The organism is Paracidovorax avenae ATCC 19860, from assembly GCF_000176855.2.
Taxonomy (GTDB): domain Bacteria; phylum Pseudomonadota; class Gammaproteobacteria; order Burkholderiales; family Burkholderiaceae_C; genus Paracidovorax; species Paracidovorax avenae.
In genome coordinates this window covers 5,269,197-5,324,690 of record NC_015138.1, presented here as the reverse complement: position 1 = coordinate 5,324,690, position 55,494 = coordinate 5,269,197, and the positions used below count along the sequence as shown (strand labels likewise).

Below are 55,494 nucleotides of genomic sequence, written 5' to 3'. Positions count from 1 at the left end.
GGTGTAGTAGGGCGTGCCCGAGGTCGCCATATCGATCGTGCCGCCGCGCACCGCGCCGATCACGGTGTTGTCGTTGCCCAGCGCGCTGGAGCCGTAGACCTGCACCTCGATCTGGCCGTTGGTGCGGGCCTTGACCTGCCGGGCGAACTCCAGCGCCGCCAGGTGCTGGGTCTCGGTCTCGGCGCCCGAATGCGCCATGCGCAGCTTCGTGGTCTGCGCCTGCGCAGGGGCCGCGGCGGTCAGCAGGGCCGCGGCGGCGCAGCCCGCCAGCGTGCGGAGGAAATGGTGTCGTTGCATGCGTGTCTCCTGGTCTTGTGGTGTGTCGGGCGTATGCGGCGGGTCAGGCGATCCAGAGGTAGGACGAATCGGGCTCGCGCAGCGTGGCGATCTCCTGCTCGAAGGCGAAGGTGTCCAGGTTCAGGCGGCGCACCTTCTCGTCCTGGAACGAGATGTAGGCGGCGCGCTCCTTCGGGTGGAACGACAGCGCCAGCGGGTTGGCCGGCAGTTCGACGCAGCGCTGCTCCTTCAGGTCGGTGCCGAACACCGACAGGCTCCGCTCGCCCGAATTGGTGGTGAGCAGCCGGTCCTGACCGTCGCTGCCCACGTAACGGTAGACGCGGTTCGGATCGCGCCGGGTCTTGCCCGAGGCCACCACCGCCATGCGCGCCGTGTCGATGGCCACCAGCGTGTCGTCGCCCCGGTTGGCCACGTAGAGCAGCGATTCGTCGGCGGACAGCACGTTGCCCTCCGGCACCGGGCCGGGCACCACGGCCACGGGCGCGAAGGTCGGGTCGTTGGGCCGGATCTTGGTGACGGTGTTCGACAGCAGGTTCAGCGCATAGGCCGTCTCGGCGTCGCGCGTCAGCGCGAACAGGTGCGTCTTGTAGCCGCCCGAAGGCACGGCCAGGTCCGGCACCTGCCGCGCCAGCGGGTCGGAGAAGCGCAGCAGCACGTTGTGCGCCTCGGACATGGCGAAGAGCCGGCCCTGGCCGTCCACCGCCAGCCCGTGGGGGCGGTGGTAGGGCCAGAGGTTCAGCGTCTTCACGTGCTCGCGGCGCTGCAGGTCGATCACGAACACCGAGTGCCCGCCCTCGTCGCCGAGGTGGCTGGCGGTCTCGATGCCGTAGTGCCCGACGTAGGCGAGCTGCCGCACCGGATCGACGACGAACTCGTGCGGAAAGTTGGGCACCACGATGTGCTTCTCCGCCCGGCCGCTGGCCGCGTCGTAGAAGCTGAACGTGTGGGCGCATTTCTGCACCAGCAGGAGGGTTTCGCGGGTCATGGGGAATTGCCTTTCAGGTCAGCGGAACCAGCTCGCCGGCACCGTGATGAGCTGCGGGAACAGCACGAAGAGGAACATCAGGATGGTCTGCGCCAGCAGGAAGGGCCAGACGCCCTTGATGACGTCGTCCAGCTTGGTCTTGGCCACGCCGGCCACCACGTTCAGCACCGTGCCGACGGGCGGCGTGAGCAGGCCGATGGCGTTGTTCATGATGAACATCACGCCGAAGTAGATCGGGTCGATGCCCGCCTGCTTGATCACCGGCATCAGGATGGGCGTGAGGATCAGCACCGTGGGCATCAGGTCCAGCGCCGTGCCCACCACGATCACCAGGATCATGATGACGAACATCAGCAGGATCTTGTTGTCCATGAAGGGCTGCAGCAGCGCCGTGGCCTGCGAGGGGATGTCCGCGATGGTGATGAGCCAGGCCGACACCAGGGCGGCGGCCACGAGGAACATCACCGTGCTGGAGGTCTTGGCCGCCACCAGCATCAGGTGCGGGATCTGCCGGGGCTTGAGCTCCCGGTAGACGAAGAGGCCCGCCAGCAGCGCGTAGACCACGGCCACCACGGCGGCTTCCGTCGGCGTGAAGATGCCGAACTTCATGCCGCCGATGATCACGCCCGGCAGGATCAGCGCCCAGATGCCGTCGTAGAGCGCCCGCGCCAGCACACGCGCGTCGAAGGGCCGGCCCGGCGCCACGTTCTCCTTCTTCGCGCACAGCCACCAGGTGAAGGCCAGCGCCAGCGCCATCATGATCCCGGGAAAGATGCCCGCGAGGAACAGCTTGGTGATGGACAGCTGCGCCGCCACGCCGAACACCACGATGGGGATCGAAGGCGGCACCACGGGCGCGATGATGCCCCCAGCGGCGATGAGGCCCGAGGCGCGCGGCACGTTGTAGCCGGCGTTGCGCATCATCGGGATCAGCAGCGCCGCCACGGCGGCCGTGTCGGCCACGGCCGAGCCCGAGATGCTGGCCACGATCAGGCAGGCCAGGATGGCCACGTAGCCCAGGCCGCCGCGCACGTGGCCCACCAGGGCCTCGGCCACCGAGACGATGCGGCGCGACAGGCCGCCGGCGTTCATCAGTTCGCCGGCCAGCATGAAGAACGGCACGGCCATCAGCGGATAGTTGTTCACGCCCTCGAGCAGGTTCTGCGCGAGGATCTGCGTGTCGAAGTTGCCCAGGTGGACCATCAGCGCCACGCCGCAGGCCAGCAGCGAGAACGCGATGGGCATGCCCAGGGCCATGCTGCCCAGCAGCGCGATGAGGAAGACGGCGATCGTCATGGGGTTCTCCTTGTGCGTGCGTCCGTCATTCGCCGGCGCTCACGGAGCGGGGCACCAGTTCCTCGCGCGGCATGCGGCCCGTGACCTGGCGCCACAGCGAATGCGCCAGCAGCAGGGCCATGCCCACGCTGCTGATGAGCAGCGAGAGGAACACCAGCCCCAGCGGTACCCCGGTGACGGGCGAGGCGTTGTCCATGCCGATCACCACCTGCGCCCAGGTGCCGTGCGCCAGCAGCACGCAGCAGGCCAGCGTCAGCGTGTCCGACAGGAAGCGGCAGATGCGCTGGCCCTGCTCGCCCAGCCGGTCGATCAGGCTGGACATGCCCAGGTGGGCGTTGTCCTTCATCACCACCAGCGCACCGATCAGCGTGAGCCACATGAAGACGAAGCGCGACACCTCCTCGGAGAAGACGATGCCGGAGTTGAAGAAGTAGCGCAGCACGACGTTGCCGAACACCAGCACCACCATGACGGCGAGCAGCACGATCAGCAGCCCTTCGGCCGCGCGCGTGACGAGTTTTTTCATGTCGCAATCCCTCGCGCGGTCACTTGACCGCGTCCACGGCATTGAGTAGCTCGGGACCGTTCTTGGCCACGAAGGACTGGCGTACCGCATCGCCCACGATGGCGCGGAAGGGCGCCGGGTCGAAGGTCTCGATCACGTTCATGCCGTGCTTGCGCAGCTCGGCCAGGATGCCGGGCTCGTTCTTCTGATTGAGCTGGCGCTGGAACAGCTTGGCGTCGTTGGCCGACGTCAGCAGCGCCTGCTGCAGCGCCGGTGCCAGGGCGTCGAACTTCTTCTTGTTCATGACCACCGGCATCGCCGTGAAGGCGTGGCGGCTCAGCGTGAGCTGCTTTTGCACCTCGTAGAACTTGGCCGCGTAGGTGATGTCCACCGGGTGCTCCTGCGAATCCACCGCGCCCGATTCCAGCGCCTGGTACAGCTCGCCCAGCGGCATGGGAATGGGGTTGGCGCCCAGCAGCTTCCAGGCCTGGATGTGGGTGGGGTTGGGCGTGACGCGGATCTTCAGGCCCTTGACGTCCTCGGGCTTGGTCACCGGGCGGTTCTTGGTCGTGATGGAGCGGAAGCCCACCTCCCAGAACGCCAGCTGCTGCAGGTTGTGCGGTTCCAGCTCCTTTGCCAGGCGCTGGCCGATCTCGCCGTCCACCGTGGCGTAGGCGTGCGCCGGGTTGCGGAACAGGAAGGGGATGTCCAGCACGTCGAACTTGGACGACATGCCCGAGAAGTTGCCGCTGCCGGCCATCATCACGTCGATGGTGCCGCCGCGCACCGCGCCGATCACCGTGGAGTCGTTGCCGAGCTGGCTGCCGGGGAACACCTGCACCTCCAGCTTGCCGCTGCTGCGTTCCTTGACGAGGCGCGCGAATTCCAGCGCCGCCAGATGCTGCGAAGCGGTTTCCGGCCCGGCATGGGCGAAGCGGATCTTGGTGGGTGGCGTCTGCGCCAGAGTGGGAGCCGCCATCGTGGCGCCCAGCGCCAGGGTGGTGAGCACCGTCTTGAGAAAAGCGAGTCGTTTCATGGATGTCTCCTTTGTTGTCGTGGTTGTCATCGCCAGAAAAACGCGGTTTGCCCGGGAAGGAGTGGATGCGTGGGTGGAACTCCTCCGGGCGTGGCGTGGGTGGGGCCGAGGGTGGGCTCAGCGCGCCCAGCGCAGCACCAGCGGATCGAGCCGGCGCGCGATGTCGATCAGCTCGCGACGGGTCTCCGGATGCATGGGTGGCCACGGGGCACGGGGCGCGTCGCAGGCGATCACGCCGCCTTCCTTCATCAGCGCCTTGGCCGCGAGGAAGCCCGCCTGCCGGTTCTCGTGGTTGATGAGCGGCAGCCAGCGCTGGTACTGGGCGAAGGCCGCGTCCCGGTCGCCCGCGCGGTGCGCTTCGATGATGGGGCGGATGCCGTCGGCGAAGCCGCCGCCCGTCATCGCGCCGGTGGCGCCGGCCTCCAGGTCGGCCAGCAGGGTGATGGCCTCCTCGCCGTCCCAGGGGCCTTCGATGGCCTCGCCGCCCAGGGCGATGAGTTCGCGCAGCTTGTTCGCGGCGCCGGCCGTTTCCATCTTGAAGTAGCTGACCTGCTCGATCTCGCGGGCCATCTTCGCCAGCAGGGCCGGCGGCAGCGGCGTGCCGGCGGCCGGCGCGTCCTGGACCATGATGGGGATGTCGATCGCATCGGACACCCCCCGGTAGAACGACTGCACGGCCGTCTCGCCGAAGCGGAACGTGGCGCCGTGGTAGGGCGGCATCACCATCACCATGGCCGCGCCCATGTCCTGCGCGCGGCGGCTGCGCTCGGCGCACACCTTCGTGCTGGTGTGGGTCGTGGTCACGATCACCGGCACGCGGCCGGCGACGTGCTCCAGCGCCGTGCGCGTGAGCAGTTCGCGCTCGTCGTCGGCGATCAGGAACTGCTCGGAGAAGTTGGCCAGGATGCACAGGCCATCGACGCCGGAGTCGATCATGAAGTCCAGGCAGCGCTTCTGGCTGGCCAGGTCCAGCGTGCCGTCTTCGTGGAAGGTGGTGGGCACGACCGGGAAGATGCCCCGGAAGCGCGGTTGGGAAAGACCGGGCATGGCGTGCCTCACTCGGTGATCTGGAACTGGTCCAGGTACTCGGTCTTGAGCGCGAGGCCCAGGCCGGGCACGTCGTCCTGCAGCTGCAGGAAGCCGTTCTCCGCGATCGGCTCGCCGTCGAAGATGTACCAGAACAGCTCGTTGCCCACTTCCACGTCGAAGATGGGGAAGTATTCGGCCATGGGCGAGGCCAGGGTGCTCATGGTCAGGTGGTAGTTGTGCATCTGGCCGGCGTGCGGGATGACCGGCACGCTGTAGGCCTCGCACAGCGCGTTGATCTTGTGCGCCGCGGTGATGCCGCCCACGCGGTTGGTGTCGTACTGCACGACCGAGACGGCCTTCTTGTCCAGCAGCTGCTTGAAGCCGTACAGGCTGAATTCATGCTCGCCGCCCGAGATCGGGATGCTGGTGAGCTGGTTCAGCTCGGCATAGCCGTCGATGTCGTCGGCGATCACCGGCTCCTCCAGCCAGCGCGGCTCGAACTTCTCCAGCTTCGGCAGGATGCGCTTGGCGTATTCCAGGTTCCAGCCCATGTAGCACTCGAGCATCAGGTCGGTGTCGTAGCCGATCACTTCGCGCACCGCCTCGACCGACTTGAGGTTCTCCTTCACGCCTTCCTGCAGGTGCGCCGGGCCGTAGCCGAAGCGCATCTTGAAGGCCTTGAAGCCCTGGTCCAGGAACTTCTGCGCCTCGTCCTGCATTTCCTTCAGGTCGGTGCGGTAGAGCTTGCTGTAGTAGCAGGGGATCTTTTCCTTGGTGCGGCCGCCCAGCAGCTTGAACACGGGCTTGCCCACGCTCTTGCCCAGGATGTCCCAGATCGCCAGATCGACGGCCGAGATCGCCGCCATGGTCACGCCCTTGCGGCCCCAGGCGTGGGTGGCGCGGTACATGCGTTGCCACAGGTATTCGTAGTCCCACGGGTCCTGGCCGACCACCAGGGGCGCGAGGTATTCGTCGATGATGGCCTTGGCGATGCGCGGCGCCAGCGCCACGTTGCCCAGGCCGACGATGCCGTCGTCGGTCTCGATCTCCACCACCGTCCACGAGTGGAAGCGGAAGGTGGCCATGGTCTCCTTCTTCGAATAGAGCAGGTCCATGGCGTTGGAGCAGAAATTGCCCTGCGGCGGAACGGTCTTGCCCTTCCATTCATAGACGCGGGCGCGCACGGATTTGATCTTCATGGTGTGGTCTCCTGGGTGATGCAGATGGGGATGCGGTGTGGGCGTGGGTAAGGCAGGGACGGCCTCTCCCCGCGCCGCGCATGCGCGGACGCCGTCGTCGGTCGGGGAGGGGCTGCCTGCTGGCAGCCGTTGTCAGGCGGGGGCGGTGGCGCGGCCCTGTCGCTGCGCGGTGCCCATGCGGCAAGCGATCAGGAAGGCCTGCCAGGTCGCTTCCACGCTGGCCTTGCCCTGGCCAGCGATGTCGTAGGCCGTGCCGTGCGCCGGCGTGGTGATCGGGATGGGCAGGCCGCCCTGCACGGTCACGCCGCGCGAGAAGCCCAGCAGCTTGATGGCGATCTGGCCCTGGTCGTGGTACATGGTCACGATCGCCTGGTACTCGCCCGCCTGGGCCTTCAGGAAGATGGTGTCGGCCGGGAAAGGGCCGTGGAAAGGCGCGGGCGTCGGCCATTCGCGGGCCTGCAGCGCCTGCACCGCCGGGGCGATGATGTCCACCTCTTCGCGGCCGCAGGTGCCGCCGTCGCCGCCGTGCGGGTTGAGCGCGGCGATGGCCACCTTGGGCTCGGCCACGCCGCTGGCGCGCAGCGAGCGGTAGATCAGCTCGGCCGCCTGTTCGATGCGCTCCACGCTCAGGTACTGCGTCACGTCCTTGAGCGGCACGTGCGAGGAAATGCGCGAGGTCCACAGCCCGCCCAGCGTGTTGAACTCGCAGAAGTAGTTCTGCACGCCCAGGTACTGGGCGAAGTGGTGCAGCTCGTCCTCGTGGCGCATGCCGCCCAGCTTCATGGCCTGCTTGTTGAGCGGCGCGAAGCAGATCGCATCGATCTCGCCGGCCTGGGCCGCGTCCATGCAGAGGTCGAGCACCTTGAGCACCGAGCGGCCCCCCGCCGCCTCGGCGCGGCTGCGGTGCACGTCGGCCTGCGCCACCGTGTCCATGCGCAGGAAGGCGGGCCGCGAAGTGCCGGAGCGCCCGCGCATTTCGGCCAGCGATGCGACGGCCTCGGTGCCGACCTGCACGCCGGCGATGCGCTGGCCTTCCTCCCACAGCCAGGGGTCGCCCGCCAGCACGATGTTGGCGTGCGCGGTGGCCTCGGGCCGGGCCAGCAGGCGGGCGATGAGTTCGGGGCCGATGCCGGCGGGGTCGCCGAGCGTCAGGGCCACCACGGGCAGAGTGGAGTTCGTCGTTGTCATGTCAGTCGATGCGGATGTTGTTCTTGCGGATGAGCTGGCCGTAGCGCTGGTATTCGGCGTTGTGGAAGGCGGTGAAGTCGGCCTGGCTCATCGGCTTCAGTTCCGCGCCCACGGCGCCCAGGCGCGTCTGGGTCTCGGGCATGGCCAGAACCTGGTTGACCGCCTCGTTGACGCGCTGCTGCACGGCCTTGGGCGTCGCGGCAGGCATGTAGATGCCGTACCAAGCCGTGATGTCCACCTGCGGCAGGCCGGCCTCGGCCATGGTGGGCACCTGCGGCAGCTGCGGGTTGCGCTGCGCCGTGGTCACGGCCAGCGCGCGCATCTTGCCGTTCCTGATCTGGCCGATCACCGAGGGCATGGTGTCGAAGCTCATCTGCACCTGACCGCCCACCAGATCCACCAGGGCGGCGCTGCTGCCCTTGTAGGGCACGTGGGTGATGTCGATGCCTGCCGCATCCTTGAAGGTCTCGGCGGCGATGTGCTGCGTGCTGCCGGTGCCGCTGCTGGCGTAGTTGATGCGCCCGGGCTCCTTCTTCGCCAGCGCGACCAGTTCCTTGACCGACTGGGCGGGCAGGCCGTTGGTGACGACCAGCACGTTGGGCACGGCGCCCACGTAGGCCACCGGCACCAGGTCCTTGTTGCTGTCGTAGCCCAGCTTGAGCAGGTGCGGCGCGATGGCGTGGGCGGTGACGACGCCCATCACCAGCGTGTGGCCGTCGGTGGATTTGGCGGCACTGTCGGCCGCCAGGGTGTTCGAGGCGCCGGGGCGGTTCTCCACCACCACGGGCTGCTTGAGCAGCGGGCCCAGCCGGTCGGCCACGGCGCGGGCCATGGCATCGGTGCCGCCACCGGCGGACGAGCCCACCAGAATGCGGATGGGGCGCGAAGGCCATTCTTGGGCGTGGGCGGCCCATGGCGAGAGCAGGGCGGCCAGGGCCAGCCCGATCAGGGGGGTGCGTCGCAGCATGTCTTTTGTCTCCTTGGTGACCTTCTCGATGCCTTTTCTTGCAAGCGGCATTCATGGATGAGCATCCTAGGGACGGCGTTTGTTTCCGTAAAATGAAATGAAATGATGAATTGATTGCCTGGGGTTATCAAAAATGCCGCACCGCCGCGAGGAATCCCTGCCCATGCCCCTGCTCAATCGCGTGCGCATGCGGCAGGTGGCGCTGATGCTGGCCATAGAAGCGCGGGGCACGCTGCGCTCAGCGGCCGCCGATCTGGGAATGACCCAGCCGGCGGCCACCAAGATGCTGCATGAGCTGGAAGACGCCCTGGGCCATCCGCTGTTCGATCGGGTGGGCCGGGGGCTGCGGGTAAATGCGGCGGGCAGATGCGTGACGCAGTATTTCCGGGGCTTGCGCGGCGGCATCGAGGCCATGCGCCGCGAGCTGGACGCGCTGCACCTTGGCAGTGCCGGCAAGCTGTTCGTGGGGTGCATCATGGCGGCGGCGCCCGATGTCCTGAGCGATGCCCTGGTGCGGCTGAAGACGGCCTATCCGCTGCTCACGGTGGAAATCGCGGTCGACACCAGCAACCGCCTCATGGAGTTGCTGCGGGAGGGGCGGCTCGACGTAGTGATCGGGCGCATGCCGGGACGCAGCGGCGGCGACTGCCGCTTCCGTCCGTTGGCCGAGGAGGTGCTCTCGGTGGTGGTGGCCACCGGCCATCCGCTGGCACGCCAGAGGTCGCTGCGCTTTTCCGAGCTGCTGGCCTACCCCTGGATCCTGCAGCCCGCGGGCAGTCCCATGCGCGACGTGCTGGAGCAGGAGTTCGCGCTGCACCACCAGCCGCTGCCGGGAGGGCTGATCGAAACGGCCTCCATCCTCACCACCACCAACCTGATCGCGCACAGCGACATGGTGGCCGTCATCCCCGCTTCCATCGCGCTGCGCTACCAGCGCCACGGGCTGTTGCGGATACTGCCCTATACCGTGCGCAACCGGCTGGCGTCGTATGGCAGCGTGGTGCGCGTGGACAGGCCCGCCCCCGCCGCGCTGCAGCATTTCCTGGCGCTGCTGCACGCGGCGGCGGAGCCGGACGCATGCGGCGAAGGGGACGCTCCCGCGACGGGCGGCGCCGTCATCCCATGAACCCCAGATTCACCGGATACGCCGACCCCCCGAAATTCCCGATGCGCGGCAGCACGCCCGCCAGTTCCGTGTTCGCCACGCCGAACCAGCGCGCCAGGGTGGCGGCGTACTGGTCGACAGCGGTGCTGGGCAAGAGGCGCCCCTGGCCCACGTGCCACTGGTCTTCGCTGCCGCTGCCATTGCCCACGCTCACCGGGGGCGGCGCGCCGTAGAAGGCCGCGCCGCGCACCGCGCCACCGACCACGAAGTGGTGGCTGCCCCAGCCGTGGTCGGAGCCGTCGCCGTTGGAGGTGAGCGTGCGGCCGAAATCCGAGGCCGTGAAGGCGGTGACCTTGTCGGCCACGCCCAGTTCCGCCGTGGCGTTGTAGAAGGCGGTCATGGCGCTGCTCACCTTGTCCAGCAGCGCGGGCTGGGTGGCGATGAGGTTGTCGTGCAGATCGAAGCCACCCAGCGAGACGAAGAACACCTGGCGCCGGGTGCCGAGCGCGGCGCGCGCCGCGATCAGCCGCGCCACCACCTTGAGCTGGTCGGCCAGCGCATTGTTCGTGGGGAAGGCGGTGGAGAGGTTCGCGCTGGCCAGCGCGGCGGAGATCTGGCCTTCCGCGCCGATGGAGCGCTGCGTGACGCGTGCGTATTCGGCTTCCAGCACGTGGCTGCCGGCGGCCTGCACCAGTTCGCTGAAGACGCCGCGCACCGCGGCGGAGCCGTAGATGTTGCCCTTCACCCCGTTGATGGGCACGGCGCCGCTCGGGCTGATCTGGTATTGCAGCGCCTGGTCGCCCGCCAGGAACACGGCATTGCCGCTGGCCGAGATGCAGGTGAAGAGCGAGGTGGCGTTGGACGACAGCGCGAGGTCGCCCAGGTTGCCGCCCCAGCCCACGGTGGAGCCCTCGGCGCCCTGCGACTGCCAGACCGACTGCTGGTCGTTGTGCGAGAACAGCTTGGGCGGCAGCGGATAGTTGCGCCGGTCCCCGCTCGCGTACTGCGCGCGCGTGAGCGGCACCAGCAGCGGGCCGACGTTGAGCTGCACGGCCGCGCGGCCGGCGTTGAAGAGGCCGGCCATGCCGGTCATCGAGGGATGCAGCGCGTACTGCAGGCCGCCGGCCAGCGGCGCGGTGGGCTGCAGCAGCGTGGCACCCAGCGCCGCGCGCCCGAGCGCGATGCCGCCGGCCGTGCCGTCGCTGTTGCCGCCGCGGATGGCGGCGTACTGCGCGTAGCGCGCGCCGTCGTAGGGCACGACGGTGTTGGCGTAGTCGCAGCCGCCGAACAGGAAGACGCAGACCAGCGCCTTGTAGTCCTGCGCTTCGAAGGCGGCGGCCTCGCCCATCGCGGCGAGGTTCAGGGCCATGGGCAGTGCGGCGCCCGTGGCGGCGAGTTGGGCCGAGCGGCGCAGGAAGGCGCGGCGCGTGTGGCGTGCGGGATCGATGAACGGCATGGGATGGGCTCCGGAAGAAGGACGGCGCGGGCCGTTCATGTCATTTCTGCACGAGGTAGGCCGGGCAGGCCATGACCAGGAAGACGGCCGCGGCGACGCGGTTGAGCTTGGCCGCCGCGCTGCTCGAGGCCGTGACCGGGGTGGCTGCCAGCGCGTTGGCGATGCGCGCCTGCGTGACATCGGAAATCTGGCCTCCCGACAGCAGCAGCGCCACCTTGCGCACCAGGCCGGCTGGATCGGTCACCAGCGGGAGCAGGGTGGCATAGTCGCAGGTGATGTCGAAGCCATTGTTGCCGTTGCTCGCGTTGTTCTGCGGCAGGTCCGGCGCGTTCACGAACAGGCCGTTGCGGATCGCGTTCTGCATGTAGTTCAGGTAGCCGCCGACGCTGGATTCGGTGACGATCTGGAACTCCGGCGCGACCTGCCCGGCGGACGCGATGGCGGTGGAGGGCGGCACGTAGCCGGGCCGGAAGAAATTGAACACCGAGGGCGAGCGCAGCGGGCTTTGCCCCAGCCGCGTGGCGGGGTCGCTCAGGTCGCCGAGCTTCCAGCTGCCGCGGGCCGACCGCAGGCCGAAGGTGCGGCCCCATTGCACGAAGCGCACCATGGGCTCGCGCAGCCGGCCGAATGCGGGGCTGGAGAGGCCTGCGGCGCCGCGGGCTTCCATGTCCAGCAGGATGGCCGCGACCACGGCGCGCAGATCGCCGCGCACGCCGCTGCCGTTGTCCGCGAAGGCGGCGGCCACCCGCGCCACGTAGGCGGGGCTGGGGTTGCTCGTCACCAGCCGCTGGATGAGCTGGCGGCCGATGAACGGGGCCACGTTGGGGTGGTTGAAGAGCGTATCGAGCGCTGTCTTCAAGGCCGCGTCGCCCGCCGCGCCGGCCGCGACGGTGGTGCCCAGGAAGGTCGCGGCCAGCGTGGAGTGCCGGCTGGCGACGAGCACCATCGGCCGCACCGCCTGCTGCGGACCCGGCACGGTGCTGGTGCCTACGGTAGAGGACTGGTTCTGGCTGCGGTCGTAGTCGTAGCCGGTGAACACCCGCGCGAGGTTGCTCACGTCGGAGGGGCCGTAGGTCTCGATGCGGTTGCCGTTCGCGTCGCGCTGCTCGGTGCCGTCGGCGTTCAGCCGGTACAGGCCCAGGGTGAAGAGCTGCATCACCTCGCGGGCGTAGTTCTCGTCGGGCTGGCGGCCGGTGCGCGCGTCTTCCTTCTGGCTGCCCAGGGCGTTCAGGTACACGCCCATGGCGGGGTTGAGCGTCACGGCCTCCAGCAGCGCGCGGAAGTTGCCGAAGGCGTGCCGGTTGAGCACGTCCCAGTAGCCGGCCGCGAGGAATGCGGGCCAGGGCTGGTTCAGCCCGTTGGTGGACACCACCATGATCTCCGAGAGCGCCAGCGCCACGCGCTTGCGCACGGCATCGCGCTCGGTGAACAGCTGGCTCCACAGCATGTAGTCGGCGGGGTAGGAGGCGTTGTGGTAGCGCGTGTCCGCGTTTGCCACGCCATAGCCGCGCTGCGCCAGCCAGTCGGTGCCCGTCGTGCCGATGGGCTGCGCGAACTGGTCGGCCAGCCAGGCGGCGTAGCCCTTGGTACGCACGGCGGAGGTGTCCTCGTCGGTGGCGGAGAACTGGGCCTGGAGCAGGAAGCGTGCCGCTTCCGCATCGGTGGAGGGCGCTGCAGAGGCCATGCCGCCGGAGGCGGCGGCGGAGGCTTGCGCATAAGCCGCCGGTTCGCCGCTGCTGCCTCCGCCGCATGCGGCCAGCAGGCTGGCCGCGGTGACGGCGGCCAGGACAGGTGGGGCCGGGAATGCCTGTCCGGGGGAGGAACCGGGATGCGCCGGGTCAGCGGGCGGCACCTCGGCGGTGGCTGTGGGCGTGGGGTGCATGGGTCGGCTTCCGTTTCAGCGGAGGCGGCAAGGACCGCCGGATCCGGGAACCTGTGCCTAACGCGACGCACTGTTCCCGGTTGTCAGCATGCGCCCTGGTTTGCGGAAAAATCGTGACGAAATGTTATTCGTGCCGGGCGTTGTTGTGCGGCCGAGTCACCACGCCCGCCATGGCATGGCAGGTCAGGTGGCGGTCAGGCGGCCCGGCCCTGGCCGATGCGGAGCGCACCGGCTGCGCCCGGCTCGTCGGCCGCCGCGAGCCGGAAGACGGCCGCGGCGCGCACCAGTTCGTCGGCCTGCGTGCGCAGGCCATTGGCCGCAGCGGCCATTTCCTCGACCAGCGCCGCGTTCTGCTGGGTGGCCTGGTCCATCTGCGTGACAGCCTCGCCCACCTGCGCCACGCCCTGGCTCTGCTCCTGGCTGGCTTCGCTGATCTCGCCCATGATGCCCGTCACGCGCTGGATGGCCTGCACCACCTCGGCCATGGTGGCGCCCGCCTGGTCGGCGAGTTCGCCGCCCTGCTGCACGCGCTGCACGCTGTCGCCGATCAGCGCCTTGATTTCCTTGGCGGCCTCGGCGCTGCGCCCCGCCAGGGCCCGCACCTCGCCCGCGACCACGGCGAAACCCCGGCCCTGCTCGCCTGCGCGTGCGGCTTCCACGGCCGCGTTCAGCGCCAGGATGTTGGTCTGGAACGCAATGGAATCGATCACCCCGATGATGTCGGCGATCTTGCCGGACGCGGTGCGGATGCCCTGCATGGTCTGCACCACCTGCGTGACGACCTCCCCGCCCTGGGCGGCGACCAGGCTGGCATTCATGGCGAGCTGGTTGGCCTGGCGTGCGTTGTCCGCGTTCTGCCGCACGGTGGCCGTCATCTGCTCCATCGAGGCGGCGGTTTCCTCCAGGGCACTGGCCTGGCTCTCCGTGCGGGCCGAGAGGTCCATGTTGCCCTGGGCGATCTCCGCGCTGGCAGTGGCCACGCCCTCGGCGCCGCCGCGCACCTGGGCCACCATGGGCTTGAGGCGCGCGCGCATCTGCTGCTGTGCCGCGATGAGCCGGCCGACCTCGTTGGTGCCGTGCGGCACGTCGTCGCCGCTCAGGTCGCCGTCGGCCACCGCGCTGGCCAGCCGCACCGCCTGCGCGAGCGGCTGGGTGATCGAGCGCATGAACACCACGCCCAGGCCCAGGCCCAGTGCGAGCGCGAGCAGCAGTGCGGCCGAGGCGGCGCCCAGCTTCCGCTGGTCGGCGGACACGCGCTCCAGCAGCGCCGCATCCAGGCTGGCCATCGCGGTGGTGTTGAGCTGGTTCAGCGCTTCCAGCGTGCCGGTGAGCTGGTCGAAATAGTCCTTGGCGGGCATGGTGATCTCGCTGGCCGACAGCAGGCTGCGGTCCACCAGCTGGCGCGATGCCGCCACGCGCTGGCGCACGTCCTGCACCGGCCCGGCCAGGGCCTTGCGCAGGTCTTCGTCCGCCAGCGCGCGCTCGAAGTTGCGGAAGGTATCCGCCTCCAGTTCGCCCACGCGCTGCTGCAGCGCCTGCAGCGCGCCCTTGCCTTCCGGCGGCAGGGCCTGGCGTGCCAGGTAGCCGGAGCCCTGCCCGCGCAGCAGGCCGAGCTTTTCCCCGAGCATGGGCGAGTTCACCACCGCGGCCTGGATGAGGTCCTGCGTGGCCATGTCCGGATCGGTCTGGAATCCATAGTGGTGCAGCAGCTCCTCTCCGATCTGCATCAGCGTGCCCACGAGCTGCGTGTGCTGCGCAAGGCTTTGTGGCGGCTGCAGCGAACGCGCGGCGACGGCCTGCTCCAGGCTCTGCCACGTCTGCGTGGCGGCGCTCCAGGCCTGCACCTGGGCCTGCGGCACCCCGGCCTGGGCGAAGGCTTTCCCGGCCTCCGCGAAGGCCTGGTTGAGCGCATCGCGCGCGGCAGGCCGGCGCGCCGCCAGCACCTCGTCTCCGCCCAGCATGGCCGCCGACAGCCCGCGGTGGACCTGCAGCCGCTGGACGGCCTGGTTCACCGCGATCAGCGCCGGCGCACCCTGGCTTTCATACCGGGCGGCGCCGATCTGCTGGAGCGCGCCGCGCACGTACAGCACGGTGGGCAGCGCGCCCATGAGCAATGCGATCACCCCGAGGATGAGAAATTTGTGGAGCAGGCTCAGTCGGTGCAGCATGGACATGTGTTGGCGGTCTGTTGAGGTGAAAGGGCTTGCGCGGCGGCCCCTCCCCCGCGCGCGATTGCCGGCGCTTCGCCACCGTGCGTAAGCAATTGTGAAACACACCCCACGCAAATGGTATGCCGGGGGGCGGAAAAATTGACCGGCATCAAGTCGGCGCCATCTTCATAATCCCTGAAGCCGCCAACCTTGCAACGCGACAGTTGCGCTCCCCTTCCTTTTCCCATCCTTCCCCGGTTGCCCATGCCTTTCCTGCCTGCGTCTCTCCCCGCCACACCGCTTCCAGCGCAGCCACACGCCACGTCCGCGAAGGCCCGCACTGCCGGCGGCGGTTGCGGGAGCCGCCGGTGAGCGCCGGGCCGCAATCCGCGCCGCTGGCCCCGCGCGATCTGCTGGCGGCGCTGGCGGTCGTCGTGCTCTGGGGCGTCAACTTCGTCGCCATGAAATGGGGATTGCGCTCCTTCACCCCGTTCCAGCTGGGCGCCATGCGCTACGTGTTCGCGGCCCTGCCGCTCGTGTTCTTCCTGCGGCCACCCGCCGTGCGCTGGCGCTGGGTGGTGCTCTACGGGCTCTTCCAGGGGGTGGGGCAGTTCGGCATGGTCTTCCTCGCCCTGCGCGTGGGGCTGACCGCGGCGCTGGCGAGCGTGCTGCTGCAGACCCAGGTCTTCTTCACTGCGTTCTGGGCCTTCCTGCTGCTGCACGAGCGGCCGGGCCGGCCGCTGCTCGTCGGGCTGGGCCTGGCCGCGCTGGGCCTGGCCTGCTTCGGCATGCATTTCGCCGCGCCCGGAACGGTTTCGGACGGCGTGACCCTGGCAGGCGTGGGGCTCGCGCTCTGCGGCGCCGCGTCCTGGGCCGCATCGAACATCGTGGCGCGCAAGGCCCAGCAGGAGTCGCCGGGCTACCGGCCCCTGGCCTTCGTGGCCTGGAGCAGCCTCGTGCCCATCCTGCCTTTCGTGGCGCTGTCCGCCGCCTTCGATGCCGATGCTCCGCGCTGGCTGCAGGTCGATGCCTGGGCCGCGCTGCCCTGGCTGGCCTGGGGCGCCGTCGCCTACCTCGGCTGGGCGGCCACCATCCTGGGCTACGGCCTCTGGACCGGGCTGCTCACGCGCTATCCGGCCAATCGCGTGGCGCCGTTCAGCCTCGCCGTGCCGGTCGTGGGCCTGTCCGCCGGCATGCTGGTGCTGGGTGAAACCGTCTCGGCGTGGCAGTGGGCCGGCATCGCGGCGATCGTGGCCGCACTCGCTTGCGTGGTGCTGGGGCCGCGCTGGGCCGCGGCGCGGCGGCGATAGGCCCCAGGCCCACGCCACTTTCGCAGTCCGGTGTCCAATCGGTGGCATGGGCATCCACCACCTCTACCTTGCGATCGCGATCGGCGCCGAGGTCCTCGCGACCTCCTTCCTCAAGGCCTCGGACGGCTTCTCCCGGCCCGTGCCCAGCCTGATCACCGTGGCCGGCTACGGCGTGTCGTTCTATTTCCTGTCGCTCACCCTGCAGGCGATTCCCACGGGCATCGCCTATGCCATCTGGTCCGGCGTGGGCATCGTGCTCGTCTCGGCCATCGGCTGGCTGGCCTACGGCCAGCGGCTGGACGCCCCCGCGCTGGCCGGCATGGGGCTGATCCTGGCGGGCGTGCTGGTGATCAACCTGTTCTCCCGCACGGCAGGCCACTGATGCGCAGCGATTACAGCAGTCGCCGCCGCGCGAAGCGCACCACGGTCACGCCCGCGCGGGCCTGGCGCGTGGAAGGCATCACCAGCACGCAGTCGTCATAGGGCGTGGCGACGGGCTCGCCGTCGTTGTCGCCGATCACCGTGCCCGCCTGGGGGATCACGTCCAGTGCCGCCACGGGCCGCGTGAAGCGGAAGCCGCTGCTGCGCGCCACGACCGGGCCGGTCACTTCCAGCACCCACTGCCGCGGCGCATCGGGCTGCCGCCAGCCCGGCAGCGCCCGCGCCAGCGTGGCCGCGTCCAGCGAGCCAGCCGCTTCCAGGAACCGCACGCACTGGTCGCGCGCCACGGTACGGCTGGCCGGGTCGCCATGGAAACCGCACTCGATGAGCAGCGAGCGCGTGCCGTCGGTGCCCGCTTCCTCGGCATCCGGGCGGCCGAAGCGGCCGTAGTCGCGCATGCGCACGCCGTCCTGGTGGCCGGCGTCGGCCACCACGTACTCGGGCGCGCCCATGCGCCGCGCCAGTGCCTGGTTGCGCGCATGCGTGCCGGTCAGGAGCAGCGGCGCACCGGGTTCGTGCATGGAGTGCAGATCGAGCAGCCAGCCGGCTTCGCGCACGAAAGGGCGCAGCGCGGCGGCGCGGCGGCGCTCCTGCGTGTCCGCGGCATCCAGGCGGTCGTCGCTCCACTGGCGGTTCATGTCCTGGTCCACGAAGCGCGAAGCGTCGTGGTCCTGCGGGTCGAAGCGGTCGAAGGCCGCCAGGTTGCAGAACGCCAGGGTGAGCCGGCCCGCCCCGGGGCGGATGCCGGCCTCCAGCAGGTCGCGCAGCGCCCAGGCGCCGCACAGCTCGTTGCCGTGCACGAGCGCGGTGATCAGCACGTCCGGTCCGGGCACGCCGGAATCGAAGCGCCAGACGCCCTCGGTGCCCGTGTTGCCGGCACGCCAGGCGCCGATGTCGGGCTGGGGCAGTTCGAAGCGCAGGGGCGCGGCGGCGGTGTCGTTGGGTTGCTGCATCATTCCTCGATCTTCGCGAATTGGACAATCTTGCGGTACTTGGCCACTTCGGAGGCCACGAACGCATCGGGATCGACCGACGGGGACGCCACGACCGATCCGCTGGCCTCCATCTTCCTGCGGAAGTCCTGCGACTGCAGTGCGTCCAGCGTGGCCTTGCGCAGCTTCTCGGCGACCGGGCGCGGCAGGTGGGCCGGACCCATGAGCGCGAACCACACGTTGATGTCCACGTTCCTGAACTGCGGCACTTCGGCCAGCGCCGGAATGTCGGGCGTGATGGCCGAGCGGCGCGCCTCCGTCGTGCCCATCGCGACCAGCTTCCCGCTGCGGATGTAGGGCAGGGCGCTGGAGAGCACGAACACCCCGAACTCGATGTTGTTGCCCAGCAGGTCGGTGGTGAGCGGCGCCACGCCGCGGTAGGGGATGTGCGTCATGAAGAGCTGGCCCTGCTCCTTGACCATCTCGCCGGCCAGGTGCAGCGAGGTGCCCACGCCCGAGCTGCCGTAGCTGGTCTTGCCCGGCTGCGAGCGCACGCGCTGCACGAAATCGGCGGCGTTCTTCACCCCCGAGCCGGCGGACGCCACCAGCACCAGCGGCTGCGAGGCCACCAGCGCCAGCGCGGTGAAATCCTTGACGTCGTATTTGACCTTTTTCGTGACGAGCCGGTTGATGGCGATCTCGTTGCTCGCGCCCAGCAGCAGCGTGTAGCCGTCGGGCGCGCTGCTGGCCACCTTCTGCGCGCCGATCGCGCCACCGGCGCCGCCGAGGTTCTCGATCACGACCGGCACGCCCAGGCGCGAGGACAGTTCCGGCCCCAGGGTGCGGGCCGTCAGGTCCGTGCTGCCGCCGGGCGGATAGCCCACGACCAGGGTGATGGGCCGCGCGGGCCAGGCGTCCTGTGCAAGGGCGGGCTGCAGCCCGGCCATGGCGGCCAGCGCCAGCGGGGCGAGCAGGGCGAGAGCGCGGCGGCGGCCGGCGCGGGGCTGGCTGCAGCCCGGGCCACTGGCCTGGAAGGGGCGGAATGAGGACATGGGACGATCTCCGTGGGCGGTAGGGTATGTGCAGGGGTGGGCCGATTGTGGGAGCCGCGTGCAGCTGCACGGTGCTGAATGGGCACCAGCCCGTGCCGATTCGGCACCGTGATGCCGCAGCCGCCCGACCGTCAGGAGCGCGCGAGGGCCTGCCAGACCGCCTCGGCGGCATTGGTGAGCCGGCGCTTGGGCCGCACCAGGCGCACATCGAACCGCAGTTCCAGGCGGCGCTCGCCAGCCGGCGCGAGCCTTCCGGCCTGGCAGTCGGCCCGCACCATGGACCACGGCAGCCAGGCCACGCCCAGCCCGCGGTGCACATACTCGTATTGCGCGTCGGCCGAGTCGCATTCGATGATGCGGCGCAGCCGTGGCGCCAGCGGGTGCCGGGCCAGCAGGTCTTCCACCAGGCGGCCGAGCGCCAGCGTATCGGCATAGGCAAGGTAGGGCACGGCCGGGCCCGACGAAGCCAGCGCGTGCCGCGGCAGCCCCTGGGCATCCGCGCGCGATACAGGCACGAGCTTGTCGGATGCGAGCGTGGCGTGCGCGTACGAACGCCCGTCCAGCCGCACTTCGAGCGCGGCATGGTGGTAGCCCAGCCAGAAATCCGCCTCGCCGCGCTCCAGCATCTCCACCGTCTGTGCCAGCCCGTTGGTCACCACCCGCAGCTCTGCGGACTGCAGGACTGGCCGCAGCCGCGGGAGTGCATCCGCCAGCGCCGTGCGCGCCAGCGTGCGGCCCGTGGCGATGGTGACCGACCGCGCCTGCCGGCCGGCGATGGCGCGCAACTCTTCCTGCGATTGCGAAAGCTCGCGCGCCAGCTGCTCGGCCGTCGCGAGAAAGGCCGTGCCCGCCGCGGTCAGCCGTACCGGCCCACCCGCACCGCCGCGGCTACGGAGCGGGCCCGGGTCCTGCTCCGCTTCCGCACTGCCGCGTTCGACCAGGGCCGTGCCGGCCCAAGCCTCCAGTGCACGAATGCGCCGTCCGAACGCGGGATGCGTGACATGCCGCTGCTCGGCAGCACGCGTGAAGCTGCGCTCGCGCGCCAGCGCGATGAAGTCTTCCACCCATTTGAGTTGCATAACGTAATTCGTGAATGTTCAGGCGCGGCGGCGAGCCGGTTTCGGAATGGCATTCTAACGTTATCACGATTTAATTTTATCCATTGAATAACGGATATTTGTGGAGGCTTATTTTCGACTGATTATGATTGCCAATATTAATCAAGTTCTTGTATTAAGAATAAAGGCCAGGTATGTCATTGAACGAATTTGCGCAGGATGCATTCCTCGCAGGCAGCAGAATCGTGGTGCCGCCGATTGCTCTCTCAGGGTCTTATCCAGCGGCCGCTTGCTTTCGCGATCTGCAGTTGACGGAAATTCCTGAAGTAATGGATCGAAAGGGCTTCAGTATCGGGGCTGCGCTGATGCGCCGATGGTTTCGTGGTTCTGCTTTCTTGTTGCCAGATCGGTGGAAAAGAGGCTACGGAATACGGCACATGGACCTTCCGGGAAGTTATATAGATAGCAGCACAGTTTCCATGAAATGGGCTATGCAATTTGCCCGGACGCAAGCAGTCTATGGTGATCTCAAGTCTGCAGTTCTAGGCCTCTCCTCTGAGAAAAGTGCGAAATTGTCGTGGGATGAGTTGTACCGATGTCTGGCGCTGGATGGAAAGATTGCCTCCCATGAAACCAGATTTGGCGACATGGCATCCTCTTTGGCACTTATTGATTCTTCTCATATGAATGCCCGGCCGGTTTCATCCAATCGCTGGGAAAAACTTGCAGATCCTCTTGACGACCTGTACTGTGCTTTGGGGGCATTCACCTTGCATGTTTCTGGTCGAGGGCGTGTCGTCCCCTCGAAGAGAGGGGCAAAAACAATTCACACGGTTTGTGTGGAAGAGCTTTTGTTTTACATTCGCGATTCCTATGATTTTTCTGGGAGCCAGCCTCTGGGTTATTGGGGGATGGCTGGCGTTCGCAAATTGCCAGGAAGGGGTTTGTCGATGGTGGAAAACAGGAGTTTCAATGAATGGCGGTCGCAAAAGGGCTTTGGAGCGGATTTTCTGGTTTTTTCGGATGTTCGGCGCGAGAAACTTGCTGTGCCGCTGCAGAAGAGCTTCCCATGATTGGCATGAATTTCACGATAAAATATTGCCACATGAAAATACCATTTGATTATCCGGTGAAATGGCTTCTTGTTGCTGCAGTGTCGTGCTTCGGCTTGTTTGTCGGAATATACATTGCCAAACCTGAAGCTTCGCAAATTTTCGTGGACACGTGCGCCGCGGGGCCATATCGAGTGGAGGCTTTTCAATATAAAAGCGGCGCCGGTTTTGTGCAGTTGGTGGACGGCAATGGCACATTGCTGGACCGCTCGGATTTCTCAGAAAGCGCCATGGTGCGGCCGCGATGGTCGCAAGACTGCAAGTCGGTAAGTTTCGGGTCCGACACGGACCCTGAGCCATTGGCCGTGCGACCGTAAGGTCGCTGCAGCAGCCCGGCTTTCATGCCTGGGCTGCCGGTTTTGCTTTTCAGCCCCGCGCCGCGTTCAACGCAGCGCGCGTGGCCTGCGCCGCCTGCCGCGCCGCAGCGGCGAAGCCCTCGTCCGCGCTCGCATACAGGATGGCGCGCGAGGAGTTCACGACGATCGGGCCGTCCGGCCGCAGGCCGGCGCGCACCGTGGCCGCCGCATCGCCGCCCTGGGCGCCCACGCCCGGGATGAGCAGCGGCAGCGTCGGGGCGAGGGCGCGCACGCGCTCGATCTCGGCCGGGTAGGTCGCACCCACCACGAGGCCCAGCTGGCCGTTGCGGTTCCAGGGGCCCTGGGCCTGCCGTGCAATGTGCTCGAACAGCAGCGGCTGCCCGTCCACGCTCGCCAGGCGCTGGCTCTGCAGGTCGTCGCCGCCCGGGTTGGAGGTGCGGCACAGCAGGAAGGCACCCTTGCCGTGGTAGGCCAGGTAGGGCTCGATGGAGTCGAAGCCCATGAAGGGCGAGAGCGTCACCGCGTCGGCGCCGTAGCGCTCGAACGCCTCGATCGCGTACTGCTGGGCCGTGGAGCCGATGTCGCCGCGCTTGGCATCCAGGATCACCGGCACGTGCGGTGCCGTGGCGCGCATGTGCCGCATGAGGCGCTCGAGCTGCTCTTCCGCGCGGTGCGCCGCGAAATACGCGATCTGCGGCTTGAAGGCACAGGCGAGGTCGGCCGTGGCATCGACGATCGCCGCGCAGAAGTCGTAGATGCGGCCGGCATCGCCACGCAGGCCGGCGGGAAAGCGCGCGGGTTCGGGGTCCAGGCCCACGCAGAGCAGGGAGCCGTTGCGCGCGGTGGCATCCCGCAGTTGTTCGAGGAAGGTCATGGCCGCCAATCGTCGGGTGGTCGCAGGCAGCTCACGCGGCGCTGGCGCGCTTTTGCAGGATCTCGAAGGCTGGCAGTTGCTTGCCCTCCAGCACTTCCAGGAAGGCACCGCCGCCGGTGGAGATGTAGCCCACCTGCTTCTCGATGCCGTACTTCGCGATGGCGGCCAGCGTGTCTCCGCCGCCGGCGATGCTGAAGGCCGGCGATTCGGCGATGGCCTGAGCGATGGCCTTGGTGCCGTTCTCGAAGGCGGCGAACTCGAACACGCCCACCGGGCCGTTCCAGACGATGGTGCCCGCGGCCTTGAGCTGGGCGGCCAGCTTCGCGGCCGTCTGCGGGCCGATGTCCAGGATCAGGTCGTCGTCGGCCACGTCGGTGGCGGCCTTGACGGTGGCGGGCGCATCGGCCGAGAAGGTCTTGGCGACCACCACGTCGGTGGGAATCGGCACCTCGGCGCCGCGCGCCTTCATGGCCTCGATCACGGCCCGGGCCTCGTCCACCAGGTCGGGCTCGGCCAGGCTCTTGCCGATCGACAGGCCCGCGGCCAGCATGAAGGTGTTGGCGATGCCCCCGCCCACGATGAGCTGGTCCACCTTGTCGGACAGGCTCTTGAGGATGGTCAGCTTGGTGGAAACCTTGCTGCCTGCCACGATGGCGGCCAGCGGCCGCGCGGGCTGGGCCAGCGCCTTGCCGATGGCATCGATCTCTGCGGACAGCAGCGGGCCGGCGCAGGCCACCTTCGCGTACTCGGCGATGCCGTAGGTCGTGCCCTCGGCGCGGTGCGCGGTGCCGAAGGCGTCGTTCACGTAGATGTCGCAGAGCTTGGCCATCTTCTGCGCCAGCTCGGGCTTGTTCTTCTTCTCGCCCACGTTCACGCGGCAGTTCTCCAGCAGCACGACCTGGCCGGGCTGCACCTGCACGCCGTCCACCCAGTCGGCGACCAGGGGCACCTCGCAGCCGAGCAGTTCCGACAGGCGTGCCGCCACGGGGGCAAGCGAATCCGCGGGCGTGAGCGTGCCTTCCGTGGGACGGCCGAGGTGGCTCGTCACCATCACCGCGGCGCCCGCGTCCAGCGCCATCCGGATGCACGGCACGGATGCGCGGATGCGCGTGTCTTCGGTGATGCGGCCGTCGTCGTCCTGGGGCACGTTCAGATCGGCGCGGATGAACACGCGCTGGCCGCGGGCCTGGCCTTGGGCGCAAAGGTCGGAAAAGCGAAGGATTTGCATGGGCTGGAAGGGTGTGGAAAGCCCGGCCGGCCACCAGGAGTGGCACGCGGGCGGGCTGGGGCGAAAAAACTGCGAGGGATTGTAGGCGCGCGGAGCGCGCTACCTACCAGCCCAGGCCGATGTGCAGCGGCAGATAGACCGCCATGCCCACGCAGATCGTGCCCAGGATGCCGTGGCGCCAGAAATAGTAGGCCGCGGCGCAGGCCATGGCCGGCAGCCGGGCGTCCTGCAGGGTCCCGATGAATTCGCCGTCCGCCATGAAAAGCTCCGGCGCGAGCACCGCGGCCAGCGCCGCGAGCGGGGCGTACTTGAGCCCGCGCTTGAGCCAGTCGGGCATCGGGAGCTCCTTCTCGGGAATCATGAAGAAGGCACGCGTGATGAGCGTGATGAGCGCCAGCCCCACGGTCGCCACCACGATCTCCGTCACCGAGGCGTTCATGCCGCCGCCCCCGCGCGCTGCCCTGCGCCGTTCATGGATGGTCCTCCTCGCGCAACGGCACCACGTCGCCGTCCTGCACGTGCTTCTTCTCGTCCGGCCGCAGCGTGCCGTGCGCAGGCACGAGCCGCACCTCCGGCCTGCGCCGCAGGTGGCGGTCGGCCGCCTCGATCATCAGCCCGGCGGCCACGGCGGCCGCGATCGCGACCAGGATGTTGAGCTTGAGCGGCAGCGAGAACGCGGCGATCGCCGCCGTCATCGCCACGCCGGTGGCGATCCAGGTGGCGCGGTCGAAGAGCATGGACAGCAGCACGCCCAGCAGCGCCAGCACGCCCGCGAAGCCCAGGCCCCACGACAGCGGCACCACGTTCGCGAGCAGGATGCCGGCGATGGACGGAATCTGCCAGGAGCACCAGTTGAGCACCGCCGCGCCCCAGAAATACGGCACCTGCTCGGCCTGCGGCGCAGGGCGGGGGAAGCGCTTCATGAACGCGACGAAAATCACGTCGCCGCTGAAATATCCCACCGCCAGCCGCTGGCGTCGCGGCAGCCAGGCGAAATAGCTGCGCCACATGCTGCTGAAGATGACGAACCGCAGGTTCACGCACGAGGCCGCGAGCCACATCACCCACAGCGGCGCCCCCGCGGCGAGCAGCGGCAGCACGGTGAGCTGGGCGCTGCCTGCATAGACGGTGAGCGACATGAAAATCGCCAGTCCCACGGGCATGCCGCTCTTGACCATCGCCACCCCGGTCACCAGTCCCCAGGCGCCGATGCCCACGCTGGTGCCGATCATGTCGGTCATGCCGGTGCGGAAAAACGGATGCCGCACCATCTCTCCCGCCGATTGCGGCACGGCGCAGGGCGGTTCGGTGGGTGTCGCGTCCCCAGGCAGGCTCATGCGCCGGCCTCGCCGCCGAGCACCATGCCCGGCACCAGCGGATGGCCACGCAGGAAGTCACCCACCGGCAGCCGCTTGCCGCCCGCGCGCTGCAGCACCGTGAGGCGCAGCACGCCATCCGCCGCGCCGGGCCCTCCGCAGGCCACGGCCACGCCGGCCTCGTCCACCTGCAGGATCTCCCCGGGCCGTGCGCCGTCCGGTGCCACCGCCTGCAGCGGCTCGCATCCCCAGACCTTGATGGTCTCGGCGCCGCACTGCGTCGAGGCGCCGGGGAACGGATCGAACGCGCGCACGCGCCGGTCGATCGCCGCGGCGGACAGCTTCCAGTCGATGGCGCTTTCGGCCTTCTCGATCTTGTGCGCGTAGGTCACGCCTTCGGCCGGCTGGGGCGTGGCCGGCAGGCCGCCGCAGGCCGCCAGCTCCATGGCCTCCACGATCAGCCGGCCGCCCAGCTCGGCCAGCCGGTCGTGCAGCGTGGCCGTGGTCTCGCGCGCAGCGATGGGCGTTCTTTCGACGAGCAGCATGGCCCCCGTGTCCAGGCCGGCATCCATCTGCATGATGGTCACGCCCGTCTCGGCGTCGCCCGCCTCGATGGCGCGGTGGATCGGCGCCGCGCCGCGCCAGCGCGGCAGCAGGCTCGCATGGATGTTCAGGCAGCCCAGCCGGGGCAGGTCCAGCACCCACTGCGGCAGGATCAGGCCGTAGGCCGCGACCACCATGGCGTCGGCCCCGGCCGCCTCCAGCGCGGCGCGCGCGGCAGCGGCATCCTCGGCGTATTTGCCGTCCAGCCGCAGCCCGCGCGGCTGCGCCACGGCAACGCCGTGGGCCAGCGCGCACTGCTTGACGGGCGACGCCTGCAGCTTCATGCCCCGGCCGGCGGGGCGGTCGGGCTGGGTGAGCACGAGGGGGACTTCGGCACCTGCGGCAAGCAGGCGCTCCAGGGCCACCCGGGCGAACTCGGGCGTGCCCGCAAAAATGATCTTCATGGCAACGGAAAAAGGCGCGCCCCGCAGGGGCGCCGGTCGGTCAGAAAGCGCGCCACTCGCGCGGATCGGGCTCGTCGGTGAACATCACCTTGCGCACCACGCCCTGGCGGTCGATGTGCACGTGTGCGAAGCGGCGCGTGTTGATGTCGTCGAGAAAACGGTAGGTCCAGATGTCGCCGTCGAAGCGGGCCACCTGCTCCACGCGCATCGGCGGGCCGAAGAAGCGGCGCACCTCCTCGACCGGCGTGCCGGCGGGAATCCCGGCGAGGTTCTGGAAGGTGAGGACCTGCTCGCGGTGCACGAGGCGGCCCTGCGCGTCGAAATCGAGGTGGAAGACCTGCCGCCCCATGGGCTGGGTGGTATAGACCATGCGCTCGCCGCCACCGGGCAGCGTCGAGGAAAAGTAGGGCTGGCCCAGTTCGCGCAGCACCTCGCTGCGCTGCGCGCCCGGCCGCAGGAAGTCGGGCGACGCGCAGGCGGCCAGCAGCACGGCCAGGCATGCCGCCGCGGCGCGGCGCCAGAACGTGGCCGTGCGGGCGATCATGCCCGGGCACCCCGCTGCTGCTTGAGCATCTTGGTCTTGATGCGCGTGCGCTTGAGAGGAGAGAGGTATTCGACGAATACCTTGCCCAGCAGGTGGTCCATCTCGTGCTGGATGCAGATGGCCAGCAGGCCTTCGGCCTCGATGACGCGGGACTGCCCCTGCGCGTCGAGGGCCTGCACGCGCACGGCGGACGAGCGCTCCACCCCGTCGTAGATGCCGGGGACGGACAGGCAGCCTTCCTCGCCGACCTGCTTGTCCTCGCTGGCCCAGAGGATCTCCGGGTTGATCAGCACCAGGGGCGTGTCGCGGTCCTCGGACACGTCGATGGTGATGATCCGCTCGTGGACGTCCACCTGCGTGGCCGCCAGCCCGATGCCCTGCGCGTCGTACATGGTCTCGAGCATGTCGTCCAGCAGCGCGCGCACGCGGTCGTCCACCGCCTGGACGGGCTGGGCCACCTTGTGCAGGCGGGGATCGGGATAGCAGAGGATGGGAAGGAGGGCCATGGGACAACGGACGAAGATGTCGCTATTTTCGCCACTTTCGCGCCGCGCCGCTGGGGGCGGTGGCAATAATCATTGCCCGATCCGGGGCTTGAGGCCAGAATCCTTGATGATTTGTAACGTATCGGCCGGCAAGTTTTGTCACCAGCAAGACGGCCCGCTGCCAGCGAGGGGCGCTTAGCGATGTGTGCTGACAAGAGCAAGAGCAACGGGATCCAGAACATGAATGCATCCAACCGCCTGCGGGCACCGGCCCTGGGCGCGCTCGCGCTCGCCGCTGCGGCCATCGCGGCCCCGCTGGCCGGGCATGCGCAGAACTATCCCGTCACGGCCGGGCAGCGCGCCACGGCCCAGCAGGTGGCCTCGCGCGGCGTGCCGCTCGCCGAACTGGCGCCCAACGCGCCCGACACCTACGTCGTCAAGCGCGGCGACACGCTCTGGGGCATCTCGGGCATGTACCTGCTGCGCCCCTGGCGCTGGCCCGAACTCTGGGGCATGAACCTGCAGGCCATCCCCAATCCGCACCTGATCTTCCCGGGCCAGACCCTCTACCTCGAGAAGGTGGACGGCTATGCGCGTCTGCGCACCGCCCGCGGCGGCACGGACGGCGACCCGGAAACCGTCCGCGTCTCGCCCCGCACCCGCACGGATAGCCTCGCCGGCACGGCCCTGCCCACGCTGTCCCCGCACCTCATCGAGCCCTTCCTGGTCGAGCCCCTGGTGGTGGACGAGCTGACCCTGTCCCAGACCCCGCGCATCGTGGCCACGGTGGACGAACGCGTGCTCATGGCCAATGGCGACCGCGCCTATGTGCGCGGCCCGGCCGGGCGGCCCCTGCGCCTCGACCCTGGCGTGCCGCGCCAGTACCGCGTGTTCCGCAATGCCGTCCCGATGAAGGATCCCGAGACCGGCGAAATCCTGGGCTACGAGGCCCAGTACGTCGCCCGGGCGGACCTGGTGCGCGGCGAAGCCACTGAAGAAACCCGCACGCCCGACGGTGGCACCCGGACGGACCCCGTCCCCGCCACCATCGACCTGTCCGGCGCGAAGGAAGAGATCCGTTTCGGCGACCGCCTGCTGCCCGCCCCGGAGCGCGGCTACACGAGCTATACGCCGCAGGCACCCCAGTTCCCCGTGGATGCGCGCGTCGTGTCCATCTACGGCAGCGCGGCCGTCGCCTATGCGGCGCAGAACCAGGTGGTCGCGATCAACCGCGGCACCCGGGACGGCATGCAGCCGGGACTCGTGCTGACCGTGCTCACCAAGGGCGAGCGCATCCTGGACAAGACCGATCCGGACCGCAGCACCATCAAACTGCCCAGCGAGGCCAATGGCACGGCCATGGTCTTCCGCACCTTCGACCGGGTCTCGTACGCGCTGCTCCTGCAGGTGCGGCAGGGCGTGCGCGTGGGCGACCGCCTCGTGAATCCGCAGTAAGGGCCGCTACAGGCCCGGCATGGGGCCCTGGTGGCCCGGCCAGCGGCCAAAGTAACGCGGCAGTGGCGTCGCACCGCTATGCTCGCCGCATGCAACGCGACGAACTTTCCGCATGGCTGCGCCTCATGCTCACCCCCGGCGTGGGCCCGGGCACGGCGCGGCGGCTGCTGGCTGCCTTCGGCCTGCCGCAGCAGATCTTCCAGCAGCCGGAGGGCGCCCTGGCGGCGCTCGCCACATCTGCGCAGGCGAAAGCGCTGTGCGCCGTCCCGCCGGGCCTGGCCGCGCTGGAGGATGCCACCTGGCAATGGCTCCACACGGCGGAGCCCGCAGGCGATGAGGGTGCGCCCGTGCGGCGCATCGTGTCGCTGGGCGATGCGGCCTACCCCGCGGCCCTGCTCGCCACCGAAGACCCCCCACTGCTGCTGCACCTGCTCGGCGCCTCGCGCTGGCTGGACGGGGACGGCCCGTCGCGCTGGCCTCTGGAGCGCTGCCTGGCGATCGTCGGCAGCCGCAACCCGACCGCGCAGGGCGCAGAGAACGCCCGCCAGTTCGGGCGGGCGCTGCGCGACGCGGGCCTGTGCGTCGTCTCGGGGCTGGCGCTCGGCATCGATGCCGCCGCGCACGAAGGCGCCCTGGAGGCCGGCCCGGCCCCGGATGGAGGCGACTCCGCCCCCTGCACCATCGCCGTGGTCGGAACCGGGCTGGACCGTGTCTATCCAGCCCGCCACCGTGATCTGGCCCACCGCATCGCCCGCCAGGGCGTGGTGGTGAGCGAGTACCCGCTCGGCACGCCGCCCCTGGCCGCGAATTTCCCCCGGCGCAACCGCATCATCGCCGGACTTTCGCAGGGAACGCTGGTGGTGGAGGCCGCCCTGGCCTCCGGTTCGCTCGTCACGGCGCGGCTGGCGTCGGAGCAGGGGCGCGAAGTGTTCGCCATCCCCGGCTCCATCCATGCGCCGCAGTCGCGCGGCTGCCATGCGCTCATCCGCCAGGGTGCGAAGCTGGTGGAGTCCGTCCAGGACGTGCTGGAGGAACTGCGGCTGCCTGCCGCGCCATCCTCGGCTTTGCTGCCGGCCGGCCCCCCGGGGGCGGGCAATGACGAGCCGCCGGGCCGGGCGGCTTCCGGCCCGCACGCCGATGTGCTGGAGGCGCTGGGATTCGACCCGATGGGGCTGGATGCCCTGGTGGCGCGCACGGGGCTGGATGCGTCCCGGCTGCAGGTGGCTTTGCTCGAGCTGGAACTGGAAGGGCAGGTCGCCCGATTGCCGGGCGGACTGTTCCAGCGCATGGCCCTGGCCTGAGGGCCGCCCCCGGATCGCCCGGGGGCACCGTTACAGGTTCAGCATCAGCCGCAGGTTCTGCACGGCCGCGCCGCTCGCACCCTTGCCGAGGTTGTCCAGGCGGGCGACGAGCACGGCGTGCCGGTGAGTCTCGTTCGCGAACACGCGGATCTCCAGCATGTTGGTGTCGTTGAGCGCCAGCGGGTCGAGCTTGCCGTCCTCGGTGGGCGGCAGGACCCGGACCCACTGCTCGGGCGTGTTGCTGCGGGCGTAATGGGCGGCCAGCGCCTCGTGCAGGTCGGTGCCCTTGGGTGCGCCCGGCAGCAGATCCAGGTGCAAGGGCAGCTGCACCAGCATGCCCTGCGCGAAATTGCCCACCGACGGCACGAAGATCGGCCGGCGCGTGAGGCCGGTGTACTTCATGATCTCGGGCAGGTGCTTGTGCGACAGGCCCAGCGCGTAGAGCTCGAACGGCGCGGCGTCGCCCTTCTCGTAGGCCTCGATCATGGTGCGGCCGCCTCCGGTGTAGCCGCTCACCGAAGGCAGCGCGACCGGGAAGTCGGCCGGCACCAGGCCGGCATCCAGCAGCGGGCGCAGCAGCGCGATGGCGCCGGTCGCATAGCAGCCAGGGTTGGCCACGCGCGTGGCGCTCGCCACGGCGTCGCGCTGCCCATGCGCCAGTTCGGGAAAACCGAAGACCCAGCCGGGCGCCGTGCGGTGGGCCGTGCTGGCGTCGATCACCTTGATCGTGCGGCCCGTGGCGGCCTCGATGGAGTCCACCAGCGCCACGGTCTCGCGCGCCGCATCGTCGTGCAGGCACAGCACCACGAGGTCCACGCCGGCGATCAGGTCGCGCTTGGCCGCGGGGTCCTTGCGCAGTTCCGGCGCGATGCTCACGAGCTCCACCTGCGGCATGTCCTGCAGGCGCTCGCGGATCTGCAGTCCCGTGGTGCCGGCTTCGCCGTCGATGAAGATCTTGGCCATGGAGGTCTCCTGGAAAGGGAAGGCGCGGAAAGCCAGCAGGGTACGTGACTGCCGCAGGGGATGGTGCGTCGCAGCATGATACAGTCGCCGGCTGCCATGTCACCCGCCCGCGGCCAGACATCCGGTCATGGCAGACGGGTTACCACCATCCTTCCCCTGAGAGAGACCTCATGAAGATTCACGAATACCAAGGCAAGGAAATCTTGCGCAATTTTGGTGTGCCCGTTCCCCGCGGCATTCCCGCGTTCACGGTGCAGGAAGCTGTGGAAGCCGCCCAGAAGCTCGGCGGCCCCGTGTGGGTGGTCAAGGCCCAGATCCACGCCGGTGGCCGTGGCAAGGGCGGCGGCGTCAAGGTCGCCAAGAGCATCGACGACGTGAAGAAGCTCGCCGGCGACATCCTGGGCATGCAGCTCAAGACGCACCAGACCGGTCCCGAAGGCCAGAAGGTCCGCCGCCTCTACATCGAGGACGGCGCCGACATCAAGAACGAACTCTACGTCTCGCTGGTCACCGACCGCGCCACGCAGAAGGTCGCCCTGATCGCCTCCAGCGAAGGCGGCATGGACATCGAGGAAGTGGCCCACTCCACGCCCGACAAGATCGTCACCGAGATGATCGACCCCATCGCCGGCATCACCACCGAGCAGAGCAAGAAGGTCGCGGCCGCCATCGGCCTGACGGGCGCCTCCGTTGACCAGGCCGTGGACATCTTCGCGAAGATCTACAAGTGCTACATGGAAACCGACGCGTCGCTGGTGGAAATCAATCCGCTGAACTGCGACTCCAAGGGCAACCTGATGGCCCTGGACGCGAAGTTCAACTTCGACGCCAACGCCCTGTTCCGCCATCCTGAAATCGTGGCATTCCGCGATCTGGACGAAGAAGATCCGGCCGAAGTGGAAGCCTCCAAGTTCGACCTGGCCTACATCAGCCTGGACGGCAACATCGGCTGCCTGGTGAACGGCGCGGGCCTGGCCATGGCCACCATGGACACCATCAAGCTGTTCGGCGGCGAGCCGGCCAACTTCCTGGACGTGGGCGGCGGCGCCACCCCCGAGAAGGTCACCGAAGCCTTCAAGATCATGCTGAAGAACCCCAAGGTCGAAGGCATCCTGGTCAACATCTTCGGCGGCATCATGAAGTGCGACACCATCGCCACCGGCGTCATCACCGCCTGCAAGGCCGTGAACCTGAACGTGCCGCTGGTCGTGCGCATGAAGGGCACCAACGAAGAGCTGGGCAAGAAGATGCTGGCCGAATCCGGCCTGCCCATCATCGCCGCAGACACCATGGCCGAAGCCGCGACGAAGATCGTCGCCGCCGTCAAGTAAGCCCGGAGAACACTCATGTCGATCTACATCAACAAAGACACCAAGGTCATCACCCAAGGCATCACGGGCAAGACGGGCCAGTTCCACACCGAGAAGTGCCAGGAATACGCGAACGGCAAGAACTGCTTCGTGGCCGGCGTGAACCCGAAGAAGGCCGGCGAGTCGATCTTCAACATCCCGATCTACGGCAGCGTCAAGGAAGCCGCGCAGCAGACCGGCGCCACCGTGTCGGTGATCTACGTGCCGCCCGCAGGCGCCGCGGCCGCCATCTGGGAAGCCGTCGAGGCCGACCTGGACATGGCCATCTGCATCACCGAAGGCATCCCCGTGCGCGACATGCTCGAAGTGCGCAACAAGATGAAGGCCAAGGAAGCCGCCGGCGGCAAGAAGACCCTGCTGCTGGGCCCCAACTGCCCCGGCCTGATCACGCCCGACGAGATCAAGATCGGTATCATGCCTGGCCACATCCACCGCAAGGGCCGCATCGGCGTGGTCTCGCGCTCCGGCACGCTGACCTATGAAGCCGTGGCCATGCTGACCGAAGTCGGCCTGGGCCAGTCGAGCGCCGTGGGCATCGGGGGCGATCCGATCAACGGCCTCAAGCACATCGACGTGATGAAGGCCTTCAACGACGATCCCGACACCGACGCCGTCATCATGATCGGCGAAATCGGTGGTCCGGACGAAGCCGAAGCCGCCCAATGGTGCAAGGCCAACATGAAGAAGCCCATCGTCGGCTTCATCGCCGGCGTCACCGCCCCTCCCGGCAAGCGCATGGGCCACGCTGGCGCGCTGATCTCCGGCGGCGCCGACACGGCCGATGCCAAGCTCGCCATCATGGAAGAGTGCGGCTTCGTCGTGACGCGCAACCCGTCCGAACTGGGCAAGCTGCTCAAGGCCCAGCTGAAGTGAAGGCCTCGGTTCCGCTGCCCGGAAGGGCTGCGGGCCGATAGCGGGCTAAGCAAAACTACGCACGCCAGTGCGTGGCTTCACCGTTACACTGAAAGTTCCCCAAAAAAGAAGCGCCCGAAACGCATGTTTCGGGCGCTTCTTGCATTCATAACAGTGGAGCACACGCAATGGAATTCCTGAATTCCGCCGACTTCTGGATCGGCCTGGTGAAGATCGTCTGGATCAACATCATCCTCTCGGGCGACAACGCCGTCGTCATCGCCCTGGCAGCCCGCTCGCTGCCGCCGCACCAGCAGAAGCAGGCCATTTTCTGGGGCTCCGGCGCTGCCGTGGTGCTGCGGATCGCGCTCACCGTGGTGGCGGCCAAGCTGCTCGAGCTGTCCTTCCTGCAGATCATCGGCGGCTGCCTGCTGCTGTGGATCGGCCTGCAGCTCATGACCGACGGCGACGACGAGGAGGAATCCAGCGGCGCCAACGCGGGCCTCATGGCGGCCGTGCGCACCATCCTCATCGCCGACCTGGTGATGAGCCTGGACAACGTCATCGCCGTGGCGGCTGCGGCCCATGGCAACATGGTCCTGCTCATCCTGGGCCTGGCCATCAGCATTCCGCTCGTGATCTTCGGCAGCACCCTCATGATCAAGCTCATGGAGCGCTTCCCCGTCATCGTGCTGCTGGGCGCAGGCCTGATCGGCTGGGTGGGCGGCGAAACCATCGCCAGCGATGCCTCGCTGCACGACTTCGCCGAGGCGCATCCGTCGCTCCACTACATCGCCGCCGCTCTGGGCGCGGCCTTCGTGGTCGGCGTGGGCAAGTTCATGCAACTGCGCTCCCATCGCGGCGCCACGGCCTGACCCTGGCACCCGGCGGGTGACCCGGCCCGCTCCCGGCCCCGGTGCCTCGTCTATGATGCGGCACGGAGTACATAGGGAAAAAGTATGGGGAAATGCAAATGTCCGCAACGCAAGGGATGACGCCGATGCCGGTGCGCTCCAGCCGCCAGGCGCGCGCGCGCCTGCTGCCGCCCACCGGCCTGGAGGCGGTCCGGGCATGAGTGCATCGTCCCCGCTGGCGTACGAGTTCTGCGCCCTCACCGACCAGGGGCGCGTCCGCTCCAACAACGAAGACGCCGTGACGGTCGATGTGGCCGGCCAGGTGGCCGTGCTGGCCGACGGCATGGGCGGCTACAACGCGGGCGAGGTCGCCAGCCGCATGGCCACCGAACTGATCCGGCAGGGCCTGGCCGAATGGCTGGCGGGCGCCGGGCGCGAGGCCTCCCTGGCCGATCTCCGCCAGGCCATGGAGGCCTGTGTGGACTCCGCCAACCGTGCCATCTACGACGCATCGCATTCCAACGCGCAGTACGCCGGCATGGGCACCACCGTCGTGGTGGCCGCCTTCCGGGAAGACCGGCTCGTGCTCGGGCACATCGGCGACTCGCGCTGCTACCGCCTGCGCGACGGCGACCTGCAGCAGATCACCCGGGACCATTCCTGGCTGCAGGAACAGATCGACGCCGGGCTGCTCACGCCCGAGGAGGCCGCGCTGTCGGGGTTCCGCAACCTCGTGACCCGGGCGATGGGCGTCGAATCCACGGCGGCGCTGGAAGTCAATGAATTCCAGGTGCAGCCCGACGACCTCTTCATCCTGTGCTCGGACGGGCTCACGGACATGCTCGACGACGACGAGTTGCGGGCGCTGGCCGCCTCCTCCGACCCGCTGGCCGAACGGGCGGCACGCATGATCGAGGCCGCCAACGAGCGCGGCGGACGCGACAATATCAGCGTCCTGCTGGTGCGGGCCGGCGCCGGCGAGAAGAAGCGCGGCCTGGTGTCACGATTGTTGCTACGTACCGATTGAGAACCCGGTTCGCCGCCATCCGCGCGGCGTGGACCGGACACCAGCGCAGTCACCCACCAGCCAGCTAGCTAGCCCAGACAGACAGACGAGGAACGGTTCATGCCCAAAATGATCGTGTCGATCGACGGAGTGGTCATCAAGGAAGTGGCGCTCACCAAGGAGCGTACGACGCTGGGGCGCCGCCCCTACAACGACATCGTCATCGACAACCTGGCCGTCAGCGGCGAGCATGCCGTGCTCCACATGGCCGGCGACGCGGTGGAAATCGAAGACATCGGCAGCACCAACGGCACCTACGTGAACGGCCAGCCCGTCAAGCGCCAGCCGCTGCGCAACGGCGACCTGGTCGAGGTGGGCAAGTACAAGATCCGCTTCCTGGGCGACGGCGCGGGCGAGAACTACGAGAAGACCATGGTCTTCACCCCCGGCATGCTGCCCCCGCGCGTGCCCGCATCGCGTCCTGCCCCGCTGCCGCCTCCGGCCAGCGTGCCGCTCAACGCCGCCATCCGCGTCATGTCCGGCGCCGCCACCGGCCGCGAGGTGGACCTGGTCAAGGTCGTCACCACCATCGGCAAGCCCGGCGTGGCCGTGGCCTCCATCACCAAGCGCCACCACGGCTTCGTCCTGGCCCATGTGGAAGGCGCCGAGCCTCCGCGCCTCAACGGCCAGCCGATTACTGCCGAGCCGGTGCTGCTCAAGGACGGCGACCGCCTGGGGCTGGCGGGGACGGAGATGGAGTTCCGGCAGCGGTGATGGGGCACGGAAGGTACGTCTCGTAGTGCCTGCAACGGTTGTTGACAGAGATGGGTGACGAAATTGTCACCTGAGCCTCAGGCGAAGGCATTGCCAGGAGGGCGAAGGGCCAGGCCCTGCTGGCATGCAACCTGCTTTGAAGGAGGCAGCCTGCGAAATCCTTCGGCAGGTCGACATTGCAACTGTTCCTCCGGGAGAGATTTATGAAGCGTACTGTTCAGCAAGGTTTCACCTTGATCGAACTGATGATCGTGGTGGCGATCATTGGTATTTTGGCTGCCGTGGCACTGCCTGCTTATCAGGATTACACGAAAAAGGCGAAAATGTCGGAAGTGGTCTTGGCCGCTTCGCAGTGCCGCACCACTATCACCGAGCAGGTTCAGAGCATGGCTGCGGATAAAGTTGGAACTGACAATGGCTGGGGTTGTGAGTCTAACGTCGGTGGAAATGTTGCCTCTGGTCCTACCAAGTACGTTGCTTCCATCGAGACGACTGCCAATGGAGTGATTTCTGCGAAGGCACGCAACTTCAATGACACCAACATTGACGGCAAATACGTCGTGATGATTCCTAAAATCTCCGGCACTGCTATCGTGGTCAATGCCGCTAACAAAGATCAAGGCAAGCAAATTTCTGAATGGACCTGTGGCGGCGGAGATGCTGCAGGCACTCAACTGGCTTCCTCTACTATCAACAAATTCCTTCCCGGCTCCTGCAAGTCGTGATTTAATTTAGATTGTTCACTATAAAAACCTCCCCATGGGGAGGTTTTTTTATTGCCATGTCCATAGTATCACTTGTCGGCTTCTTACTTTTGGTTAATGGGTGGTTGGCCCCTAATCACTATGAGCCGTGGCTTACATTTCATGGCGAGATCATTTCGGCAGCTGGGGCTTTTTTTTTAGCTCTTGATATATTGATAAAAAAAAGAGAAATTTTGCTTCCCTATGCGATTTCAGCACCTGCCATTTTGATGACGGCTCTGCTGGTATTCCAAAGATTAAATGAAGTTTTACTTTTCAATTCGGATTTTTATTACGGGTTGGTGTATGTTGGGATATGGATTATTTCTGGCGCCGTAGGAAGCGATGCTGCGAGAAAAAGTCTTTCTGGATATCATTCTGAAGAAATATCAAATACAAAGTTAACAGGATTTCTATGGGCGGCGACTGCAGGAGCCATTGTTAGCGGAATTATCGGAACGTTGCAGTGGTTGCACTTGCCATTAACGGTCTGGATGGTTGAGTCTGATGGTCGAGCCTACGCGAATTTTGCGCAACCGAATAATTACGCCACTTTGTTGGTTATGGGTATTGCATCACTGGGCTATTTGCTTTTTATAAAAAAAATTAAAAAGTGGATTTTTCTATGTGGCACACTATTCCTTTGCTTTGGGGTGCTTGGTTCTGAGTCTCGAACTGGGTTTATCGCAGTCATTTTGGTTTTTGCTATCTGGACTACTGAGCGTTCATATTCAAATAAAAATAGAAATCCATGGCTCTATTTTGCGTTGATAGTCGGGCTGTGGTTCTGTGCGCGTTTCCTCTGGCCTAGCTTCTCAACATTTATGGGTGTCGCAGCGAGCAGGGATGCTACTGATTTTAATAGTTCTTCGAGACTTATATTGTGGCGTCAACTTGGCGAGGCTTTATTACTGCGGCCTTGGAACGGATATGGATGGCTCCAAGTTGGGCGTGCACAAGATACTATCGCTCCATTTTATGGAGCAAGTGCAACTGCATCTGCACATAATATTTTCTTTGATGTGGCTTTATGGTTTGGAATTCCATCGGCCATAATTCTCCTGATGATGAATGTTAAATGGTTTTGGCGCCTAAGAAAAGACTTTCGACCAATTATTCTTTACCCTTTGGCTGTGCTGGCTCCATTGGTTTTGCATTCAATGCTGGAGTTTCCATATGAATATGCTTTTTTCTTGATTCCCTCAGGAATACTGGTTGGATTTATTTCCAGTGCACTTGGATACAGAAGTTTGAAATTTTCTCGTGGTGCATTCCTGGCTCTGCTGATATTGCTTGCTGCATCTGGTTTTGCTTTGACAAAAATTCAATTGTCATACGAAGAGCCAATGCGCATGGCATTGGCTGATGAGCAAAAATTTCGAGAAGAAGAAATAATTAAACCACCGAAAGAAGCCTTTGGATTCGGCCAAGATGTATATGCATTATTTAATACCCTCACACATACAGGACCGGAAACGGATGCGACTGTCAAAGAGGCTGCCTATACTTCTTGGCGTTATCCCAGCAGAGCTACACACAGACGACGAGTTTTGAGCCTTTTCAAGGCTGGGCAACAAAAATCTGCTTGTCGTGCATTAGCCGCTTTTCAATCCCTTTATGATGCAGATAGTTACGAGAAACTTGTAATATCAGTCAAAATTTCCACGGGACTGAATTCAAAAATAATTTGTTTTCAAAATGATGGAAATTAATTTATGAGATTTTATATTTCAAAAATCCGAGCTTTTTTTGTTCATTTTATAATCTCGATCGTGATAGTGAGTGTAATATCCGCTGTTGCGTTTGTATTTTTCTATCCTTTCCCTTATATTTTTATTTCAGGGGGGGCTGGTTTGTTTTTGTTTGCCGCTTTGGGTGTGGTATTGGGGCCATTGCTTACTTTTGTTTTTTTCAACCCCAAGAAAAATAGGAAGGAAAAAATATTAGATTTCTCTGTCGTTGCATGCCTTCAGGTTTGCGCAATTGCATATGGAATTTTTTCTGCATACGAAGCGCGCCCCATACATGTGGTTTTCGAATACGATCGTTTCAGGGTAATTCATGCTAATGATATTCCCGAGGAATTAATTTTGCTGGCGCCCAAGGATATAATTGCTATACCAAAAATGGGAATCACGTGGCTTGCGTTGCGTCCTTTGAGTAGTCTCGAAAGTTTTAACTTCACTATGCAGGCACTGGATGGGGTTGCCGTTTCGGCCCAGACACAACTATGGATTCCTTACGAGCAAGGGCTGCCGGAGATTTTGAAAGAAGCCAAATTATTAAAGCAACTTATCAATAAATTCCCGGATAGAAAGGATGAGATACTTGATACCGCAGTGCGAGAAGGACTGGACGTTGAACGAGTCAAATATTTGCCTATTCAAGGAAGAAAAAATATTACGTGGACAGTATTTTTAAATGCACAAACAGGTCAGCCCTTAGGTTATTTGAATTTGGATTCATTTTGATTTTTTTGGCATTAGGTGCTGCTCGTTTTTTTGGCATGCCGTGGTAATAGCTCTCTGTGTGCATGCCTTTAGAGCGGCTAACACGACCTGTTCATAGCCCAGCGCGAAGCAGCTATGCTTGGCGCCCTCATGGCAAGAAGACCCGTCAGCAAAGAACTGTGGCGACAGCTGCAGCCGCTCATCCCGGCCTTCGTGCCCTCGGCCAAAGGCGGGGCGCGCAAGCGCACCGTCAGCGATGAAGCCGCACTCAATGGCATCCTATTCGTGCTGCACACCGGCATCGCCTGGGAGGACCTGCCGCAGGAACTCGGTTTTGGCAGTGGCATGACGTGCTGGCGGCGGCTGCGCGACTGGAACGCTGCCGGGGTGTGGGAGAAGCTGCACCACGCCATGCTGGTGCGCCTGCGCGAGCACGACCAGATCGATTGGAGCCGGGCAAGCATCGATGGCTCGTCGGTACCAAGCCCCCGGGGGGCCAGGAAACAGGGCCCAACCCCACGGACAGAGGCAAACTCGGCTCCAAGCGGCACATCGTCGTAGACGCGCGGGGCATTCCGCTGGTGGTGCTGGTCAGTGGTGCGAATCGGCACGATTCGATGATGTTCGAGAAATGCATCGATGCTCTGCCAGCCGTCAGGGGACTGCAGGGCAAGCCGCGTCGCAGGCCATCGAAGCTGCACGCCGACAAGGGCTACGACTATGAGCGCTGCCGTGTCTTCCTGAGACAGCGGGGCATCGCCAGCCGGATTGCCAGACGAGGCATCGAAAGCAGCGAGCGGCTGGGTCGGCATCGGTGGGTGGTGGAGAGAACGCACGGATGGTTTGCAGGCTTCGGCAAGCTGCGCATCCGATTCGAGAGGCGGCTGGACATCCACGAAGCGCTATTGAAACTGGCGGCAGCGATCATCTGCGCGCGCTTCGTGGATCGGTGGTGTTAGCCGCTCTTAGAGCGGCTAACACGACCTGTTCATAGCCCAGCGCGGAGCAGCTATGATTGTCGCCCTCATGGCAAGAAGACCCGTCAGCAAAGAACTGTGGCGACAGCTGCAGCCCCTCATCCCGGCCTTCGTGCCCTCGGCCAAAGGCGGGGCGCGCAAGCGCTCTGTCAGCGATGAAGCAGCCCTCAATGGCATCCTGTTCGTGCTGCACACCGGCATTGCCTGGGAAGACTTGCCGCAGGAACTCGGTTTTGGCAGTGGCATGACGTGCTGGCGGCGGCTGCGCGACTGGAACGCTGGGGTGTGGGAGAAACTGCACCACGCCATGCTGGTGCGCCTGCGGCAGCACGACCAGATCGATTGGAGCCGGGCGAGCATCGATGGCTCGTCAGTGCCCAGCCCCCGGGGGGCCAGGAAACGGGTCCCAACCCCACGGACAGAGGCAAGCTCGGCTCCAAGCGGCACATCGTCGTAGACGCACGCGGCATCCCGCTGGTGGTGCGGGTCAGCGGTGCGAGCCGGCACGACTCCATGATGTTCGAGAAGTGCATCGATGCTCTGCCGGCCGTCAGGGGACTGCGAGGCAGGCCGCGCCGCTGGCCATGGAGGCTGCACGCCGACAAGGGCTACGACTACGAGCGCTGCCGTGCCTTCCTGAAGAAGCGAGGCATCGCCAGCCGGATTGCCAGACGCGGCGTCGAGAACCGTGAGCGGCTGGGCCGGCACCGCTGGGTGGTGGAGAGAACGCACGGCTGGTTTGCAGGCTTTGGCAAGCTGCGCATCCGCTTCGAAAGGCGCCTGGACATTCACGATGCGTTGCTGAAATTAGCGGCAGCGATCATCTGCGCGATATTTGCGGATCGGTGGTGTTAGCCGTTCTAAAAGCAGTTCGAATCCATATAGGTGATATGGGTTGATTCAAGTGCCTAGTAAAAACCTGAAAATATATTCGACCTCGTGGAAAATTATCCAAAATAGGCGCCTTGAAGCTTGTTGGAAAACCTAATTGAATAATTATTGTTTATCTGATAAAAAACTGCCACTTTTCCCTCCGTGCTTCTCCATAACCCGTACCTCCTGCATCACCATCCCCCGATCCACAGCCTTGCACATGTCGTAAATCGTGAGCAGTGCCACCTGCACGGCCGTCAGGGCTTCCATTTCCACCCCGGTCGGCCCGACGGTTTCCACGGTGGCAGTGCAGTGCACACATGATGCGTCTGCATCCAGCTGAAAATCCACCGCCACCCGCGTAAGCGCGAGCGGGTGGCACAGGGGGATGAGGTCGCTGGTCTTTTTTGCGGCCTGGATGCCGGCGATGCGGGCGATGCCCAATACGTCGCCCTTTCCGGCCGTGCCGGAGGCGATGAGCGCCAGGGTGGCGGGTTGCATGGCGATGTGCCCGCCCGCGACGGCGATGCGCCGGGTATTGGGCTTGTCGCCCACGTCCACCATGTGGGCCTGGCCGCCGGCGTCGAAATGGGTGAGATGGGGCGAACGGGAGGTCATGGGAAGAGGCCCTTTGCGGGAATAGGTAACGGGGTGGCACCATCGGCGCGCCGGGGCATCATACGGTCCATGCGCGCATCCAAAAGACCCCCTCGGGGGGTTGTCACGAGGAGGGTTGCTCCCATGGGTTCCACACCCGCATCACGCGGTTTTCCGGCGACTGCCGTACTGCGCCGCTCCGCACTGGCCTGGGCCATCGCTGCATCGCAGTGCCTCCTGCCCCTGCCCGGCTGGGCGCAGGGCGCCCTCCCCACCCTCGGCGACGGCTCCGACATGACGACCAGCCAGGAGCGGCGCCTGGGTGACCGGATCATCCGCGAGCTCTACCGTGATCCGGACTACATCGACGATGCGGTGCTCAACGAGTACGTGCTGGGCATTTTCCTGCCGCTGGTGAAGGCAGCGCGGGAGCGGGGCGAACTGCCGCCCGAGCTGGATGAGCGTTTCGCCTGGGAGATCCTGCTGGGGCGGGACCGGACGGTGAACGCCTTCGCCCTGCCGGGGGGCTATTTCGGGATGCACCTGGGCCTGATCGGCGTGGTGTCCACGCGCGACGAGCTGGCCTCGGTGATGGCGCACGAACTGAGCCATGTCACGCAGCGGCACATCTCGCGGCTGATCACGCAGCAGAGCCGGCAGGGGCCGCTGATGCTGGGGGCGATGGTGCTGGGCATGCTGGCCGCCACGAAGAACCCGAGCGCGGGGCAGGCCATGCTGGTCGGCGGGCAGGCGCTGGCCGTGCAGAACCAGCTCAATTTCTCGCGCGACATGGAGCGCGAGGCCGATCGCGTCGGCTATGGCCTGATGGCCCCGGCGGGCTTCGCGCCGCAGGGTTTCGTGTCGATGTTCGACAAGCTGCAGCAGGCCAACCGCATCAACGACAACGGCAGCTGGCCCTATCTGCGCAGCCATCCGCTCACCACGCAGCGGATCGCGGATTTGCATGCGCGCATTCCCCCGGCCGTGGCGCAGTCGCCCGCGCCCGGCCCGACACTGGAGCACGCCATGATGGCCGCCCGGGCGCGGGTGCTGTCCCGGCCCGGCATCGATGTCTGGCGGCAGTGGGTGAACGAGCCGCAGGCGGGCGGTTTCGGCGCGCAGCCTCTGCCGCGGCGGGTGGGCGCCTGGTATGCGGCTTCGCTCAGTGCGCTGCAGCTGCAGGACATGGCGGCGGCGCGGGCCGCGCAACGGTCGCTGCTGGAGGCCGCGCGGGGCGATGCCGCGGGCACGCGGCAGGCCCATTTGCTGGGCGCGGAAATCGAACTGGCCGCAGGGCAGGCGGACGCGGCGCTGGAGCAGCTGGCCCTCATCCCCGCCGCGGGCCCGCAGGCAGGGGCGCCGGCGTCCGGAAGCGGCGCTGCGCTGACGCTGGAATCCGTGACCAGCCCGGGCCAGGGGGCGTCCGCTTCGGCGTCCGGCGGGGTGGGGCGCCCGGAGATGATCCTGCGCACGCAGGCGCTGCTGCGGCAGACCCGTGCGGCGCCGATGACCGGCACGCTGCAGACCTGGGTGACGAACCATCCGCGCGATGCGTCGGTGTGGTATCTGCTCGCCGCGGTGTGGCAGCAGCAGGGCCAGCCGCTGCGGGCGGTGCGGGCGGAGGCGGAGGCGCACGTCGCGCGGTACGACTATGCGGCGGCGGTGGACCGCTTCAAGGCCGGCCAGGACATGGCGCGCAAGACCGGGAGCCGCGGCGGGGATGCCGCGGAGTACATCGAGGCATCGATCATCGAGACGCGCCTGCGCGCGACCGAGTCACTTCTTAAGGAACAGGCCGCCGAGCGCTGATTCGATGAGCATGCCCAGCACGGTGTAGATGAGCGAGCCGATGAGCGCCGCGCCGAAACCGTGCACCTGGAAGCTGTCGCCCAGCACGGACGCCGCGGCCCAGAACATCAGCGCGTTGATGACGAAGAGGAAGAGGCCCAGGGTCACGATGGTCACCGGCAGGGTGAGCACCACGAGCACGGGCCGCAGCACCACGTTGAACAGCCCGATGACGAAGGCCGCGACCATCGCGGAGCCGAAGCTGCGCACCTCGACACCGCCGTAGAGGTAGGTCACGCACAGCAGCGCGGCGGCGCTGAGCAGCCATTTCAGGAGGAGTTTCATGGCGCAGGAGGATAGCACCCGGGTGCCGTCCCGGGTGCTGCCGTGCGTCGATGGGACGGGCGCCTCGGCGCCCGCCGGGGCTCAGGGCTGCTCGGCGAACAGCAGGAAGAGCGCTCCCAGGCTGGCCAGCGTGCCCGGGAGGGACCAGCGCCGGGGCATGGGCTTGCGCACCACCAGGGGCGGTGCGGCCGGTGCGGCGGTGGGCTGGGGCGCGTGGGCCTCCTGCTTGGGGCGGCGGGCATCGACGATCTGTGCGCTGCCGTGCTCGGCCTGCAGTTCGGTCGCGAGTTCCGGCAGCGGGCCCTTGGCCAGCACGGTGGTGATGGTGGCGCCGCCGGCCTGCAGCCAGGGCAGGACCTGGGCGAACAGCTTGTCGGCCCACTTGGCGCGCCAGTTCTCGCGGGCGCTGTGGCTGACCCACTTGCTGATGCGGTGGGTCATGCGCGGGGCGCAGGCCACGACCACCCAGTGGGTGCCGGGGGCATGGGCGCGGGCGGCCAGGGGGGCGAGGATCTGCTGCGCGTAGGCTGCGTCGTCCACGTACACGATGACTTTGTCCATGAGGGCTCTCCTGCGGGGCGGTGGGCGTTGATGACTAAAAGGGTCGAGTCGCTCGCGGGCCCGGAGTTCACCGGGCCCGAGGGTATCAGCCGTGGGAGACGGCCGCCGTGCGGCGCGAGGCCACCGCCTTGCCCACGATCAGCACGAGCAGCGCACCCGCCACGCTCGCACCATACTTCACGACATCACTTTGCGGCAGCTTGAGCATCCACTGCCAGCGGTCGGGATTGGCCAGGGCCGGGTCGGTGACCAGCATGCCCCCGGCGATCCAGCCCAGCAGCATGCCGCCGGCCACGATGATGAACGGGAAGCGCTCCATGAGCTTGATAACCAGCTGGCTGCCCCAGACGATGATGGGGATCGAGATCAGCAGGCCGAGCACCACCAGCAGCATCGAGTGGTCGCCCGCGTTCTGGGCGGCGCCGGCGATGGCGATCACGTTGTCCACGCTCATCACCAGGTCGGCGACGATGATGGTCTTGATGGCGGCGAAGAGCTTGTCGCTGCCGGCCACGTCGCCGTGGCCTTCCTCGTCGGGGGCCAGGAGCTTGATGCCGATCCACACCAGCAGGATGGCGCCGACGAACTTCAGGAACGGCAGGTTCAGCAGGGTCATCGCGAAGGCGATGAGGATGACGCGCAGCACGATGGCACCGGCGGTGCCCCAGATGATGCCCTTGGTGCGTTGCGCGGGCGGCAGCTTGCGGCAGGCCAGGGCGATCACCACCGCGTTGTCGCCACCCAGCAGGATGTCGATGATGATGATCTGCCCCAGCGCGACCCAGAACTCGGGCGATGTCAGAAATTCCATAGGTTCCTCGTTGTCGTTTGGCGATAGGCCGCGCGGCACCTTGGGGCGGGGCCGGCGATTCCACAGACGTTCAGGCCCGCTCGGGGCCGTCAAGGAAGCTGGAGGGCATGTGCGCCGCGCTGGGCGCCCATGCCGGGGAGTGCATGGCCTTGAACGGCCCGTGGGCGGGCCTTTCAAAGGTCTTGCTCGGCCGGCAGGCCGTGCGGCTCCGCCAGGACCCGGAAATGCCGGAAGCCTTGCGGCTTCGTATTGACGACATGACCGACAGTGCCGGCGGCTCGGGACATGCCTTCGCGCCGGGACCGGGAGCTACTCCCCCTCGAAGCCTGTATTGGAACACAGCCCCGCGCGGCGCGGCAAGGCGGATTCGCGGTTTGGCGGCTGCCTTGTTTGAGTGAAAGTCGCTGCAGAAGACTGCCGGTACTGATTGAGTTGCTATGTTTTGATGAGCATTGGGGTGAACCCGGAGAGTCCGCGGGCCCATGGCGCCTGGCCGGCGCGGCCTGCGGGCGCCGCGGGTAAGATCGGCCGCCTTTTTCCCGCGTGTTTTCCCCGCGTGTCCATGGCCGCCCTGCACATCACCGATATCGAATCCGCGATCAACCACTGGCGGGCCCGTGCCCCGGCGGGCGCGGGCCTGGCGCTGGCGCCCGAACTCCAGGCGCTCGCGGAGGTGTATGCCCGCATGGTCTATGCGCGGGTGGACGAGGTGGAGGAGGCTGCGCTGCCCGCCGATGCCATGGCGGCCTGGCTGGCGTGGTACGAGACGACGCCCGACACGCCCTGCATCGCCATCTGCTCGACCAGCCAGGGCGACGACCATTGCAAGGGGTGCGGGCGCAGCTTCGCCGAGGTGCAGCACTGGCTGGCGATGGGGCCGGCCGAAAAGCGCGCCGTGTGGCGGCGCATCACCATCGAGAACACGGCCTGGCGGTTCAACCGCTATGCGGAGCGTGCCGCGGAGGGGCCGTCGGCACCGCATGCCGCGCGTCCGGGCGCGTAGCCTGTGGCGGTGGCGCGTGACAGGCGCCATGGAACCCCCTAAGCTGGCTGCATGCTGCGCTTGACCCAGGCCCCGAACATCGCGATCGCCACGATCTGGGCCGATCTGCTGAGCGAGGGCGGCATGCCCGCCACGGTGCAGCGCCAGCATCTGCTGGGGGCGGCGGGGCAGTTGCCGCCGGACCAGTGCCTGCCGGAAATCTGGCTGGAGCACGAAGAGCATGCACCGCAGGCCCGGCGCCTGCTGCAGGCCCTGGCGGACCTGCCCCAGCGGCGCTGGCATTGCCCCGAATGCGGCGAATGGATCGAAGGCGGTTTCGAGCAGTGCTGGAACTGCGGGGCGTTCATGCCCGCGGCCGGCGGACGCTGAGCGTCACGGGCACCGCCAGGGCCCGTGCTCACTTCCAGCGGATGGGTTCCAGGTGGACGCTTCCCAGGCCGCTGCTCAGCGTGAGGCCGCCTTCCTGCACCGTGGCCTGCAGCTGCATGCTGCGCTCGGCCAGGGACGCCAGCTGCTGCGACGCCTCGGTGGGCAGGCGCCAGACCTGCAGCTTGTCCTGCCGCGTGAGCTTGCCCTCGATGCCCTTCCACCAGACTTCGGCCGCATGGTGGAAGCAATACACCAGCACCGCATCCGCCTTGGACGAGGCCTTGGCCAGCGGCTTGTCTTCGGGCTGGCCGACTTCGATCCACAGGCGTTTGCGGCCCGTGAAGTCGGTGATGGACACGTCCGGGTCGTCCGGATCCGAGAGGCCGGCGCCGAAGGCCAGCGTGCCGTCGCCCTGGCACATGGCCTGCAGCTGCCAGGCGTTGAGCGCCAGCGCCGCCAGCCGGACCATCATGCGCTCGTCGGTCTCGCTGGGGTGGCGCGCCAGGGTCAGGGCGTGGTCGGCGTAGTAGCCGTGGTCGATGTCGGCGATCGCGAGGTTCGCCTTGAAGATGGTGGACTTGATGGCCATGCTCAGACGCGGCGGGCGAGTTCGGCGGCCTTGCCGACGTAGCTGCCCGGCGTCATGGCCAGCAGGCGGTCCTTGTCGGCCTGGGGGATCTCCAGGCCGGCGATCAGCGCGTGCAGCGCCTCGGCCGTCACGGTCTTGCCGCGCGTGACTTCCTTGAGCTTCTCGTAGGCGCCCTGCACGCCGTAGCGGCGCATGACGGTCTGGATGGGCTCGGCCAGGACTTCCCAACTGGCGTCCAGGTCGGCGGCCAGGGCTTCCTCGTTCAGCTCCAGCTTGTTCAGACCGGTCATGAGCGAGGTGTAGGCGAGGGCTGCGTAGCCCATGGCCACGCCGATGTTGCGCAGCACGGTGCTGTCGGTGAGGTCGCGCTGCCAGCGGCTGACGGGCAGCTTCTCGGACAGGTGGCGCAGCAGTGCGTTGGCCAGGCCCAGGTTGCCTTCGGCGTTCTCGAAGTCGATGGGGTTGACCTTGTGCGGCATGGTGCTGGAGCCGATCTCGCCGGCCTTCAGGCGCTGCTTGAAGTAGCCCAGGCTCACGTAGCCCCAGATGTCGCGCGACAGATCGACCAGGATGGTGTTGGCGCGGGCAACGGCGTCGAACAGCTCGGCCATGTAGTCGTGCGGCTCGATCTGGATGGAGTAGGGCTGGAAGGTGAGCCCCAGGCCCAGCGGCTCGGGGGTTTCGACGACCTTCTTGCTGAAGGCCTCCCAGTCGAAGTCGGGCCAGGCCGAGAGGTGGGCGTTGTAGTTGCCCACGGCGCCGTTCATCTTGCCCAGCATCTTCACGCCGGCGATGCGGTCGCAGGCGGCCTGCAGGCGCACGACCACGTTGGCCAGTTCCTTGCCCACGGTGGTGGGGCTGGCGGTCTGGCCGTGGGTGCGGCTCAGCATCGGCACTTCGGCGTAGGCGTGCGCCATTTCGCGCAGTTTCAGGACGATGCGGTCCAGGCCGGGCAGGATGACCTGGTCGCGCCCGGAGCGCAGCTGCAGCGCGTGGCTGGTGTTGTTGATGTCTTCGCTGGTGCAGGCGAAGTGCACGAATTCGGCGGCCTTCTCCAGCTCGGGGCGGGCCTCGAACCTGGACTTGATCCAGTATTCGACCGCCTTCACGTCGTGGTTGGTGGTCTTCTCGATGTCCTTGATGGCCTGCGAGTCGGCCTCGGAGAAGTTCTTCACCAGGCTCAGCAGGTAGGCGCGCGCGCCGGTGGTCAGGGGCTTGAACTGCTCGAAGCCGGCGTCCGACAGCGCGATGAACCATGCGACTTCCACCTGCACGCGGCGGTGCATGTAGCCGTGCTCGCTCATGATGGGGCGCAGGGCGGACAGTTTGGCGGCGTAGCGGCCGTCGAGCGGAGAGAGGGCGTTGATGGTGGACAGGCTCATGGGGCGGGATTGTAGGTGCCGACCGTGGCGCAGGCGCCGCACCGGCGTCCGGTCCGATGCAGCGCGAGTGCGCCCGGCCCCCTAGAATCGGCGGCCGCCCGTTCGTTCTCTCTTGCCCTGCCCGCGCCCGGAAACACACCATGAAACTCATCGGATCCTCTGCCAGTCCCTATGTGCGCAAGGTGCGCATCGTGATGGCCGAGAAGAAGCTGGACTACCGCTTCATCGAGGAAAACGTCTGGGCCGACGACACCACGATCGCCACGTCCAACCCCCTCGGCAAGGTGCCCTGCCTCGTCATGGAAGGGGGCGAGGCGGTGTTCGATTCGCGCGTCATCGTCGAATACCTGGACACCCTGTCGCCCGTGGGCCGGCTCATCCCCACCCAGGGCCGCGAGCGCGCGGAGGTCAAGACCTGGGAAGCACTGGCCGACGGCGTGATGGACGCAGGCGTGCTGGCCCGGCTGGAGGCCACGTGGAAGGACCGCCAGGACGGAGAGCGCAGCCAGGCCTGGATCGACCGCCAGCTCGGCAAGGTGCATGCCGGCCTCAAGGCGATGTCGCAGGGGCTGGGCGAGAAGCCGTATTGCAGCGGCATCCACCTGAGCCTGTCGGACGTGGCGGTGGGATGCGCCCTGGGCTGGCTGGAGTTCCGGTTCCCCGAGATCGCCTGGCGGACGGAGCATCCCAACCTCGGGCGGTTGCTCGACAAGCTGATGCAGCGGCCCAGCTTCGCTGATACGCAGCCCCGCTGAACCCTCTCCCCGGAGGCCTGCAGCCTGCAGAGGCCCCAGAAAGCCGAAAGCGCGCACCTTGCGGTTGCGCGCTTTTTTCTGCGGCCGGAATAAAAAAAGTTGCGAAGCGTCCCGAAACGAATTAGAGAGGGAGGGAGGAGAAGCGCTTCAGGATTTCAGTCGGACAGGTCCGAAAGGCTTCGCAACGAGAAACTGGAAAACTCAACATGCGGGACGAGCGTAGTTAACTTGTCCACGGGCGATAGATTAGTGCCAAATCGGCAAAGTTCCAGCGATCCGCGCTCCAAAATCATCAAAAAATGTAAGATTTCCGCAGATCGGAATATGACACCGCAAAACGTCGCAAATTAACGAAGCAGTTTCACTTGCTGCTCGATGGCCCGGACGATTTTTGGGTCATCCGGGGCCACGGAACTGCCAAAGCTCGCCACGACCTTGCCATTCCGGTCGAGCAGGTACTTGTGGAAGTTCCATCGTGGCGCTTCGCCTGCCTGGGCCGCGAGTTCGCGGTAGAGGGGCGATGCGCCGCCGCCTTTGACGCTGCTCTTGGCGAACATGGGAAAGCGCACTCCGAAGGTGTTGCTGCAGAAGTCGGCAATTTGCGCATTGCTGCCGGTTTCCTGTGCGAAATCGTTGGACGGAAAACCCAGCACTGCGAAACCTTGCGTCTTGTAACGGGCGTGCAGCGCCTCCAGGCCCTCGTACTGGCCGGTGAATCCGCAGTAACTGGCGGTGTTGACTACGAGCAGCACCTGGCCCTTGTACTGGCACAGGTCCTGGGGCGCTTCGTCCTGCAGGCGCGGCATGGTGTGGCGCAGGACGGCAGGGCAGGCCGCGGCCGACGGGGCGGGCCCTGCCGGCGCGGCCGGCGGGGTTTGCGCGGCCGCCGGCAAGGCTGCCGCCCAGGCCGCGAGTGCGAGGATCAGCGGGGCAGTGAGGCGGGGCATGGCGGTTCTCCCGGAGTCGGCAGGGGGCGAGAGGCCGTGGCACGGCCGTTCGCGACGGTAGTACAAAAGCCGTGCGCGTGGCAAGCGCAGGCCGCGCTCACACCAGCGCCAGCAGGCGCGCGAGGGGCAGCTGCACCCGCACGTCGCGCAGTGCCACGGCGCCCGTGATCTTCCAGGCCGGCTGGGCCGTGTCCCGGGGGATCGGCTCGCCCGTCGGCATGCCGCTGCGGTTGAGCACGACGGCCACGCGCGGCGTGGTGGCGCTGGCGCCGCGGCGCAGCACCACGGCGACTTCCTGGCTCGCCAGGCGCACGAAGGCACCGGGCGGATACACGCCCAGGGCTTTCACGAGGGCCGACCCCGCTTCATCGACCTGGTGGGCCTCGTCGTAATAGGTGGCCTGCATGGCGGCAGTGACGGGCATGGGCGCCCGCGAGGCGCGCGGTGCCAGTCGCGCGCCGAAGATGTCGGCCCGCTGGATGAGTCGGGCCATCTGCTGGGCCTCGCTCTTGCCCGCAAGGGGGCCGGGGGCGCGGTGGTGGTGTGTGCGCACTGCCTCCAGCCAGACCGGATCGTTCACGCCGAGCTGCCGGAGCAGCGCCTCGGAGCGCGCCGCATGGCTTTCGATGTCGGCCAGCTGCGGGGCGGTCAGCGGCTGGGTCTGTACGGCGAGCTGGTCCTGCAGCGTGGTCATCGCGATGTTCATCGACAGCGCCGCGCGCCCCAGTTGCAGGACCTTGGGCACCGGCCAGCGCAGGTGCTCGGCGGCCACGATCATGCACACGCTGGCTACCAGCATGGCATGCGTGCCGCTGTACTGCTGCATTTCCTGGCCCGACAGATAGACGAGCGCGAGCAGGGTCGCGTCGGGCGTGGCCGCGCAGTGGCGGGCGAGCTCGCCGTGCAGCGCCTCGAAGCGTTCGCTGAATTCCGCTGCCGGCGGAGGGGCCCGCAGCAGCTGGGTGGCGCGCAGTTGCAGTTCGGGCCAGTCCGGCGGACCGTTGCCGGCATTCGCCTTCTCCCGCGAGGCCGACGCGCCCGCGGTGATCTTCATCGCGGCGATCTGGCCCAGGGAGGTGTCCGTGAGCAGCATCTTCTGCAACTGGGCGAGGTAGGCGCGGTGGCTGTCGCCCGATTCGTCGGTGTCCACGCACAGGCTCAGGCCGCGCGCCACCATCAGGTCCAGCTCTTCGCGGTTGCGGATCACGTAGCCACGCTGCGCGAGCAGCACCCCGCTGGCACCCCGGAGCACGAAGGGCAGTGGGTGCCCGAGGGGGATCGTGTCGATGTTCAGCGCAACGAGGTTCATGGCGGGTCGCCCATTATCGGCGCATGGGGTTGGCTGAATACCTGTGAAATGGGGGGAATCCGCGGCTGTTCGCTTCTTTCCCCTTCTGCTTCCCGTGCCTCTCGTCCGAGGCGGCGCGGGTGGCGCCCGGGCCATTCACGGCAGGCTTTTCGGCAGGAGTCGTCGCTGCAGGAGACGCTGCACCGCGAAGTGCCAGCCGTGCCGGCCTCGGGTTTATGGACCGGCTACCGCGTCGTGTCCGGCGCGACCGCGACGTCCGCCGGCGAAAGCCGGGGTGTCCACCGCCCGGAGTGGTCGCGGGGAACCGCGGCGTGCTGCTGCGGTGTGCGGCCCACCTGCTGGGCGCCCGCCGGCAGGAATTCGTGCAGCCGGGTGGTCTGGCTGGCTGCCCTGGCCTGGAGCACGCCGAGCACGGCGCTCTGCGATGTTTCCTCCTTGGCTTTCGACTTGAATTGCAGGTTGTTGGCGACCCAGGTATCGTGGCTGTCCAGCAGCATCCGGATCTTCTCGCGATAGCCGTCCGCTTTGTCCTCGTCGTTCGCCTCGACGGCGTTCTGGATCAGGCCCTTCAGCCTGTCGTAGGCTTCGGCGGCTTCGGGGCGCAGCTTGCAAACGACCGAGAATGCCATGCCCGGTGCGCTGGCTGCTGCCGCCTGTTCCAAGGTGTCCTGCAATCGCAGCCAGGCGCGGCCGGTCTTTTCGGCGTCTTCCGCGCCGGGCCGGCGGTCGCGGGCTGCCATCGCCGCCACGAACTCGTGCTGCCGTGGTTCGAGTTCCGCCAGGAAGTCGTCCAGGCTTTCGAACTGCCGGATCATCTGGGTCTGGTCTGCCCAGGTTTCGCCGTTGCGCGTCGTCATGCGCAAGGTGGTTCCGACGCCGCTGTAGGTGAGCTGCTTCTGGATACCCACCGCGGCCCCGCGCACCTGTGCAGCCTTCCGCGGGTCGTGCAGGGAGGCGGGCACGAGTCCCAGGGAGGCGCTTGCACCCACCTGCGCATTGACGCGGTGCTGTGCGGATAGATGGTACTCCTCCACATTGAGTCCCGAGCGGCTTTCAGTCCGGACGGAGCGCGAGCGCTGGCCGCTGGCTCCGATGCCCGCATGCACTCCCGCCCCGACGGCGCGCCGGGTCGCCTTGCGTACGTCGGCCGATTGGTCCTCGCCCCCGCGGAAGCGTGCTGTCGCACTGGCGCCTGCGCTCAACGAGGATGCGCGGCTGTGTCTGGTGCTGGTCACCTCGGCCACGACCAAGGCGGGATGCTGTTCCAGGAGGGATGCCAGCACATCCGCTTCGGCGCCCTCGTCCGGGGGCGCGTTGCCAGCCCGCGCGAGGTCCACGAGCACATCCGCGAAATGGCGCCGCAGGGTGTCTTCATGGCCTGCCGTTCGCTCCATGCGCAGGCTCACGCCCTGGGACGTGGAGGTGCTGCCGCCTGCCGCCAGGCGCAAATCGAACCGCAGCGCGATGCCCGCCGAGCCATTGGCAACGTTGAATTCGTGGTCCGCGTGCCCGAGGCCACCCCGCAAGCCCACTTTGAGGCCGACGTCGGCGCTCCTGGAATCCGCAGTGCTGATCTGGACCTGCATCGCAGCTCCCAGCATGTTCAGGTTCATGGAGTGCTCGCGGCCCAGCCCCAGGCCCAGCATCGGGCCGAGCAGCTCCGGCGTGCTCGTGGACAGGGAAACGGCCTTGCCCAGGTCCAGCCGTGCCATTCGGGCATCGCCACTTTTTATCTGTTCGCCGAGGCTGATGCGCTGGGCCAGGGATTTCATGACCTCGGCCGCATCGGCAGGGCCGCGCAGGTCATTGAACAGCGTCACCATATCGGACACGGCCATTTCGAAGCGGTTCACATGCACATCGTCCTGCAGCGACTGCAGTGCGGGCGCTGCCCGGGCCACGGCATCGGCCACTGCCCGGGCTGGTGCGGTGCCGGAGCCAGGACCGGCTTCGGTGCCCGGCAGGGACCACGCCGCGGAGGCTGCAGCATCCGTGAGGGTCCGCATCAGCCGGCCTGCGTCGGCCCCCAAATTCTTCAACGCTGACCAGGCACCCTGTACCGCGGCAGGCCAGGCATCCATGACCCGCTCGCGAGCCTCCTCCCAGGGTGGCCGCTTTCCTTCGGGCAGGGCGGCCAGCCAGTCGAGGGTGACCTGGCGCTCCACGGCCTCGAATGTTTCGATGCGCAGCGCCCGCAATGCGGCTGGCGGCGTCACCGCGGCCAGGGCCGATGCCGTGGCCTGCATGAGGCGCGATAGCGCGTCGGCTTGCGTGGATGCCTCGCCAGCGACTGCCCGTGCCGACGCGGCGATACCGGCGAAGGCCGCGATGGCTGCATGGGCGATGGCGTCCGTGCGCAGTCCGCGCGCGGTCTGGCTGGCAGCCACCGGAGGGGACTCGGTACCGTTCGCCAGATTCCGCAAATCGACGTGCTCGCACAGCAGGCGCAGCAGGTGCCCTGCGTTGGGATGGGTGTCCCGCAGCGCGAGCCACTCCGTGCGGAGGCCGGCGGGCAGCCCGGCCAGCCCTTCCTTGTCCAGGCGGGCCTCCACTTGCTGGAAGACTTCCTTGTTCAGATGCTTGAGCGTGCGCTGCGGAGGTGGCGGAGCATCCGCTCCCGTCCCCAGCCCCAGTTGTTCCAGGAGGGCGAGCATCAGCTTCTCGGGTGCAGGCATGTGGGCATCTGCACGTGCCTGCAGGTGGGCGCGAATGTCGGCCGCCGAGCGGTGCAGCGCCTCGACAGCCTCGCCACGGTGGGGCAGCATGCCATTGCTGCTGGCGGCCGTGGTCATATTGCGCATCACTGATTTGCGCCACATCGTGGGCCGGGTGCCGGGCAGCCACGATGAGAGGGCGGGCAGCGCCGAGGGCAGGAGTCCTTCCATGCCGGAGGAGCTGCGGGCCATGGCCTTGGGAAGGCCGCCGGACATCCAGTTCTGGAAGCGTCCGGAGGGTCCGGAGGCTGCGCGCGCGTTGCGACGGGAGGTCTGGTCCAGCGCGCCGTCGCCGAATTTCTGCAGTCGCTGGCGCACCCGGTCGTAGCTCGAGCCCGGCTCATTGGTCATGAAGCCGTTCTGTACTCCGCGGAACGCCACGAGTTGTTGTCGTGCCTGGCTGTCGGAAACAGCAGGGCAGTCTGCCGGATTGACTGCGCGTTCCGCGTGCGAGACAGCTGCCCGCAGCCATTCGATCCCGGACACCGTGGTCCCGGTGGGCCTGCTCCGGCTGCGCTGCAATTCCACCATGGCCTCCATGGCGACCTGCAGCGCCGTCTGCTGTGCTTCCGAGGCCGGAGGGCATGTCATCCTGGACAGCATGCGATGGCCTCCCGGAGCCCTGGCCACCGCGCAGGCAAGCTGCAGCGCGGGCGCCGCAGGCGGAGCGTGGCGTTCCAGCGCCGATGGCTGGAACGCCTCGCCCACCATGCCGATCAGCCCGGTAGGGTGGCTGCGGGACAGGTCTTCCATGGCTGTCACCAGACCCTCCGGGTCCTGCGCAAAGGTGATGCGCGCGGTATCGGCCAGCAGTTCGACGGCGAGCGTGTCGGGTGCGGCGTGGCCATGGTTCAGCGCTGCGATCAAGGTGCCGCATGCAGCCCGCAGCCGGGGGTGAAGGGCCGGCGCTACGCTGTCGAGCAATCGTGCCACCGTCTCCGCGTTCACCGCATTTGCGCTGTCCACCGCCTGTTGACGGGCAGCGTCCTTCGCAGCGGCCAGCTGCTGGAGGGCTCCTTGCGAGTCCACGGTTTCTCCGTCGGGACGCTGCGCCTGGCGAGCGATGTGGATGACGGCACCGGCTTTTTCCGCATTGGCGACGTTTCTGAGGTGGCGCAGGACGACAGGAGGCGTTTCTTCGCCGGGCCCGTCATGCGTCTGGAAACCCTGATGCCGGTAGAGCATGGCGAGCGCGTCTGCCGGCACGCTCGCCGGGCCCTTGCCCATCGCCAGGGTGAACAATGCCTGCCGAGCCCAGTGGGCTGCCTTTCCCGCCATGTCGGCGGTTTCGAACGGATTTCCGCTCCCGGCAGGCTGGTCTGCCGCCGCCTGCAGCTCCCCGATCGCCTGCTGCACGGCTTCCGCCAGCCCTGCGCTGGTGGCATGGGGCAGGGGCACCGAGGCGCCGCCGTCGAATCGCGGTGCACTGATCTGGTTCAGCCGATCGACCGGGTGCTGGGTCCGCGAATCCCGGGCGATCGGCCCCAGGCTGGAATGGACTGCGGTTTCGCCAGCCTTCCACTGGTTCTGCAATCTGGCGAACAGTCCTTTGGCCGACCGTGGAGCCATATTGGCGGTGGTGTAGATCGCTGCGGCCCCGGTTGCCCCGTGTGGCGGCAGGCCCGCCTGCCTTGGCAGGCTTGCACCATGCCTGTCGACGCTGGGAGAGCATTCTGTGGCCGGTGTGGCCGGCTCCCGGGATGCGGTGGCAGATAGTCTGTTTCCAGCAGCGACGATGGCGGTCATGGGAATTCCTCTCTAAATGTAAATAATTTTCATGATCAGTTTGGATGTATGCGAGGCGACGCCGGCACCTGAAAAAGATGGCGTGTTTGCGAATCTGCCGTGTGTAATTTCCAGCCGCGCAAGCCTGCAGGCGGCCGGAACAACGGGCCCTTGCCCCAGTTATGGAAGCTGCCGGGGGCTCTGTCGGCG

General features: G+C 66.9%; 54 protein-coding genes (2 of these 54 running past the window's edge). 21 read left to right on the top strand and 33 right to left on the bottom strand.

The window, feature by feature from the left end; genetic code table 11:
• From ACAV_RS23100 to ACAV_RS23060, 9 genes are all read right to left on the bottom strand, one after another.
• Window positions 1-297, bottom strand: the beginning of a protein-coding gene (locus ACAV_RS23100) for a TRAP transporter substrate-binding protein (protein ID WP_013596994.1). 696 nt of this gene lie to the left of the window's left edge; only the first 297 of its 993 coding nucleotides appear in the window; the start codon lies at window positions 295-297; its stop codon lies off the left edge, out of view.
• Between the two features lie 43 nt (window positions 298-340).
• Window positions 341-1,282: a YncE family protein gene (locus ACAV_RS23095; protein ID WP_013596993.1), complete on the bottom strand. Its 942-nt coding sequence runs from the start codon at window positions 1,280-1,282 to the stop codon at window positions 341-343.
• An 18-nt stretch (window positions 1,283-1,300) separates the two neighbouring features.
• Window positions 1,301-2,578, bottom strand: a complete 1,278-nt coding sequence (locus ACAV_RS23090; protein ID WP_013596992.1) for a TRAP transporter large permease subunit — start codon at window positions 2,576-2,578, stop codon at window positions 1,301-1,303.
• A 25-nt stretch (window positions 2,579-2,603) separates the two neighbouring features.
• A complete protein-coding gene (locus ACAV_RS23085; RefSeq protein ID WP_013596991.1) occupies window positions 2,604-3,104 on the bottom strand; it encodes a TRAP transporter small permease in 501 nt (166 codons plus the stop codon).
• Between the two features lie 19 nt (window positions 3,105-3,123).
• A complete protein-coding gene (locus ACAV_RS23080; protein WP_013596990.1) occupies window positions 3,124-4,119 on the bottom strand; it encodes a TRAP transporter substrate-binding protein in 996 nt (331 codons plus the stop codon).
• Between the two features lie 117 nt (window positions 4,120-4,236).
• Window positions 4,237-5,166: a dihydrodipicolinate synthase family protein gene (locus ACAV_RS23075; protein ID WP_013596989.1), complete on the bottom strand. Its 930-nt coding sequence runs from the start codon at window positions 5,164-5,166 to the stop codon at window positions 4,237-4,239.
• Between the two features lie 8 nt (window positions 5,167-5,174).
• Window positions 5,175-6,347: an L-rhamnonate dehydratase gene (locus ACAV_RS23070; RefSeq protein WP_013596988.1), complete on the bottom strand. Its 1,173-nt coding sequence runs from the start codon at window positions 6,345-6,347 to the stop codon at window positions 5,175-5,177.
• Between the two features lie 132 nt (window positions 6,348-6,479).
• Window positions 6,480-7,535, bottom strand: a complete 1,056-nt coding sequence (locus tag ACAV_RS23065) for a 4-hydroxythreonine-4-phosphate dehydrogenase PdxA (RefSeq protein WP_013596987.1) — start codon at window positions 7,533-7,535, stop codon at window positions 6,480-6,482.
• 1 nt (window position 7,536) lies between these two features.
• Entirely contained in the window at window positions 7,537-8,499 is a 963-nt protein-coding gene (locus tag ACAV_RS23060) for a Bug family tripartite tricarboxylate transporter substrate binding protein (RefSeq protein ID WP_041829447.1), read from the bottom strand.
• Window positions 8,500-8,665: 166 nt separating this feature from the next.
• Here ACAV_RS23060 and ACAV_RS23055 point away from each other — a divergent pair, with 166 nt between their 5' ends.
• Entirely contained in the window at window positions 8,666-9,628 is a 963-nt protein-coding gene (locus tag ACAV_RS23055; RefSeq protein ID WP_013596985.1) for a LysR family transcriptional regulator, read from the top strand.
• On the opposite strand, the gene ACAV_RS23050 is transcribed toward ACAV_RS23055, so the two are convergent.
• From ACAV_RS23050 to ACAV_RS23040, 3 genes are all read right to left on the bottom strand, one after another.
• Complete coding sequence (locus ACAV_RS23050) at window positions 9,618-11,063, bottom strand: DUF1501 domain-containing protein (RefSeq protein WP_013596984.1); 1,446 nt, start codon at window positions 11,061-11,063, stop codon at window positions 9,618-9,620. The two genes, ACAV_RS23055 and ACAV_RS23050, sit on opposite strands and share 11 nt — an antisense overlap.
• A 40-nt stretch (window positions 11,064-11,103) precedes the next feature.
• Entirely contained in the window at window positions 11,104-12,945 is a 1,842-nt protein-coding gene (locus ACAV_RS23045) for a DUF1800 domain-containing protein (protein WP_013596983.1), read from the bottom strand.
• Window positions 12,946-13,139: 194 nt separating this feature from the next.
• A complete protein-coding gene (locus ACAV_RS23040; protein ID WP_041828855.1) occupies window positions 13,140-15,119 on the bottom strand; it encodes a methyl-accepting chemotaxis protein in 1,980 nt (659 codons plus the stop codon).
• 344 nt (window positions 15,120-15,463) lie between these two features.
• Here ACAV_RS23040 and ACAV_RS23035 point away from each other — a divergent pair, with 344 nt between their 5' ends.
• Together ACAV_RS23035 and ACAV_RS23030 are read left to right on the top strand one after the other, a co-directional pair.
• Window positions 15,464-16,405 (top strand): EamA family transporter, encoded by a 942-nt coding sequence (locus ACAV_RS23035; protein ID WP_013596981.1) that lies wholly within the window; start codon window positions 15,464-15,466, stop codon window positions 16,403-16,405.
• Between the two features lie 46 nt (window positions 16,406-16,451).
• Window positions 16,452-16,787: an SMR family transporter gene (locus tag ACAV_RS23030; RefSeq protein WP_013596980.1), complete on the top strand. Its 336-nt coding sequence runs from the start codon at window positions 16,452-16,454 to the stop codon at window positions 16,785-16,787.
• 10 nt (window positions 16,788-16,797) lie between these two features.
• Here the strand turns inward: ACAV_RS23030 and ACAV_RS23025 are convergent, their stop codons facing one another.
• The 3 genes from ACAV_RS23025 to ACAV_RS23015 all read right to left on the bottom strand — a co-directional run bounded on the left by ACAV_RS23025 (window position 16,798) and on the right by ACAV_RS23015 (window position 19,909).
• On the bottom strand, window positions 16,798-17,799 hold the full coding sequence (locus ACAV_RS23025; protein WP_041829445.1) for a M14 family metallopeptidase: 1,002 nt from the start codon (window positions 17,797-17,799) through the stop codon (window positions 16,798-16,800).
• Window positions 17,799-18,830, bottom strand: a complete 1,032-nt coding sequence (locus ACAV_RS23020; RefSeq protein WP_013596978.1) for a Bug family tripartite tricarboxylate transporter substrate binding protein — start codon at window positions 18,828-18,830, stop codon at window positions 17,799-17,801. The genes ACAV_RS23025 and ACAV_RS23020 overlap by 1 nt, the downstream gene beginning before the upstream one ends.
• 131 nt (window positions 18,831-18,961) lie before the next feature.
• Window positions 18,962-19,909: a LysR family transcriptional regulator gene (locus tag ACAV_RS23015; protein WP_013596977.1), complete on the bottom strand. Its 948-nt coding sequence runs from the start codon at window positions 19,907-19,909 to the stop codon at window positions 18,962-18,964.
• Window positions 19,910-20,082: 173 nt separating this feature from the next.
• On the opposite strand from ACAV_RS23015, the gene ACAV_RS24840 reads away from it, so the two are divergent.
• Complete coding sequence (locus ACAV_RS24840) at window positions 20,083-20,961, top strand: DUF6402 family protein (protein WP_013596976.1); 879 nt, start codon at window positions 20,083-20,085, stop codon at window positions 20,959-20,961.
• On the top strand, window positions 20,958-21,317 hold the full coding sequence (locus ACAV_RS24835) for a hypothetical protein (protein WP_013596975.1): 360 nt from the start codon (window positions 20,958-20,960) through the stop codon (window positions 21,315-21,317). The genes ACAV_RS24840 and ACAV_RS24835 overlap by 4 nt, the downstream gene beginning before the upstream one ends.
• A gap of 49 nt (window positions 21,318-21,366) precedes the next feature.
• On the opposite strand, the gene pyrF is transcribed toward ACAV_RS24835, so the two are convergent.
• From pyrF to def, 7 genes are all read right to left on the bottom strand, one after another.
• Window positions 21,367-22,191 carry an orotidine-5'-phosphate decarboxylase gene (pyrF, locus tag ACAV_RS23010; protein ID WP_013596974.1) on the bottom strand — a complete coding sequence of 275 codons (825 nt, stop codon included), beginning with the start codon at window positions 22,189-22,191 and terminating at the stop codon, window positions 21,367-21,369.
• A gap of 31 nt (window positions 22,192-22,222) precedes the next feature.
• Window positions 22,223-23,419 carry a phosphoglycerate kinase gene (locus ACAV_RS23005; RefSeq protein ID WP_013596973.1) on the bottom strand — a complete coding sequence of 399 codons (1,197 nt, stop codon included), beginning with the start codon at window positions 23,417-23,419 and terminating at the stop codon, window positions 22,223-22,225.
• A 103-nt stretch (window positions 23,420-23,522) separates the two neighbouring features.
• Window positions 23,523-23,858, bottom strand: coding sequence for an AzlD domain-containing protein (locus ACAV_RS23000; protein ID WP_013596972.1), 336 nt, complete (start codon window positions 23,856-23,858; stop codon window positions 23,523-23,525).
• Between the two features lie 31 nt (window positions 23,859-23,889).
• Window positions 23,890-24,690 carry an AzlC family ABC transporter permease gene (locus ACAV_RS22995; protein ID WP_035208710.1) on the bottom strand — a complete coding sequence of 267 codons (801 nt, stop codon included), beginning with the start codon at window positions 24,688-24,690 and terminating at the stop codon, window positions 23,890-23,892.
• Between the two features lie 62 nt (window positions 24,691-24,752).
• Window positions 24,753-25,742, bottom strand: a complete 990-nt coding sequence (gene fmt, locus ACAV_RS22990) for a methionyl-tRNA formyltransferase (RefSeq protein ID WP_013596970.1) — start codon at window positions 25,740-25,742, stop codon at window positions 24,753-24,755.
• Between the two features lie 40 nt (window positions 25,743-25,782).
• A complete protein-coding gene (locus ACAV_RS22985) occupies window positions 25,783-26,286 on the bottom strand; it encodes a membrane protein (RefSeq protein ID WP_013596969.1) in 504 nt (167 codons plus the stop codon).
• A complete protein-coding gene (gene def, locus ACAV_RS22980) occupies window positions 26,283-26,792 on the bottom strand; it encodes a peptide deformylase (protein WP_013596968.1) in 510 nt (169 codons plus the stop codon). The genes ACAV_RS22985 and def overlap by 4 nt, the downstream gene beginning before the upstream one ends.
• 219 nt (window positions 26,793-27,011) lie before the next feature.
• On the opposite strand from def, the gene ACAV_RS22975 reads away from it, so the two are divergent.
• Together ACAV_RS22975 and dprA are read left to right on the top strand one after the other, a co-directional pair.
• Complete coding sequence (locus ACAV_RS22975) at window positions 27,012-28,226, top strand: LysM peptidoglycan-binding domain-containing protein (protein ID WP_414692107.1); 1,215 nt, start codon at window positions 27,012-27,014, stop codon at window positions 28,224-28,226.
• A gap of 89 nt (window positions 28,227-28,315) precedes the next feature.
• The gene (gene dprA, locus ACAV_RS22970; protein ID WP_013596966.1) at window positions 28,316-29,527 is read left to right on the top strand and encodes a DNA-processing protein DprA; all 1,212 of its coding nucleotides are present in this window, start codon (window positions 28,316-28,318) and stop codon (window positions 29,525-29,527) included.
• 30 nt (window positions 29,528-29,557) lie between these two features.
• On the opposite strand, the gene argC is transcribed toward dprA, so the two are convergent.
• Entirely contained in the window at window positions 29,558-30,490 is a 933-nt protein-coding gene (gene argC / locus ACAV_RS22965; protein WP_013596965.1) for an N-acetyl-gamma-glutamyl-phosphate reductase, read from the bottom strand.
• A 170-nt stretch (window positions 30,491-30,660) separates the two neighbouring features.
• Here argC and sucC point away from each other — a divergent pair, with 170 nt between their 5' ends.
• The 10 genes from sucC (at window position 30,661) to ACAV_RS22920 (ending at window position 40,371) form a co-directional block, all read left to right on the top strand.
• Window positions 30,661-31,821 (top strand): ADP-forming succinate--CoA ligase subunit beta, encoded by a 1,161-nt coding sequence (gene sucC / locus ACAV_RS22960; protein ID WP_013596964.1) that lies wholly within the window; start codon window positions 30,661-30,663, stop codon window positions 31,819-31,821.
• Window positions 31,822-31,836: 15 nt separating this feature from the next.
• On the top strand, window positions 31,837-32,733 hold the full coding sequence (gene sucD, locus ACAV_RS22955; protein ID WP_011797684.1) for a succinate--CoA ligase subunit alpha: 897 nt from the start codon (window positions 31,837-31,839) through the stop codon (window positions 32,731-32,733).
• Window positions 32,734-32,900: 167 nt separating this feature from the next.
• A complete protein-coding gene (locus ACAV_RS22950) occupies window positions 32,901-33,587 on the top strand; it encodes a TerC family protein (protein WP_013596963.1) in 687 nt (228 codons plus the stop codon).
• A 196-nt stretch (window positions 33,588-33,783) separates the two neighbouring features.
• Window positions 33,784-34,593: a Stp1/IreP family PP2C-type Ser/Thr phosphatase gene (locus ACAV_RS22945; protein WP_013596962.1), complete on the top strand. Its 810-nt coding sequence runs from the start codon at window positions 33,784-33,786 to the stop codon at window positions 34,591-34,593.
• 99 nt (window positions 34,594-34,692) lie between these two features.
• Complete coding sequence (locus ACAV_RS22940) at window positions 34,693-35,346, top strand: FHA domain-containing protein (protein WP_013596961.1); 654 nt, start codon at window positions 34,693-34,695, stop codon at window positions 35,344-35,346.
• Window positions 35,347-35,549: 203 nt separating this feature from the next.
• A complete protein-coding gene (locus ACAV_RS24300; protein ID WP_013596960.1) occupies window positions 35,550-36,071 on the top strand; it encodes a pilin in 522 nt (173 codons plus the stop codon).
• 56 nt (window positions 36,072-36,127) lie between these two features.
• Entirely contained in the window at window positions 36,128-37,801 is a 1,674-nt protein-coding gene (locus ACAV_RS24830) for an O-antigen ligase family protein (RefSeq protein ID WP_013596959.1), read from the top strand.
• A gap of 3 nt (window positions 37,802-37,804) precedes the next feature.
• Window positions 37,805-38,560, top strand: coding sequence for a hypothetical protein (locus tag ACAV_RS24825; protein WP_013596958.1), 756 nt, complete (start codon window positions 37,805-37,807; stop codon window positions 38,558-38,560).
• A gap of 129 nt (window positions 38,561-38,689) precedes the next feature.
• Window positions 38,690-39,498 (top strand): IS5 family transposase gene (locus tag ACAV_RS24285; protein ID WP_167539399.1). Its coding sequence is split into 2 segments (ribosomal slippage): window positions 38,690-39,020 and window positions 39,020-39,498, totalling 810 coding nucleotides; the frame shifts between segments, so codons are not numbered across the junction.
• Between the two features lie 67 nt (window positions 39,499-39,565).
• A protein-coding gene (locus ACAV_RS22920) for an IS5 family transposase (RefSeq protein WP_244875568.1) occupies window positions 39,566-40,371 on the top strand; the annotation gives its coding sequence in 2 pieces (ribosomal slippage) (window positions 39,566-39,890 and window positions 39,890-40,371; 807 coding nt in all).
• A gap of 141 nt (window positions 40,372-40,512) precedes the next feature.
• Here ACAV_RS22920 and moaC read toward each other — a convergent pair.
• Complete coding sequence (moaC, locus tag ACAV_RS22915) at window positions 40,513-41,007, bottom strand: cyclic pyranopterin monophosphate synthase MoaC (RefSeq protein ID WP_013596956.1); 495 nt, start codon at window positions 41,005-41,007, stop codon at window positions 40,513-40,515.
• Between the two features lie 123 nt (window positions 41,008-41,130).
• Between moaC and ACAV_RS22910 the strand changes: the two genes are divergently transcribed.
• The gene (locus ACAV_RS22910; protein ID WP_013596955.1) at window positions 41,131-42,795 is read left to right on the top strand and encodes a M48 family metalloprotease; all 1,665 of its coding nucleotides are present in this window, start codon (window positions 41,131-41,133) and stop codon (window positions 42,793-42,795) included.
• On the opposite strand, the gene ACAV_RS22905 is transcribed toward ACAV_RS22910, so the two are convergent.
• The 3 genes from ACAV_RS22905 to ACAV_RS22895 form a co-directional block, all read right to left on the bottom strand.
• The gene (locus ACAV_RS22905) at window positions 42,763-43,119 is read right to left on the bottom strand and encodes a phage holin family protein (RefSeq protein ID WP_013596954.1); all 357 of its coding nucleotides are present in this window, start codon (window positions 43,117-43,119) and stop codon (window positions 42,763-42,765) included. The two genes, ACAV_RS22910 and ACAV_RS22905, sit on opposite strands and share 33 nt — an antisense overlap.
• 81 nt (window positions 43,120-43,200) lie before the next feature.
• On the bottom strand, window positions 43,201-43,680 hold the full coding sequence (locus tag ACAV_RS22900; RefSeq protein WP_013596953.1) for a hypothetical protein: 480 nt from the start codon (window positions 43,678-43,680) through the stop codon (window positions 43,201-43,203).
• 85 nt (window positions 43,681-43,765) lie between these two features.
• On the bottom strand, window positions 43,766-44,491 hold the full coding sequence (locus tag ACAV_RS22895; protein ID WP_013596952.1) for a TerC family protein: 726 nt from the start codon (window positions 44,489-44,491) through the stop codon (window positions 43,766-43,768).
• 562 nt (window positions 44,492-45,053) lie between these two features.
• On the opposite strand from ACAV_RS22895, the gene ACAV_RS22890 reads away from it, so the two are divergent.
• Together ACAV_RS22890 and ACAV_RS22885 are read left to right on the top strand one after the other, a co-directional pair.
• The gene (locus ACAV_RS22890) at window positions 45,054-45,494 is read left to right on the top strand and encodes a DUF3717 domain-containing protein (RefSeq protein WP_013596951.1); all 441 of its coding nucleotides are present in this window, start codon (window positions 45,054-45,056) and stop codon (window positions 45,492-45,494) included.
• A 51-nt stretch (window positions 45,495-45,545) separates the two neighbouring features.
• Complete coding sequence (locus ACAV_RS22885) at window positions 45,546-45,863, top strand: putative signal transducing protein (protein WP_013596950.1); 318 nt, start codon at window positions 45,546-45,548, stop codon at window positions 45,861-45,863.
• Between the two features lie 28 nt (window positions 45,864-45,891).
• Here the strand turns inward: ACAV_RS22885 and ACAV_RS22880 are convergent, their stop codons facing one another.
• Both ACAV_RS22880 and purB read right to left on the bottom strand, forming a co-directional pair.
• Window positions 45,892-46,452: a YaeQ family protein gene (locus ACAV_RS22880; RefSeq protein ID WP_013596949.1), complete on the bottom strand. Its 561-nt coding sequence runs from the start codon at window positions 46,450-46,452 to the stop codon at window positions 45,892-45,894.
• A 2-nt stretch (window positions 46,453-46,454) separates the two neighbouring features.
• Window positions 46,455-47,834: an adenylosuccinate lyase gene (gene purB, locus ACAV_RS22875; protein WP_013596948.1), complete on the bottom strand. Its 1,380-nt coding sequence runs from the start codon at window positions 47,832-47,834 to the stop codon at window positions 46,455-46,457.
• A 140-nt stretch (window positions 47,835-47,974) separates the two neighbouring features.
• On the opposite strand from purB, the gene ACAV_RS22870 reads away from it, so the two are divergent.
• Window positions 47,975-48,589, top strand: a complete 615-nt coding sequence (locus tag ACAV_RS22870) for a glutathione S-transferase N-terminal domain-containing protein (protein WP_013596947.1) — start codon at window positions 47,975-47,977, stop codon at window positions 48,587-48,589.
• 347 nt (window positions 48,590-48,936) lie between these two features.
• Here the strand turns inward: ACAV_RS22870 and ACAV_RS22865 are convergent, their stop codons facing one another.
• The 4 genes from ACAV_RS22865 to ACAV_RS22850 form a co-directional block, all read right to left on the bottom strand.
• The gene (locus ACAV_RS22865) at window positions 48,937-49,536 is read right to left on the bottom strand and encodes a glutathione peroxidase (RefSeq protein ID WP_013596946.1); all 600 of its coding nucleotides are present in this window, start codon (window positions 49,534-49,536) and stop codon (window positions 48,937-48,939) included.
• A 97-nt stretch (window positions 49,537-49,633) separates the two neighbouring features.
• The gene (locus ACAV_RS22860) at window positions 49,634-50,845 is read right to left on the bottom strand and encodes an HD-GYP domain-containing protein (protein WP_013596945.1); all 1,212 of its coding nucleotides are present in this window, start codon (window positions 50,843-50,845) and stop codon (window positions 49,634-49,636) included.
• Between the two features lie 224 nt (window positions 50,846-51,069).
• Window positions 51,070-55,128, bottom strand: coding sequence for a hypothetical protein (locus tag ACAV_RS22855; RefSeq protein WP_244875504.1), 4,059 nt, complete (start codon window positions 55,126-55,128; stop codon window positions 51,070-51,072).
• A 336-nt stretch (window positions 55,129-55,464) separates the two neighbouring features.
• A protein-coding gene (locus tag ACAV_RS22850) for an efflux RND transporter permease subunit (RefSeq protein WP_013596943.1) crosses the window boundary here: on the bottom strand, window positions 55,465-55,494 show its 3' end. It continues 3,048 nt past the right edge of the window; the window shows 30 of its 3,078 coding nt (coding positions 3,049-3,078); its start codon lies beyond the right edge, outside the window; its stop codon occupies window positions 55,465-55,467.

Bases quoted from the DNA above. Each gene is read 5' to 3' on its own strand.
- ACAV_RS22940 (WP_013596961.1), top strand. From the start codon at position 34,693: ATGCCCAAAATGATCGTGTCGATCGACGGAGTGGTCATCAAGGAAGTG.
- ACAV_RS23045 (WP_013596983.1), bottom strand. From the start codon at position 12,945: ATGCACCCCACGCCCACAGCCACCGCCGAGGTGCCGCCCGCTGACCCG.
- ACAV_RS23020 (WP_013596978.1), bottom strand. From the start codon at position 18,830: ATGTCCTCATTCCGCCCCTTCCAGGCCAGTGGCCCGGGCTGCAGCCAG.
- ACAV_RS22995 (WP_035208710.1), bottom strand. From the start codon at position 24,690: ATGGTGCGGCATCCGTTTTTCCGCACCGGCATGACCGACATGATCGGC.
- ACAV_RS23095 (WP_013596993.1), bottom strand. From the start codon at position 1,282: ATGACCCGCGAAACCCTCCTGCTGGTGCAGAAATGCGCCCACACGTTC.
- ACAV_RS22975 (WP_414692107.1), top strand. From the start codon at position 27,012: ATGAATGCATCCAACCGCCTGCGGGCACCGGCCCTGGGCGCGCTCGCG.
- ACAV_RS22860 (WP_013596945.1), bottom strand. From the start codon at position 50,845: ATGAACCTCGTTGCGCTGAACATCGACACGATCCCCCTCGGGCACCCA.
- ACAV_RS23015 (WP_013596977.1), bottom strand. From the start codon at position 19,909: ATGCAACTCAAATGGGTGGAAGACTTCATCGCGCTGGCGCGCGAGCGC.
- ACAV_RS23075 (WP_013596989.1), bottom strand. From the start codon at position 5,166: ATGCCCGGTCTTTCCCAACCGCGCTTCCGGGGCATCTTCCCGGTCGTG.
- ACAV_RS22880 (WP_013596949.1), bottom strand. From the start codon at position 46,452: ATGGCCATCAAGTCCACCATCTTCAAGGCGAACCTCGCGATCGCCGAC.
- ACAV_RS24840 (WP_013596976.1), top strand. From the start codon at position 20,083: ATGTCATTGAACGAATTTGCGCAGGATGCATTCCTCGCAGGCAGCAGA.
- ACAV_RS23030 (WP_013596980.1), top strand. From the start codon at position 16,452: ATGGGCATCCACCACCTCTACCTTGCGATCGCGATCGGCGCCGAGGTC.
- ACAV_RS22890 (WP_013596951.1), top strand. From the start codon at position 45,054: ATGGCCGCCCTGCACATCACCGATATCGAATCCGCGATCAACCACTGG.
- purB (WP_013596948.1), bottom strand. From the start codon at position 47,834: ATGAGCCTGTCCACCATCAACGCCCTCTCTCCGCTCGACGGCCGCTAC.
- ACAV_RS23090 (WP_013596992.1), bottom strand. From the start codon at position 2,578: ATGACGATCGCCGTCTTCCTCATCGCGCTGCTGGGCAGCATGGCCCTG.
- ACAV_RS24825 (WP_013596958.1), top strand. From the start codon at position 37,805: ATGAGATTTTATATTTCAAAAATCCGAGCTTTTTTTGTTCATTTTATA.
- ACAV_RS22865 (WP_013596946.1), bottom strand. From the start codon at position 49,536: ATGCCCCGCCTCACTGCCCCGCTGATCCTCGCACTCGCGGCCTGGGCG.
- ACAV_RS23005 (WP_013596973.1), bottom strand. From the start codon at position 23,419: ATGCAAATCCTTCGCTTTTCCGACCTTTGCGCCCAAGGCCAGGCCCGC.
- ACAV_RS24300 (WP_013596960.1), top strand. From the start codon at position 35,550: ATGAAGCGTACTGTTCAGCAAGGTTTCACCTTGATCGAACTGATGATC.
- ACAV_RS24830 (WP_013596959.1), top strand. From the start codon at position 36,128: ATGTCCATAGTATCACTTGTCGGCTTCTTACTTTTGGTTAATGGGTGG.
- ACAV_RS22905 (WP_013596954.1), bottom strand. From the start codon at position 43,119: ATGAAACTCCTCCTGAAATGGCTGCTCAGCGCCGCCGCGCTGCTGTGC.
- ACAV_RS22855 (WP_244875504.1), bottom strand. From the start codon at position 55,128: ATGGCTCCACGGTCGGCCAAAGGACTGTTCGCCAGATTGCAGAACCAG.
- ACAV_RS23070 (WP_013596988.1), bottom strand. From the start codon at position 6,347: ATGAAGATCAAATCCGTGCGCGCCCGCGTCTATGAATGGAAGGGCAAG.
- ACAV_RS22900 (WP_013596953.1), bottom strand. From the start codon at position 43,680: ATGGACAAAGTCATCGTGTACGTGGACGACGCAGCCTACGCGCAGCAG.
- ACAV_RS23050 (WP_013596984.1), bottom strand. From the start codon at position 11,063: ATGCCGTTCATCGATCCCGCACGCCACACGCGCCGCGCCTTCCTGCGC.
- ACAV_RS23080 (WP_013596990.1), bottom strand. From the start codon at position 4,119: ATGAAACGACTCGCTTTTCTCAAGACGGTGCTCACCACCCTGGCGCTG.
- pyrF (WP_013596974.1), bottom strand. From the start codon at position 22,191: ATGACCTTCCTCGAACAACTGCGGGATGCCACCGCGCGCAACGGCTCC.
- fmt (WP_013596970.1), bottom strand. From the start codon at position 25,742: ATGAAGATCATTTTTGCGGGCACGCCCGAGTTCGCCCGGGTGGCCCTG.
- ACAV_RS23040 (WP_041828855.1), bottom strand. From the start codon at position 15,119: ATGTCCATGCTGCACCGACTGAGCCTGCTCCACAAATTTCTCATCCTC.
- ACAV_RS22910 (WP_013596955.1), top strand. From the start codon at position 41,131: ATGGGTTCCACACCCGCATCACGCGGTTTTCCGGCGACTGCCGTACTG.
- ACAV_RS23085 (WP_013596991.1), bottom strand. From the start codon at position 3,104: ATGAAAAAACTCGTCACGCGCGCGGCCGAAGGGCTGCTGATCGTGCTG.
- ACAV_RS22870 (WP_013596947.1), top strand. From the start codon at position 47,975: ATGAAACTCATCGGATCCTCTGCCAGTCCCTATGTGCGCAAGGTGCGC.
- ACAV_RS23000 (WP_013596972.1), bottom strand. From the start codon at position 23,858: ATGAACGCCTCGGTGACGGAGATCGTGGTGGCGACCGTGGGGCTGGCG.
- ACAV_RS22950 (WP_013596963.1), top strand. From the start codon at position 32,901: ATGGAATTCCTGAATTCCGCCGACTTCTGGATCGGCCTGGTGAAGATC.
- ACAV_RS22885 (WP_013596950.1), top strand. From the start codon at position 45,546: ATGCTGCGCTTGACCCAGGCCCCGAACATCGCGATCGCCACGATCTGG.
- ACAV_RS24835 (WP_013596975.1), top strand. From the start codon at position 20,958: ATGATTGGCATGAATTTCACGATAAAATATTGCCACATGAAAATACCA.
- ACAV_RS22985 (WP_013596969.1), bottom strand. From the start codon at position 26,286: ATGATCGCCCGCACGGCCACGTTCTGGCGCCGCGCCGCGGCGGCATGC.
- ACAV_RS23025 (WP_041829445.1), bottom strand. From the start codon at position 17,799: ATGCAGCAACCCAACGACACCGCCGCCGCGCCCCTGCGCTTCGAACTG.
- ACAV_RS23065 (WP_013596987.1), bottom strand. From the start codon at position 7,535: ATGACAACGACGAACTCCACTCTGCCCGTGGTGGCCCTGACGCTCGGC.
- ACAV_RS22945 (WP_013596962.1), top strand. From the start codon at position 33,784: ATGAGTGCATCGTCCCCGCTGGCGTACGAGTTCTGCGCCCTCACCGAC.
- argC (WP_013596965.1), bottom strand. From the start codon at position 30,490: ATGGCCAAGATCTTCATCGACGGCGAAGCCGGCACCACGGGACTGCAG.
- sucC (WP_013596964.1), top strand. From the start codon at position 30,661: ATGAAGATTCACGAATACCAAGGCAAGGAAATCTTGCGCAATTTTGGT.
- moaC (WP_013596956.1), bottom strand. From the start codon at position 41,007: ATGACCTCCCGTTCGCCCCATCTCACCCATTTCGACGCCGGCGGCCAG.
- ACAV_RS23055 (WP_013596985.1), top strand. From the start codon at position 8,666: ATGCCCCTGCTCAATCGCGTGCGCATGCGGCAGGTGGCGCTGATGCTG.
- sucD (WP_011797684.1), top strand. From the start codon at position 31,837: ATGTCGATCTACATCAACAAAGACACCAAGGTCATCACCCAAGGCATC.
- dprA (WP_013596966.1), top strand. From the start codon at position 28,316: ATGCAACGCGACGAACTTTCCGCATGGCTGCGCCTCATGCTCACCCCC.
- ACAV_RS22895 (WP_013596952.1), bottom strand. From the start codon at position 44,491: ATGGAATTTCTGACATCGCCCGAGTTCTGGGTCGCGCTGGGGCAGATC.
- def (WP_013596968.1), bottom strand. From the start codon at position 26,792: ATGGCCCTCCTTCCCATCCTCTGCTATCCCGATCCCCGCCTGCACAAG.